The organism is Ideonella sp., from assembly GCF_041287625.1.
Lineage (GTDB): Bacteria > Pseudomonadota > Gammaproteobacteria > Burkholderiales > Burkholderiaceae_C > Ideonella.
Genome location: NZ_JBGGNH010000010.1, coordinates 57262 through 101421 on the forward strand (window position 1 = coordinate 57262; position 44160 = coordinate 101421).

A 44160-nucleotide genomic window follows, 5' to 3' on the forward strand; every position below is an offset into this window, starting at 1 on the left:
GGCTGGCAGCTACCGGCTGGGCATGCGGCTCCTGGAGCTGGGCAACCTGGTCAAGGCACGGCTGGACGTGCGCGACGCGGCACTCGGGCCCATGCGCGAGCTGCACAAGCTGACGCACCAGCCGGTCAACCTCTCGGTTCGCCAGGGAGACGAGATCGTCTACATCGAGCGCACCTACAGCGAACGCTCGGGCATGCAGGTCGTTCGCGCCGTGGGTGGCCGCGCGCCGCTGCACCTCACCTCTGTGGGCAAACTCTTCCTGGCCTACGACGACCCGCAACGCGTGCGCGCCTACGCGACGCGCACCGGCCTGGCCGGCCACACACGCAACAGCCTGACGGAGATCGGCGCGCTGGAGCGCGAACTGAACCTGGTACGCCGACACGCGCTGGCGCGCGACGACGAGGAGCTGGAACTGGGCGTGCGCTGCATGGCCGCCGGCATCTTCGACGACCAGGGCAAGCTGGTGGCAGGCCTGTCCATCTCGGCCCCGGCAGACCGGCTGGAAGAGTCCTGGCTGGAGCGGGTCAAGTCCACTGCCGCGACGATCTCCGGCGCGTTGGGCCACCGGGTGCCTTGACGTACCGCATGTCGCCTCGGATCACCCACAAAAAAGCAGCCCTGAGGCTGCTTTTTTGTTGGGCGCGCCAGGCTTCAGATCGCTGGCTTGGCTGCCTGCGTTTCGGTGCTCGGCGCCAGCAGGCTGGCGGCGCCGGGCAGCGCTGCTGCGGTGCCGCTGGCCCGGGTCAGGCCGGTCGCGAGGCTGGGCGTCGTCGCCGCAGTCAAGGGCGCCGGGTTGGCCATCACCCATTTGCGGATGCGCTCGGCGTCGCCAATGCGGGAGTACTTGCCGGCCGAATCCAGTAGCACCATGATCAGCTTGCGGCCGGCCATCTGCGCCTGCATCACCAAGCATTGGCCCGCCTCGTTGATGTAGCCCGTCTTCTGCACGCCGATGTCCCAATCCGGGTTGCGCACCAGGCGGTTGGTGGTGTGGAACTGCATTTGGCGGTTGCCAATGGCAACCTGATGCTCGGGCGAAGTCGACAGCTCGCGGATCAAGGGCACATGCGAAGCAGCACTGACCAGCGAGGCCAGGTCACGTGCGCTGGACTGGTTCTGGCTCGACAAGCCCGTGGGCTCGACGTAGCGGGTGTCCATCATGCCGAGCAGCTTGGCCTTGGCATTCATCGCGCCGACAAAGGCCGGCAGGCCGCCCGGATAGTGCCGGCCCAGCGAATTCGCAGCCCGGTTTTCCGACGACATCAGCGCCAGGTGAAGCATTTCGCCGCGCGGCAGCTGGGTGCCGACCTTCAGGCGCGAAGAGCTGCCTTTTTCGGTGTCGACGTCGTCCTGCGTGATGGTCAGCACTTCGTCCATCGGCAGCTTGGCCTCGGTCACCACCATCGCCGTCATCAGCTTGGTGATGGACGCGATCGGCAGCACGGCCTGGGAATTCTTGTTCAGCAGGACTTCGTTGGTGTCCTGGTCCATCACAAAGGCCACGCCTGACTTCAGCGCCAGCGGGTCTTCGGTTTCATGCAGGCCGGCGAGCTGGCCAAACGAGCGCACTGGCGATGCGACGCTGGCGATCGTCTTGCGCGTGGCGACCACGGCATGGGTGGGTCGCGCCGCGCGAGTCTTGCTCGCCACCGCCTTGCGGCTGCCGGCAGCACTGGCAGACGATTTGCTCGCCGCCTTGCTGGCAGCACTGGAGGAAGAGGCTTTCTTGGCCGCCGAAGCAGCCGTGGCCTGGGCGGGCACCGCGATGCTGACGGCGAGCGCCAAGCCAAAGCCCAGTGCTCGCACCACATTCAATCGAATCTTGTTCATCGGTGCAGCGTCCAACGCCCTAAAAAAGTGGCCCCCAGATTGCTTTTGGCAAGCGCGCCGGAGAGCGCCTTACAGATTTTGTCCCGAGTCTATGGGAAAGCAAAAAGACACGCAAGATCAAAAACTTGCATGCCATTTCTCAAGTGCCCATCGGACTCTGGATCAGCCCTGCGCAGCCACCCGATCACCACCGGTGTGCAGTTTGTTCAGGGCCGAGAGATACGCCTTGGCGGATGCCACGACGATGTCCGGATCGGCCCCGACACCATTCACCACCCGGCCGCCCAACTGCAGGCGCACCGTGACTTCGCCTTGCGATTCTGTGCTGCCGGAGGTGATGGCATTCACCGAATAAAGCAGCATTTCCGCGCCACTTTCGATCTGAGACTCGATCGCCTTCAGCGTCGCATCGACCGGGCCGTTGCCGTGGCTCTCGGCAACGACCTCTCGGTCGCCGATGGTGAACGCCACCCGCGCATGCGGCCGCTCGCCGGTTTCCGAGCGCTGGGACAGCGACAGGAAGCCGTGGTGCTCGTGGATGCTGGTGACGCTTTCGTCACCCAGCAGCGCGATGATGTCCTCGTCGAAGATTTCGCTCTTGCGGTCGGCCAGGTCCTTGAAGCGGGCGAACGCCGCATTGATTTCCGTCTCCGACTCCAGCGCCACGCCCAGTTCCTGCAGTCGCTGCTTGAAGGCATTGCGGCCGGACAGCTTGCCCAGCACGATCTTGTTGGCCGCCCAGCCCACATCCTCGGCACGCATGATCTCGTAGGTGTCACGCGCTTTCAGCACGCCATCCTGGTGGATGCCCGAGGCATGCGCAAAGGCGTTGGCGCCCACCACCGCCTTGTTCGGCTGCACGACAAAACCGGTGGTCTGGCTGACCATGCGCGAGGCCGGGACGATCTGCGTGGTGTCGATGTCCACGTCCAGGCCGAAATAGTCCCTGCGGGTGCGCACCGCCATCACCACTTCTTCCAGCGAACAGTTGCCGGCGCGCTCGCCCAGTCCGTTGATCGTGCATTCGACCTGGCGGGCCCCGCCAATCTTCACGCCGGCCAGCGAATTCGCCACCGCCATGCCCAGGTCGTTGTGGCAGTGCACCGACCAGATCGCCTTGTCCGCATTCGGAATGCGCTCGCGCAGCTGGCGGATGAAGTGGCCGTACAGCTCGGGAATCGCGTAGCCGACGGTGTCGGGCAGGTTGATCGTGGTCGCGCCCTCGGCGATCACCGCTTCGATCACGCGGCACAGGAAGTCCGGGTCGGAGCGGTAGCCATCTTCCGGCGAGAACTCGATGTCGCCGCACAGGTTGCGCGCGAAGCGCACGGCCTGCGTGGCCTGCTCCAGCACCTGCTCAGGCGTCATGCGCAGCTTCTTCTCCATGTGCAGCGCACTGGTGGCGATGAAGGTGTGGATGCGGCTGCGCGGCGCTGGCGCGACGGCCTCAGCCGCACGCGCGATGTCTCGGTCATTGGCGCGGGCCAGCCCGCAGATCACCGAGTCCTTGATGTGGCTGGCGATCGTGTGCACCGCCTCGAAGTCGCCAGGCGACGCCGCCGGGAAGCCGGCCTCGATCACGTCCACCTTCAGCCGCTCCAACTGGCGAGCGATGCGCAGCTTCTCGTCGCGCGTCATCGAAGCGCCGGGCGACTGTTCGCCGTCGCGCAGCGTGGTGTCGAAAATGATCAGTTTGTCAGTCATACAGAGATTTCCTCGACCTTCGCGGCCGTGTCACGCGACTCGCCCAGCGCGCGCTGCACGCCGCTGAGCACTGCCTTCATCGATGCGTTGACCAGGTTGGCGTCCATGCCCACGCCGAACAGCGTGCGCTCTCCCCCCACGCGCAGTTCCAGGTAGGCCACGGCGCGCGCCTCGGCACCGCCGCTCAACGCATGTTCATGGTAATCGAGCACCTCGACCGAGACGCCGGTCGCCGCCTGCACGCCGGCGACAAACGCCGCCAGCGGCCCGTTGCCGCGACCATGCACCTCGCGCGCCTGACCGCCCTGCTGCCACTGCGCGCGCACGCTGATGTCGGCGCCCTGCCCGCCCGCGCCCACTTCCTGCTCCTGGATCTCGACCCGCGCCAGCTGCGCCTGCTCGGGGCGGTATTCCTTGGCGAACAGTGCCCACAGGTCGTCGGAGCCGAGTTCCTTGCCATCGGTGTCCATCACCGCCTGCACCACCTGGCTGAACTCGATCTGCAGCCGGCGCGGCAACTCAAGCCCGTAGTCGGACTCCAGCAAATAGGCAATGCCGCCCTTGCCGGACTGGCTGTTGACGCGGATCACCGCTTCGTAGCTGCGGCCCAGGTCCTTCGGATCCACCGGCAGGTACGGCATGTCCCAGATCTCGCCCTCGCTGCGGGCGGCGAACGCCTTCTTGATCGCGTCCTGGTGCGAGCCGGAGAACGAGGTGTAGACCAGGTCGCCCACGTACGGATGGCGCGGATGCACCGGCAACTGGTTGCAATGCTCGACCGTCCGGCGGATCGCGTCGATGTCCGAGAAATCCAGCTCGGGCGACACCCCCTGGGTGTAGAGATTCAGCGCGACATTGACCAGGTCCAGGTTGCCGGTGCGCTCGCCGTTGCCGAATAAACAGCCTTCGAGACGGTCGGCACCGGCCATCAGCGCCAACTCGGCCGCTGCGGTGCCGGTGCCGCGGTCATTGTGCGGATGGACCGACAGCACGATCGCATCGCGCCGTTCGAGGTGGCGGTGCATCCACTCGATCATGTCGGCGAAGTGGTTCGGCGACGAGCATTCCACCGTGGACGGCAGGTTGACGATGCACTTGTGTGCCAGCGTCGGCGCCCAGGCGGCGGTCACGGCGTCGACGATGCGCTTGCTGAAATTGAGGTCGGTGTTCGAGAACATCTCCGGCGAATATTCGAAGGTCCATTCGGTGCCGGGTTGCTTCGCAGCCATGTCGCGGATCATCGCTGTGTGGGTGACGGCCAGGTCCACCACGCCATCGTCGTCCAGCCCCAGCACCACGCGGCGCATCACCGGTGCCACGGCGTTGTAGAGGTGCACCACGACCTTCTTCGCACCGACCAACGATTCGAAGGTGCGCGAGATCAGGTGATCGCGTGCCTGCGTCAGCACCTGGATCGTCACATCGTCCGGCACCAGGTTCTGCGTGATCAGCAGGCGCACAAAGTCGAAGTCCGCCTGCGAAGCCGAGGGAAAACCGACTTCGATCTGCTTGAAGCCGATCTGCACCAGGGTCTGGAACATGCGCAGCTTGCGCGCCGGGTCCATCGGCTCGATCAGCGCCTGGTTGCCGTCCCGCAGGTCCACGCTGCACCATTGGGGCGCCTGCGTCAGCCGGGCATCGGGCCAGCGGCGGTCAGGCAAGGCAATGGGGGTGAAAGCGCGGTACTTCTGCTGCGGGTGCTTGAGCATCATGGGGGCATCCAGGGAGGTGGGCGCAACCAGCAGCACAGAAAACAAGAACGGCCCGCTGCGGTTGCAATCGGGCCGTTGAGGTCAGGCGAAACGTGGACGTGACTGACTAGCGAACCCGGAATTCCTCTAGGGCTAGTAGCAGTTGGCAAACAGCCAGCTGGGCAGTGACGTACGCGAAACGCATGGGAACGGAATCTAACAGGTTTTGCTAATGGTGCAAACCGCGTTCATCGGGCTCGTCGGTGCTGGTGGAGATGACGCTCGCCGGCCGGCCCTTGGCCTTGCGCCACGCGTAGATCACATAGCCGGACAGTCCGTAGACGCAGAACACGCCGAAGAGCACACGCGCGGGATCGAGTGCCGCCACCCCGATCGCGAGCATGATCGCGACCAGCACGATGAAGGGTACCGATCGACGCCGGTCGAAAACCTTGAAGCTGTAAAAAGGCGCGTTGGTGACCATCGACAGCCCGGCAAACAGCGTGATGCCATAAGCCGCCCAAGCCACCCAGCTGCCGGCCGGGACGCGAGCGCTTTCTGCGCCGTCCACCACACTCCAGATGAGGCCGATCACCAGCGCCGCTGCAGCCGGACTGGGCAGCCCCTGGAAGAAGCGCTTGTCGACCACGCCGATGTTGACGTTGAAACGCGCCAGGCGCAGGGCAGCGCCAGCGATGTAGACAAAAGCCGGGATCCAGCCAGGCTTGCCCAGGTCCTTCAGGGCCCACATGTAGACGATCAGGGCCGGCGCGGCACCAAAAGCCACCATGTCAGACAGGCTGTCCATCTGCTCGCCAAAGGCAGACTGCGTATTCGTCATGCGCGCGACGCGGCCATCGAGGCTGTCGAGGATGGCGGCCGCGAAGATCGCGACGCAGGCGAGTTCGAAACGGCCGGCCATCGCCATGACGATGGCGTAGAAAGCAGAGAACAGCGCCCCGAGGGTGATGGCATTGGGCAGGGCATAAATGCCCTTGCGACGAGGGCGGACGTTCAAGCCGTGCTCGTCGTCCTCAAGAGTTTCTGGCGTCATGGGCGGCAGGATAGCGCAGGCAAAAAGAAAGGCCGCATCCGACGAGGATGCGGCCTTCAGCGGCAGGCTGTCTTGCAGAATCAGTTGCGCGACTTGTCGACCAGCTTGTTGGCCTTGATCCAGGGCATCATCGCGCGCAGCTTGTCGCCGACAACTTCGATCTGGTGCTCCTCGGTCAGGCGGCGGCGCGAGATCAGCGTCGGCGCGCCGGCCTTGTTTTCCAGGATGAAGCTCTTGGCATATTCGCCGGTCTGGATGTCCTTCAGGACCTGCTTCATGGCCTTCTTGGTGTCGTCGGTGACGATCTTCGGCCCGGTGACGTACTCGCCGTACTCGGCATTGTTCGAAATCGAGTAGTTCATGTTGGCGATCCCGCCTTCATAGATCAGGTCGACGATCAGCTTCAGCTCGTGCAGGCACTCGAAATAGGCCATTTCCGGCGCGTAGCCGGCTTCCGTCAGCGTTTCGAAACCCGCCTTGATCAGCTCGACAGCGCCGCCGCACAACACGGCTTGCTCGCCGAACAGGTCGGTCTCGGTTTCTTCGCGGAAGTTGGTCTCGATGATGCCGGCCTTGCCACCGCCGTTGGCCGCGGCATAGCTCAGCGCCAGATCACGCGCCTTGCCGGACTTGTCGGCGTAGATCGCGATCAGGTGCGGCACGCCGCCACCTTGCACATAGGTGCCGCGCACCGTGTGGCCCGGGGCCTTCGGGGCGACCATCCAGACGTCTAGGTCGGCGCGCGGCACGACCTGGCCGTAGTGCACGTTGAAGCCGTGCGCAAAGACCAGCGAAGCGCCTTCGCGGATGTTCGGCTCGACGTCCTTCTTGTAGACCTCGGCGATCTGCTCGTCCGGCAGCAGGATCATGACCACGTCGGCGCCCTTGACCGCGTCAGCGACCTCGGCGACCTTCAGGCCGGCCTTCTCGACCTTGGACCACGACGCGCCACCGCGGCGCAGGCCGACGGTGATCTTGCAGCCGCTGTCGTTCAGGTTCTGGGCGTGTGCATGGCCTTGCGAGCCGTAGCCGATGATCGCGACGTTCTTGCCCTTGATCAGCGAGATGTCGGCGTCCTTGTCGTAATAAACCTTCATGGTCTTCTCCAGAAAAATTCGGTTGTGATCGGGGGCTTTTCCAAGCGGCTGCCGCGGAACTGGCTTCGCCAGGCCGCCAGCAGCGCCCCCTTGAGGGGAGCGCCAAAGGCGCTCGGGGTGGGATTTCTAAACTCTGAGGATGCGCTCGCCGCGGCCAATGCCGCTGGAGCCGGTGCGCACGGTTTCGAGAATGGCGGTGCGGTCGAGGCCTTCGATGAAGGCGTCCAGCTTGCCGGCGTCGCCGGTCAGCTCGATGGTGTAGCTCTTCTCGGTCACGTCGATGATGCGGCCACGGAAAATGTCGGCCATGCGCTTCATCTCCTCGCGCTCCTTGCCGACGGCGCGCACCTTGATCAGCATCAGCTCGCGTTCTGTGTATTGGCCTTCGGTCAGGTCCACCACCTTGACCACGTCGACCAGCCGGTTCAGGTGCTTGGTGATCTGCTCGATCACCTCGTCCGAACCGGTCGTCACGATGGTCATGCGCGACAGCGATGCATCTTCCGTCGGTGCAACCGTGAGGCTTTCGATGTTGTAGCCACGGGCGGAAAACAAGGCCACCACGCGCGACAAGGCGCCGGGCTCGTTTTCGAGCAGCACGGCGATGATGTGCTTCATTGCGGATCTCCTGACGCGCTCTTCAGCCAGCCGGCGGTAACCGGAAGGCCTTGGCCACGTCTGTCGAATCGTTGAGAAAAGGGCCCGGCGAACCTGAAGGGAACGGCCGAACCGGAGGAACCGAGATCAGTTCCGAGGCGTCACCAGCAGTCCACGGGTCGCTGCGTGTGCTGCGGTAACAGCACCCGCCCGGCCCGCCTCGGGCAGGTCACAAGTCCTCGGAGCCCAGCAGCATCTCGGAAATGCCCTTGCCCGTCTGCACCATCGGCCAGACGTTTTCGGTCGGGTCGGTGCGCACGTCCAGGAACACGGTGCGGTCCTTCAGCCGGATCAGCTCCTTCAGCGCCGGCTCGATTTCGGAAGGCTTCTCGATCTTGATGCCGACGTGGCCATAGGCCTCGGCCAGCTTCACGAAATCGGGCAGCGCATCCATGTAGCTGTGCGAGTACCGGCCTTCGTAGTCCAGTTCCTGCCACTGCCGCACCATGCCCAGGTAGCGGTTGTTCAGCGAGATCACCTTGACCGCCGTCTTGTACTGCTGGCAGGTCGAGAGTTCCTGGATGTTCATCTGGATCGAGCCTTCGCCGGTGATGCAGAACACGTCCGCATTCGGCTTCGCGAGCTTGATGCCCATCGCATACGGCAGGCCCACGCCCATCGTGCCCAGGCCACCGGAATTGATCCAGCGGCGCGGTTCGTCGAAGCGGTAGTACTGCGCGGCCCACATCTGGTGCTGGCCGACGTCGGAGGTGACGTAGCAGTCGGTGCCGCGGGTCATTTCCCACAGCGCCTCGACGACCTGCTGCGGCTTGATCACGTCCGGGCTGCGGCGGTAGGCCAGGCACTCCTTGCGGCGCCATTCATTGATCTGGCTCCACCACTGGGAGATCACCGAGGTGTCAGGCTTCTGCTGTGCCTCGCGAATCTGGGCGATCAGTTCCTGCAGCACGTCCTTCACGTCGCCGACGATGGGGATGTCGACCTTGACACGCTTGGAGATGGACGAGGGATCGATGTCGATGTGGATGATCTTGCGCTCGACCGAGGCAAAGTGCTTCGGGTTGCCGATGACCCGGTCATCGAAACGCGCCCCCACCGCCAGCAGGACGTCGCAGTTCTGCATCGTCATGTTGGCTTCGTAGGTGCCGTGCATGCCCAGCATGCCGAGGAACTTCGGGTCAGACGCCGAGGTCGCGCCCAGGCCCATCAGCGTGTTGGTGACCGGGTAGCCCAGCAGGTCGCAGAGCTGGCGCAATTCGGCCGTCGCGTCACCGAGGATCACGCCGCCACCGGTGTAGATGTAGGGCCGGCGCGCCTGCAGCAGCAGTTGCACAGCCTTGCGGATCTGGCCGCCGTGGCCCTTCTTGACCGGGTTGTAGGACCGCATTTCCACCTGCTCTGGGTAGTGGAAAGGCGCGGTCTTCAGCGACACGTCCTTCGGGATGTCCACCACGACCGGGCCAGGGCGGCCGGTGCGTGCGATGTGGAAGGCTTTTTTGAGCGTCAGCGCCAGGTCGCGCACGTCCTTCACCAGGAAGTTGTGCTTCACGATCGGGCGGGTGATGCCGACGGTGTCGCACTCCTGGAAGGCATCCAGGCCGATCGCCGGCGTGGGCACCTGCCCGGTGATGATCACCATCGGGATCGAGTCCATGTAGGCGGTGGCGATGCCGGTCACGGCATTCGTCACACCCGGACCGGAGGTCACCAGCGCCACGCCGACGTCGCCGGTGGCGCGGGCATAACCGTCTGCTGCATGCACCGCCGCCTGTTCATGGCGGACCAGCACGTGCTGAATGGTGTCTTGCTGGTACAGCGCGTCGTAGATGTACAGGACAGACCCGCCTGGGTAGCCCCACATGTACTTGACGTTCTCGGCCTGCAGGCAGCGCACGAGGATCTGCGACCCATTCAGTTCCTTGCTGGGAGCAGCAGAGGAAGGGGCAGCAAAAGAGGAGGAGGGAGAGGAAGAATTCTGGGCGCGACCCTCAGCAGGGGCGCCACGCTTGACTTCCGCGGCAGACACGTTCATTTCGAACCTCTGTGAATTTCTCTGACGAAAAACCTTCGGTGCCCCTCCTCGCATCCTCGTGAGACGGATTTGGGACCTGCGCGATCAACAATTGCTGCACCCGCGGTCGGGGCAGCCTGAGACCAAGTCGCACCAAGTGCGAAGGCGCATTATTGCATTGTTAACGCGGTGCTGACCTGGCGCCCCCAGGGAAGACAAGGTGCAGTGACATAATCCCACGTCCTCAGACGGGTGCCTCAGCACGCCCTCCGCAGCCTTGGCCTCCGACAAAGAACTCTCAGATTTCCTCAAGAGCGTCGAAAAGCGCGCCTTCAAGCGCACGGTCTATACCGTGCGAGATGAAGACGCTGCGTTGGACATCGTGCAGGACGCCATGATCCGGTTGGCCGAGAAGTACGCCGACCGTCCTCCCGCCGAATTGCCGCTGGTGTTCCAGCGCATCCTGTCCAACGCCACGATGGACTGGTTCCGCCGCCGCAAGGTGCGCAGCGCGGTGATGACCAACCTGTCGGAGTTCGAAAGCCATGGCGAGGACGGCGATTTCGACCTGCTCGAAATGCTGGAAACCGTCGAGGGCAGCATGGGCTCGGAGAGCGCTGCTGACACCGTCGGCAGGGAACAGATCTTGCACCTGATCGAGCTGGAGGTGGCGCAGCTGCCCGGCCGTCAACGAGAGGCCTTCCTGTTGCGTTACTGGGAGGAAATGGACGTCGCGGAAACCGCGAGTGTGATGGGCTGCTCCGAAGGGAGCGTCAAGACCCACTGCTCGCGGGCCGTGCATTCACTGGCCAAATCTTTGAAAGCCAAGGGAATAACGCTGTGAAGACCCCTTCTTCCCGCCCCGCCGAACAGCTTCGCGACAGCGCTGGCATTGAAGCCCGCTTCGGGCTGCGTGTCACCGCGGCGCTCAGCGAGCGTGCGCAAAGTGCGCCGACACACGACATCGACACCCGCCTGCGTTTCGCCCGCGAGCAGGCGCTGGCGCGCGCCATGGCCGGCCGCAAGGCGCAGACGCAAGCCGCCAGCGCCACGGTGCTGGTTGGCAAATCTTCGCGTGGCGGCGCCGGGATGCTCGGCGGCCACTCGCCGTGGTTGTTCCGCTTCGCCTCCGCGCTGCCGCTGGTCTTGCTGCTGGCCGGCCTGGTCACGATCGACAGCCTGCATGACCGCGCCCAGGTTGTCGCCACGGCCGACCTGGACACCGCCTTGCTGACCGATGACCTGCCGCCCGATGCCTACAGCGATCCCGGCTTTGCCGAGTTCCTGAAGGCCAACCAGCACAACTAATCGCTGTGCGCCTGCCACCGCCTGTGCGGTGGACGCGGCCGGCCCAGCCTCGCTGCTTCCTTCCCACCACTTCCTGAACCCCGCTGAGCAGTTCAAGCCGAGATGCCCTTGACCCACCCCGCTTCCTCGACCCGGCCTTTGTGGCGCGCTGCGCTGCTGGCCGCCCTGCTGAGCCTGTCGCCATGGGTGGTGCAGGCACAGCCGGACGATGTCGGCAGCAGCGGCGGCCCGAGCTGGAACAGCTTGAGCAGCGCGCAGCGCGACGTCCTGGCGCCTTTGGGAAAGGACTGGAGCCGCATGCCGGCCGAAAACCGCGCCAAGTGGATGGAAGTGGCCTCGCGTTTTCCGAAGATGTCGCCCCAGCAGCAGGAGCGCATCCAGCAGCGCATGGGCGAGTGGTCCAGCATGAGCCCGCAGCAGCGCAGTGCGGCCCGGCAGAACTACCAGCAGTCCAAGCAGCTCTCGGCCACTGACAGGCGCGCCGACTGGGAAGCCTACCAGGCACTGCCGAGCGAAGAGCGGAAAGCGCTGGCTGCGCGTCGCGCAGCCGCCGGCAATCCGCCGCAGGCACCAACCGGCGCGCGCTCGCTGCGCATGGCCCCGATGGACGCGCAGGCGCCGAAGTCCAACATCGTCAACGCACGCCCCGACCGGCCGCTGCAACAGCCGGTCAGCCCGTCCACCGTGCAGGGCAGCGCCGGCGGCGCCACCACGTCCCTGGTCACGCGCAACCCGCCGCCGCCGGCGCACCAGCAGGTCGGCCAGCCCAAGATCAACACGCGGCCAGACCGGGTCGATCGCGCGACGCTGCTGCCCAAACGCGGGCCAGGCGGCGCCCAGCAGCGCGGCCGAAACGGCGGCAACGGCGACGGCCGCTAAACTGCGGCGACCCGCGGCCACTCCAGGCCGCCCGCCCAGCCTGCCGCCGTGACAACCGCCCAAGCCGCCTCCCCTCAGCCCGAATCCGCTCCAGCGCCTGCTGCAGCGCTGCAAACCCCTTCCGTCCTCCGCAGGCTCGCGGCGCTCACCTACGAAGGCGTGCTGCTGTTTGGCGTGGTGATGCTGGCCGGCTGGCTGTATTCGACGCTCACGCAGATGAGGGACGCGCGCATCGGGGTGACCGGGCTGCAACTGTTCCTGCTGGCCGTGCTGGCCATCTATTTCACCTGGTTCTGGTCCCATGGTGGCCAGACCGTGGCCATGCGCGCCTGGCATGTGCGGCTGGTCGACACGGCCGGCCGGCCCGTCAGCCAACTTCGCGCGCTGGCCCGCTTTGCGCTGGCCTGGCTGTGGTTCGCACCCGCACTGGCCGCGGCGCACTTTGGCGGACTGCATGGCCCGGCCATCTTCGGCGTGCTGCTGGCGGGCGTTGCCGGCTACGCCGCGCTGGCACGGCTGCACCCGCAGCGCCAGTTCTGGCACGACGCGGTCTGCAGCACACGGCTCATCACCTGGCGGCCCAAGCCGACGGGCGCCAAGGTCAAGCCAGCCCCCTCGCCCGCCGCCTGAGCCGCAGCACAGCTGCGGTACGCTTCGTCCCATGACGACCGCCATTCGCCCATTTTCCGTTTGCGTCTACTGCGGCTCGCGCCACGGCGATGACCCGGCCTTCACCGAGGCCTCTCGCACCTTGGGCCGATCGATCGCCGAGCGCGGTTGGCGGCTGGTGTATGGCGGCGGCCGGGTGGGCCTGATGGGCGAAGTGGCGGACGCCGCATTGGCGGCCGGCGGCTCGGTGCTGGGTGTCATCCCGCAGCGGCTGGAGGCGCGCGAGGTGGGCCACACGGGGCTGACCGAGCTGGTCGTCGTGCCGACCATGCATGCCCGCAAGCAGGCAATGGCGGAAGCGGCCGATGCTTTCATCGCGCTGCCCGGCGGCCTGGGTACTCTGGAAGAGTTGTTCGAGGTCTGGACCTGGCGCCACCTGGGCTACCACGACCAACCGATCGGCCTGCTGAACGTGAGCGGTTTCTACGACCTGCTGCTGGGGTTCCTGCAACAGACCGAGGCCAGCGGTTTTGTAGACGCCGGCCAGCAGGCACTGCTGCAGGTGCAGGCCGACCCGCAAGCGCTTTTGAACCGGATCGCGGCGGCCAGTGTCAACAGCACGCGGCGCGAAGACTTCAGCCGCATCTGAAAACCGCGCCGGCTGCGCGCGGCAGGTGTGGTGTCAGACCGCAGATTCGTCGGTCTCGCCGGTGCGAATGCGCACGACCTGCTCGATCGCCGTGACGAAGATCTTGCCGTCACCGATCTTGCCGGTCTTGGCCGCCTTCACGATGGCTTCAATGCTGCGATCGACATCCACATCCTTGACCACCACCTCGACCTTCACCTTCGGCAGGAAGTCGACCACGTACTCGGCACCCCGGTACAGCTCGGTGTGGCCCTTCTGGCGGCCAAAACCCTTGACTTCGGTGACGGTCAGCCCTGACACCCCCACCTCGGCCAAGGCTTCCCGAACCTCTTCGAGCTTGAACGGTTTGATGATGGCGGTGATCTGCTTCATGACCTTCTCCATGGTGCCAACGCCGAATGGCGAATGCTGGGCTTGATTTAAGCATGGAACCCCGCACGTAAGCCCGGCAGGTGACCCGCAGGGAATAGGACTTACGCCTAAGATCGCGCGCAGATGTTCCTGCTCCTCCAGCCCCAAGCCACCACGCAGCGGCGCCCGCCCGAATGAGCTCCCGGATGAATGACTACACGCTGGCGATCCACACCGATCCAGCCGAGTTTGACGCCGCCAACTGGGACGCCCTGCTCGCCCGCCAGGCCCAGCCCACACCCTTCATGCGCCATGCTTATTTGGCCGCGCTGCAGCAGTCCGGCAGCGCCACCGAGGCCAGCGGCTGGGCACCGCTGTGGCTGGGCTTGAAGCGTGGCGAGCAACTGGTTGCGGCCACCATCGCCTTCCTCAAAGGCCACTCGTATGGGGAGTACGTGTTCGACTGGGCCTGGGCCGACGCCTACCAGCGCCACGGGCTGGACTATTACCCCAAACTGCTGACCGCGGTGCCGTTCACGCCAGTGCCTGGCAGCCGCCTGCTGGCAGTGGATGCGCCGGCCCGCTCGGCGCTGCTGGCCGCGCTGCGCCAGCTCGCCCAAGCGCAGCAGCTGTCCTCCGCCCACTTGCTGTTCCTGGACGCAGACGAACAGGCCGCCGCCCGCGCCGCCGGCTGGATGCTGCGCAGCGGCGTGCAGTTCCACTGGGAAAACCGCAGCGGGCCGGATGGGCTGTTCGAAGACTTCGCCGACTTCCTCGCCAGCCTGCAGCGCGAGAAGCGCAAGAAGATCCAGCAGGAGCGCCGCCGCGTGGCCGAAGCCGGCATCTCGTTCCGCACGCTGGAAGGCGGGCAGATCACCGAAGCCGACTGGGACTTCTTCTACCGCTGTTACCAGCAGACCTATGCCGAGCACCGCTCCACGCCTTACCTGACACGCGACTTCTTCCACCGCATGGCTTCCACCATGCCAACCCACTGGCTGCTGTTCATCGCCGAGCGCGAAGGCCAGCCCATCGCCGCTTCACTGCTGGCCATCGACCGTGCCAGCCGCAGCGCCTGGGGCCGCTACTGGGGCGCCGTGGCGCATGTCCCGCAGCTGCATTTCGAGGCCTGCTACTACCAGCCGCTGCAGTGGTGCATTGCCCAGGGCTTTGCGCGCTTCGAAGGCGGCGCGCAGGGCGAACACAAGATGGCGCGCGGCCTGCTCCCGGTGGCCACGGCGTCCGCGCACTGGCTGGCGCACCCTCAATTCTCGGCGGCGGTGGAGGACTTCCTGGCGCGTGAGACCGAAGGCATGGGCGCCTACATGGACGAGCTGCGCGAGCGCGACCCGTTCAAGGCTCCTCGTCCAGCTGTTCCTGAATGATCTCGGCGCTGTCCTTGCCGGCTTGCACGCCGCGGCGCGCCTTCTGCGCCAGCAGGATGTAGGTCTCGCGCAGCCGGTCCAGCTCGGCCTCGTCCAGCTGCTCCAGGTCGATCATCGCGTTGTTGGCCTCCTTGACCGCACGGATCAGCTCGTCGAGCTTGATCTGCATCGCCTCGCCGTCGCGGTTCTGCGTGTTCTGGATCAGGAACACCATCAGGAAGGTGACGATGGTGGTGCTGGTGTTGATGATCAGCTGCCAGGTGTCGCTGTAGCCGAACATCGGCCCGCACATCGCCCACAGGACGATCACGCTGACGGCGCCGACAAAAGTCATCGGCTGGCCAGCGGCCCGCGAAGTCTTGTTGGCGAAGTGCTGGAAGACGGTCGAAAGGCTCATGGCAATGCATGCGCTGCAGGCAGCGCCCAGGTGAACGACAGGAAAGGGCCGGTTCAGCCCGCAAGTTCTGCTTGCGGCTGCGCACCGATTGTCGCGGCCGGCTCGGCCTCCGGCGGCGCGGGGGGCGGCTCGCTGCCTTGCACCACCAGGTGGATGAATTGCAGCTTGGCCACGGCCACGTGCGGCAGCACGAAGGGATAGAAGTCGTGCTGGCCCATGCTGCGCGACATCTCGTTGACCACCGCCGTCAACTCCACCCACGCATTCAGGAAGCCGAGGAAGGCCGCGGCGCCAGGATGCTCGGGCTGCCACAGCGATTCCCGGGTCCAGGGGTCGGCTTCCAGTTCGACCTCGTCGGCGTCGATGCCGAAGCTCAACGCGGTGTCTACCGTGTCTACCATGTGCAGGTAGTGGGCCCAGGTCTCGGCCCAGTCTTCCCACGGATGGGTGCTGGCATAGGCGCTGACAAAGCGCTGCGGCCAGTCCGGCGGCGGGCCTTGTTCGTAGTTGGCCTTCAGCGCAGCGGCGTAGTCCAGCCGCTCATCGCCGAACAGCGCGCGGAAGTGCGGCAGCCAGCCGGTGCCGTCCACCAGCAGGTCCCAGTAGTAGTGGCCGATCTCATGGCGGAAATGGCCCAGCAGCGTGCGGTAAGGCTCGCGCATCTCGGCGCGCACCTGCTCGCGCCGCACGTCGTCGGCCTCTTCGATGTTCAAGGTGATCACGCCGTGGTCGTGTCCTGTCATCACCGGCGGGCCGTCGGGCGCACGACCGAGGAAATCGAAGGCAATGCCGCGTTCAGGATCTTCGGTCTTGGGCACCACCCGAAGGCCCAGTGCAATCAGCTGTGACACCAGGCGCCGCTTGGCCAGTTCCACCTGCGCCCAGCGGTGCTGGTTTTCGGGCTGAGAGAGGTCGGGAATCGTGCGGTTCAGCCGGCATGCGGCACACATCATCGGCGGCGGAACCTGGGGTTCGACGTCGGCAGATTCGGCTTCAGGATGCGCGACGACGGGTAACTCGGGCGCAAGTTCCTGCGCGGCACCTGGCGACGATTCGGCGGCAGGCGAAGGCTGCATCGGCAGCAACCAGTTGCAGCCTGCCGCCGAGCGGAAGTTGGCGCAGCGCCGGTACAGCGTGGCGTGCTCGTCACCGCCAAAGCGGCGCCAGGCAATGCCGTCTTCGGTCAGCGCCAGCGGCAGCACCTGCGCACACGCCGGGTCGTAGCCCAGTGGCGTGTGGCAGTGCAGGCACTCGCTGTTGCGAAAGAAGATGGGGCGACCGCACTGGCAGCGGTAGGCACGCCGGGTGGTCGGCCGCTTGAACGGCTTCCAGGCGCTTTTCAGCCTGTCGGTCATGCTGTCGAAATGCGTGGCCATGGTGTTGCTCCTCATCAGCGGGATGCTGCCCGCTGAAGGCCACGCGGCTTGTCAGCCGCCGCCGCTTTTTGGCGGCGGCGGGCAGCGCACCGTCACTGGCCCTTGAAGTCCCCGGCCACGCCCAGCAGCAGGCGTTCGGCCTGAACATGGCGGCGCCAGGCCTCGCTGACCTGCGCAGCCGTGACGCCAGCGATCGCCTTGTCCAACGCTTCGGACTGGGCCTGGGTGCGGCCCAGGTACAGGTTGCTGGCAAGGCCGGCCGCCAGCGCGCCATCCTGGGCACGCGCCAGCCGGCGTGCGTTCAGCAAGCCTTGCTGGGCCTGGGTCACCTCGGCGGCGCTGAAGCCTTCGGCCAGTGCCCGGTCGAACTCTTCCTTGAACGCTGCCTCCACCTTGGCCCGGTTCTGCGGCGCGAAGATCGCGAAGCCATAGAAGGTCGAATTGGCGTTCAGCGGGTCCAGCGCCAAACCGCTGCCCACGCTGTAGCTCAGCCCCTGTGACTCGCGGATGTGTTTCCACAGCCGCGAATTGCCGCCCTGGCCGAAGATGAAATTGGCCACGCGCAGCGCCGCTTCATCGGCATCGCCGTCCTTGACCGGCAGCGACAGCACGGCATAGAGCGAGGCGTTCTGCTTGTCCGGCGTCTCGAAGACCAGGCGCTCGCCCTTGCGCGGCACCAGCGGGTCCGGCACGCGCTGGAAGGCCTGCTGCGCCTGCCAGCCGCCCAGCGCCTTCTCCAGCGCGGCCTTCACCGCAGCCTCGTCCATCGCACCGACCGCGGCGAACTCCGCCTTGCCCGCGCCAACGAAGCGCTGGTGGAAGGCCTTGACCTGTTCCAGCGTCAGCGCGCGCAGGTCTTCGGCCTGCTCGTCGAAGTTCTCGCTGTAGCGCACGTCGCCGCGCGGATAGGGGTTGCCGCGGCGCGCCAGCTCGGTGCTGAGGATGGCCTGCGGCTCTTTGCGCTGGGACTCCAGGCTGGCCAGGCTTTCCTGGCGCAGCTCTTCCAGCGCCGCGGCCGGGAAGGCCGGGTGGCGCAGCAGCTCACCCATCAGCGCGATCACCGCCGGCAGGTTGTCCTTGGGCGAGACGATGCGTGCCTGCAGTCGGGTTGGCCCGCCGCTGAAGACCAGCTCGGCCTTCAGCGCGGTCAGGCGGTCCTGGATCTGCTGGCGGCTCATCGTCGCGCTGCCCTTGTCCAGCAGCGCGGCCATCATCTCGGCCGCGTCGGATTGGCCCTTCAACGAGGCCTCGTCGCCCAGGTGCAGCGCCAACGTCGCATTGACCAGGTCGCCGCGCGTGCCCTTGGGCAGCAGCGCCAGCTTCAGGCCGGGGGCGATCTGGCTGTAGTGGGTGCGGGCCTCGATGTTGGCCGGCGTGGCGTCGAAAGCCTCGGCCTGCGCGACCTCGGCCACCGGGTGGTAGTCCTTGAACTGATCGGCCACCGAGACCGCTTGCGGCGCCGGTGGGCGCTGCGGATGCTCTTCGGGCAGGTAGATGCCCAGTGTGCGGTTGTCGCGCAGCAGGCGCTGGGCGCCCACGCGGTTGATGTCCGCCAGCGTCACCGCCTTGATGCGGTCGCGCTGCAGGAAGAACATGCGCCAGTCGCCCAGTGCCACGCTTTCCGACAGGGCCACGCCCACGCTCTCCGGGTTCGCGAAGCGCAGCTCCCAGCCCTTCAGCCAGCGGCCACGGGCACGCTCCAGTTCTTCGGCAGTGACAGGCTCGGCCGCGACCGACTCCAGCGTCGCCAGCAGCTTGTCGCGTGTCGGCTCCCAGGCCTGGCCCGGCGAGAGCTTGGCCTGGAACTCGATGAAGCCCGGATCGAACAGCTGGGCCATGTCGAATTCCACCGCGGCCGCCAGGCCGGTCGTCACCAGGCGCTGGTGCAGCCGGCCGCCAGGCACGTCACCCATCACCGAGCCGAGCAGCGTCATTGCGGCGCTGTCCGGGTGCGCGCCGGGCATCACCGGGTAGGCCGCATTCAGCAGCGGCGTGCCGCCCTGGCGGCGCAGCACCACGCTGCGCTCGCCTTCCTGCACCGGGTCCAAGGTGTAGAGCTTGGGCAGCACCCGCGTCGGCTTGGGCGTCTTGGCAAACGCCTGCTGCACCCAGGCCAGCGTGGCCTTGGCGTCGAACTTGCCGGCGATGATCAGCGTCGCGTTGTCCGGCTGGTAGTACTGGTGATAGAAGGCCTGCAGCCGCGGAATGTCGACGTTTTCCACGTCGGCCCTGGCGCCAATGGTGCTCTTGCCGTAGTTGTGCCACTCGTACATGGCCGACACCACCTTCTGCTCCAGGATGCTGGACGGATCGTTCTCGCTGCGCTCCATCTCGTTGCGCACCACCGTCATCTCGGTGTCCAGGTCCTTGCGGGCGATGAAGCTGTTGACCATCGCATCGGCCTGCCAGTCCAGGAACCAGCGCAGCGTGTCGTCATTGGCGGTGAAGCTGGCGAAGTAGTTGGTGCGGTCCAGCCAGGTGCTGCCATTGGCCCGCAGCCCGCGCTTGCTGAACTCGGCCCACACGGCGGGGTGCGTGGGCGTGCCCTTGAACATCAGGTGTTCCAGCAAATGCGCCATGCCGGTCTCGCCGTAATTCTCCTGGCGCGAGCCAACGTGGTAGGTCAGGTTCACCGTGGTCGTCGGCTTGGCGTCGTCGGGTGCCAGCAGCACCTGCAAGCCGTTGGGCAGGCGGAATTCGGTGATGCCTTCGACCTTGGTCACAGGGACCAGCGGCCCCGCGACCGCGGCCTTGGGGGCCGGTGCAGGCGCCGCCGCCTGCGCGCCAGCCGCAGCCAGCAAGGTGACACAGGCCCAGGCCAGGGCCGAAGGCGTGAAGGAACGCAGTGAACGCAAGGAAAGGCGACGCGACATCAACAGGGATCTCCAGATGCAGGCAGGGCGGCGCGCCGCAGGCACAAAAAAGCCGCCTCGGGGGCGGCTCTCTCTGCTGTGCCCACGCCTGCCTGCCGCGGGTGGCGGCCGGCGGGCATGCGCGCCCGAAGCGGGCAACGTTACCTCAGCCCGGTAAAGGCTTCGGCTATCAGGCCTTCTGCGCTTCGACCCATTGCTTCTGGCCGTGCACGATCTCGGCCTTGGCGGCCTCCGGGCCTTCCCAGCCCTGGATCTTGACCCACTTGTTGGGTTCCAGGTCCTTGTAGTGCTCGAAGAAATGCTGGATGGCCTTCAGGCGCATCTGGTTGATGTCCTCGGGCTTTTGCCAGTGGGTGTAGATGGGCAGCACCTTGTCGATCGGCACGGCCAGCAGCTTGGCGTCGCCGCCAGCTTCGTCTTCCATCTTCAGCACGCCGATGGGCCGGCAGGTGACGACCACGCCAGGCGTCAGCGGGTAAGGCGTGATGACCAGCACGTCCACCGGGTCGCCGTCGTCCGACAGCGTCTGCGGCACGTAGCCGTAGTTGCACGGGTAGTGCATCGCGGTGGTCATGAAGCGGTCGACGAAGATCGCGCCGGTTTCCTTGTCCACTTCGTACTTGATCGGGTCGGCATTCATCGGGATCTCGATGATCACGTTGAACTGGTCGGGCGCCTTGGCACCAGCGGTCACTTTCTGCAGGCTCATGATTTGTCTCGAAGAGTGGGGAAATTCGGGCGGTTGAAGCTGGCCCACCGCTCGGCGGGATAACCCGTATTCTAAGGAGCCGCTCTTGCCAGGCTCTGACAGCCAGGCGACAGCCGCCGCTGGGTACCACCGCAGGTAAACACCATGCCGGCCCGCCGCCCTTGCCCTTAGCATCGCCCGGCGACCCGGGAAGTGCCCCGACGCGGGCCCTGGAACCCGGGCGCAGGTCCTCAATGTTGGTGTGTGCCCCCAGGGCCGGGCTGCGCCCAGCCCGCCCCCCGCGGGGGGTCAGAAAACTTGGGGCGGCCCGGCGTTTTCTTGGTCTGTGAGCGGAAGGAGACTTGGATGTCCAACACCGTGGCGCTTCACATGGCGCTGGCCTGTGGCCTGCTGGCCGTGATTTACGGGTTTGTCCAGCGAGGCTGGATTCTCAGACAGGACGCCGGCAACCCGCGCATGCAGGAGATCGCCGCCGCGGTGCAGCAAGGTGCTGCCGCCTACCTGGCCCGGCAGTACAAGACGATTGCCGTGGTCGGCCTGGTGCTGGCGATCCTGATCGCCGTCTTCCTCGGGCCGCTGACAGCGGGCGGTTTCGTGGTCGGCGCGGTGCTCTCGGGCGCCTGCGGCTTCATCGGCATGAACATCTCGGTGCGGGCCAACGTGCGCACCGCGCAAGCCGCCACGCTGGGCATCGGCCCGGCGCTGAAGGTTGCCTTCCGCGGCGGCGCCATCACCGGCATGCTGGTGGTCGGCCTGGGCCTGCTGGGCGTGGGCATCTTCCTGATGTTCATCACCGGCAACCTGACGACCTCGCCGGAGCTGCTCAGCGCCACGCTGAAGCCGCTGCTGGGCCTGGCCTTCGGCTCCTCGCTGATCTCGATCTTCGCGCGGCTGGGCGGCGGCATCTTCACCAAGGGGGCGGACGTCGGCGCCGATCTGGTGGGCAAGGTCGAGGCCGGCATTCCGGAGGACGACCCGCGCAACCCGGCGGTGATCGCCGACAACGTGGGCGACAACGTCGGCGACTGCGCCGGCATGGCGGCCGACCTGTTCGAGACCTACGCGGTGACGCTGATCGCCACCATGTCGCTGGGCGCGCTGGTGGTGGCCGCGGCGCCGATGGCCGCGGTGGTCTACCCGCTGCTGCTGGGTGGCGTGTCCATCATCGCCTCCATCATCGGCTGCAGCGTGGTCAAGGCCTCGCCGGGCATGAAAAACGTGATGCCTGCGCTCTACCGCGGGCTGGCGGTGGCCGGCGTGCTGTCGCTGGTGGCGTTCTACTTTGTCACGACGATGTTCATGCCGGCCGATGCGCTGGGCGCCAACACCCACATGCGCCTGTTCGGCGCCTGCGCGGTGGGGCTGGTGCTCACGGCCGCGCTGGTCTGGATCACCGAGTTCTACACCGGCACGCAGTACAAGCCGGTGCAGCACATCGCCCAGGCCTCCACCACCGGCCACGGCACCAACATCATCGCCGGCCTGGGCGTGTCCATGCGCTCCACCGCCTGGCCGGTGTTTTTCGTCTGCCTGGCCATCCTCTTCGCGTACCAGCTGGCGGGGCTGTACGGCATCGCGACGGCGGCGACATCGATGCTGAGCATGGCCGGCATCGTCGTCGCGCTGGACGCCTACGGCCCGATCACCGACAACGCAGGCGGCATTGCCGAGATGGCCGACATGCCCGAAAGCGTGCGTGCCGTGACCGATCCGCTGGACGCCGTTGGCAACACCACCAAGGCCGTGACCAAGGGCTACGCCATCGGCTCTGCCGGCTTGGCCGCGTTGGTGCTGTTCGCCGACTACACCCACTCGCTGGAAGGCCGCGGGCTGCATGTGAGCTTCGACCTGAGCGACCCGCGGGTCATCGTCGGCCTGTTCATCGGCGGGCTGATCCCCTACCTGTTCGGCGCGATGGCGATGGAAGCCGTGGGCCGCGCGGCTGGCGCGGTGGTGGTCGAGGTGCGGCGCCAGTTCAAGGAGATCAAGGGCATCATGGAAGGCACGGCCAAGCCCGAGTACGGTCGCGCGGTGGACATGCTGACGACCGCGGCGATCAAGGAAATGATCGTGCCTTCGCTGCTGCCGGTGGTCGTGCCGGTCGTCGTCGGCATGGCGCTCGGTCCGGCCGCGCTGGGCGGGCTGCTGATGGGCACCATCGTCACCGGCCTGTTCGTCGCCATTTCGATGTGCACCGGCGGCGGCGCCTGGGACAACGCCAAGAAGTACATCGAAGACGGCCACCACGGCGGCAAGGGCAGCGAGGCCCACAAGGCCGCGGTCACCGGCGACACCGTCGGCGACCCGTACAAGGACACTGCCGGCCCGGCCGTCAACCCGCTGATCAAGATCATCAACATCGTCGCCTTGTTGATCGTGCCGCTCCTCTGATCTGCTGATCTGCCGCTCAGATGAGTGCCTGAGATCACGCCCGGCCCCGCGCCGGGCGCCACGACAGCCCCGGTCGGCGCTATCCTGGGCGCTGATGCAGATCACCTGGCTGACCGACGACATGCCGTTTCCCTCCACCGCGCGAGCGCTGGGGGAAGACAGCGACGCCCCTGGCCTCTTGGCCGCAGGCGGCGGGCTGTCGCCAGAGCGCCTGTGCGAGGCCTACCGCCACGGCATCTTCCCCTGGTATGCGCCAGGCCAGCCGGTGCTGTGGTGGAGCACCAGCCCACGCATGGTGCTGCCGGCGGCGGAGTTCAAGCTCTCGCGCTCGCTGCGCAAGACGCTGCAGCGTTTTGCCGCGTCGCCGGGCTGCGAAATCCGTTTCGACCACGACTTTCGCGCCGTGATCCAGGCCTGCGCATCCACCCCGCGCGACGGCCAGCCCGGCACCTGGATCGTGCCCGAGATGATCGACGCCTACGTCCGCCTGCACCGGCTGGGCGTGGCGCACAGCGTCGAGACCTGGATCGACGGCCATCTTGCCGGCGGGCTTTACTGCCTGAATCTGGGCCGCATGGTGTTCGGCGAATCCATGTTCGCCCACCGCACCGACGCTTCCAAGATCGCGCTGGCCGCGCTGGTCGCCTTCTGCCGGGCCGAACAGGTCCGCCTGATCGACTGCCAGCAGGACACCAGCCACCTGGCCAGCCTGGGCGCACGGCCGGTGCCGCGGGCCGAGTTCGAAGCCCATCTCGCCGCCACCGTGGCGGCACCCGAGCCGCCGCGCTGGGCCTATGATCCGCAGCATTGGCGCCTGCTGGGACTGGCCGAACCGTCGGCCAGCGAGCCGTCGCTCACCACCGGCCTCGCCGCGCCTGCCTCTCCCGCACCGTGACGCATCCGAAAGAGCTTCCGTTCACGTCGCTGCAGTTCTATGCAACGGCGCCCTACGACTGCAGCTACCTGCCTGAGCGGCAGGCCCGCTCGCAGGTGGCCACCCCCGGCCACCTGATCCACGCCGAGACCTACTCCGCGCTGGTCGCCAACGGCTTTCGGCGCAGCGGCCTGTTCACCTACCGGCCCTACTGCGACAGCTGCCGGGCCTGCCAGCCGATGCGCGTGCCGGTGGCCAGCTTCGTGCCCACGCGCAGCCAGCGCCGCGCCTGGGCACGCCACGGCCACCTGCAAAGCCGGGTGCTGCGGCTGGGCTTCGTGGCCGAGCACTACGAGCTGTACCTGCGCTACCAGGCCGGCCGGCACGCCGGCGGCGGCATGGACCAGGACAGCGTGGACCAGTACACCCAGTTCCTGCTGCAGAGCCGGGTCAACTCGCGCATGATCGAATTCCGCGAGCCCAACCTCGACGGCAAAGGCCCCGGCCTGCTGCGCATGGTCTCCATCGTCGACATCCTGTCCGATGGCCTGTCGGCCGTCTACACCTTCTACGACCCGGACGAGAAAGCCAGCTACGGCACCTACGGCGTGATGTGGCAGATCGAGCAGACCCGGCAGCTCAAGCTGCGCCACGTCTACCTCGGCTACTGGATCGCCGAGAGCCCGAAGATGGCCTACAAGGTGCAGTTCAAGCCCTACCAGCTGCTGCTGGACGGCGTCTGGCAGGACGCGGACTGACCGGCACAGGCTCGGGGTGGTGCGCCGATGCCGGGCCGCCGTGCAGTTCGTCGGCGCCATGCCACGCTTCGTCCCGGGCAGCGGCCGCCTGTCGCAAGCCGGTCTGGCACTCGCCAGCGTCACCTAGCATGCCGGGCATCGCAGCGGCACGGCATGTGCCGCTGCGCACCATCCACGTCTTGATGAAGGAGCCCACCCCATGACCTCCCGCCGCTTCCTGCTGTCGCTTTCCGCGATGGCTGCCGCCGCCCTGCCGCTGTCGCTGCTGGCACCCGCCACCGCGCATGCCATCGACATCAGCTTTGGCAACAGCACCAAGGTCCAGGGCTCGGGCAAGATGGTCGATGAAGTGCGCAGCGTCGGCGGCTTCACCCGGCTGCGGCTGGAAGGCAGCATGAACGTGGTCGCCAAGCCGGGTGCGAGCCAGAAGGTCACCGTGCATGCGGACGACAACATCCTGTCGCTGATCGTCACCTCGGTGGAAGGCGACACGCTGGTCCTGACCTACAAGCCGCACACCAGCATCAGCACCAACGGCGTGACCCGCATCACCGTCGAGTTCACCCAACTCACTGCTGTGGACTCGCGCGGCAGTGGCGACCTCAGCATCGAAGCCGTCAAGGGCGACAAGTTCCAGCTGAACCTGGCCGGTTCCGGCGACGTGAAGCTGCGCAATGCCGAGCTCGGCAAGCTGAGCACCAACCTGGCGGGCTCGGGCGACGTTTCAGTGCAAGGCCGCGCCGCGGACTTCGACGTCAACATCGCCGGCTCCGGCGACGTCAACGCACTCGACCTGCAAGCCCGCAACGTCAAGGCCAACATCGCCGGCAGCGGCGACGCCCGCGTCAACGCCAGCGACACGCTGAACGGCCAGATCGTCGGCTCCGGCGACATCAGCTACACCGGCAACCCCAAGGTCAGCCGCAGCGTGGTGGGCTCGGGCGACGTGCGCCCGGCAAAATAGGCCGCGCCCCTGAGACAGGCACGGGCGCAGCGCTGGGGCAAGCAGCAGCAGGCGCAGTCGCTTCGGCTATCGTTCACGGTGCGTCTTCACTGTGCTCACCTCATGCCGAAACCTTCTGTGCCTCTTTCGTGGCTGCTCGCAACAGCGCTTTCCGCCTTTGCCGCAGCACCTGTCCAGGCGACACCCGCCGGCACATTGCCTGCGGCCTCGCTTGCCAGCACCGCCACGCCGCGCATCGGCAAGATCCAGATCCCCGGCGACCCGCGCTTTGTTGCCATCGCCCGCGACGTGTTGCTGGTGCAGGCCGCCTACACGCCGGATTTCGCCTCCCAGTCCGGCCTGGTCGACGACGCCCTGCGCTTGCCCTCCTTCGCGCCGCAACACGTCGCGGCCCTGACCAAGCGCCTGCGCGCCGACATGGCCCAGTTGCGCGCCCTGCCCTGGCGCCATTGGCCGGTGGACCAGCAGATCGACCTGCGCTGGGTGTATGCCAATGCCGAGCGCATGGACCGCGAGCTCAACGTCGAGCGCCTGTACCTGCACCGCCCTGGCGCGTGGCTGGAAACCACGGCCAACAGCTACCTGGCCATCCTCACCTACGCGCCCGACCGCAGCGACGCGCTCGGCATCATCGCTGGCCAGATCCCGGACCTGGTCCGCGAAATGAGCGCGCTGTGCCAGCCCACGCAGGTGGACGCGGAAGTTGCCCAAGGCCTGCTGGAGGGCATGATCGCGATGCTCAAGGCCAGGCCCGTGCCGCAGGGCGATGCGGCCATCGCCGCGCTGGCCGCCTACCGGCATCAACTGGCGAACGGCAAGTTCGCGCAGTCGTATGCCGTCGTCGGCGCCGAGAACTACGCCTGGCGCCTGCAACACGCCAGCCTGCTGCCTTGGGACCCGGCCGCGCTGCTGGCACTGGCCGAGCAGAAGCTGGCCACGGCCGACGCGGAGATGGCCAGGCTCAAGCCGCAGTTGCCGCCGCCCGGACCGCTCTCGCCCGAGCTGAAGCAGCAGGCCGCCGCGCTGGACCAGGCCGCGGTGCTGGCGCTGCACGACCAGATCCAGGTGCAGAACCTGGCCGCGATCCAGTCCGCCGGCTTTGTCACCGTGCCGCCGGGGGTCGGCCCGGTCCGCGCCCGCGTCACGCCCGACGCAATGGTGCCGCTCACCGGCGACGGCGGCAGCATGAATCCGCCGCCGCCCTTCATCGACGACAAGGTCGGCTGGTGGAACATCGGCCACTTCAACCCTGCCATGCCGCAGGAAGAGCGCGAGCGCAATGTGCGCGGCCTCGCACTGTTCCGGGAGACCGGCATGGGGCCGTATGCGGTGCACGAAGGCGTGCCCGGCCACCACCTGCAGCTCAGCATTGCCCGCCTGAACCCCAACCCGCTGCGCAACCTGTTCCAGGATGCCGTGCAGAACGAAGGCTGGGCCTTGTATGCCGAGCAGGAGATGTGGGAGCAAGGCGGCCTCGGCAACTCGCTGGCCGCGCAATACAACGTGCTGCGCAGCGACCGCTTCCGCATCCGCCGCGTGGTCTACGACGTGAACGTCGAAACCGGCAAGTGGACGCTGCAGCAAGGGGCCGACTGGAAGGACGAAGCCCAACCCGGCAAGGGCGAGCTGGACCCGGAGATCAAGCGCAGCGTCAACTGGCCGGCCCAGCTGATCTGCTACTTCGCCGGCAAGCAGCAAATCCTGGCGCTGAAGGCCGAATACAAGAAGAAGATGGGCGCGCAGTACTCCGAGCGCCGCTTCAACGACGAACTGCTGGCCATGGGCTCCATTCCCTACGTGTTCGCCCGCGCCAAGATGCTGGGCGAGCCGGTGCCAGGGTTTTGACCGGGAAGCAAAACGGGCCGGGGGCAGTTCAACTGCCACCCGGCCCGCTGAGCGCCATGCAACACGCGCTCGGTAGAAACAAGCCGCTCAGCGCAGCTTGAACTGAGCAACCACGCCGGCCAGGCTGCCGGCCTGCTCGCGCAGGCTCTCGGCGGCCGCGGCGGACTGCTCCACCAACGCGGCGTTCTGCTGCGTCATCTGGTCCAGCTGGGTCACCGAGGTGTTGACCTGGCCAATGCCCTCGCTCTGCTCGCGCGCGGCGGCGGTGATCTCGCCGATGATGTCGGTCACGCGCTTCACGCTGGCGACGATGTCGTTCATCGTGCTGCCCGCGTCCTGCACCAGGCGCGAGCCGGCTTCCACCCGGTCCACGCTGCTGCCGATCAAGGCCTTGATCTCGCGCGCGGCCTCGGCCGAACGCTGGGCCAGCGAACGCACTTCGCTCGCCACCACCGCAAAACCACGGCCCTGCTCACCCGCGCGCGCCGCTTCCACCGCGGCATTCAGCGCCAGGATGTTGGTCTGGAAGGCAATGCCATCGATGGTGCCGATGATGTCGGCAATCTTGCGCGAGCTGTGCTGGATCTCGTCCATCGTGGACACCACCTGCGCCACCACCGCGCCACCGCGCTGCGCCACTTCCGCGGCGGACGAGGCCAGCTGGTTGGCCGTGTGGGCCGATTCGGCGCTCTGCTTCACCGTGCCGGTCAGCTGCTCCATCGAGCTCGCCGTCTGCTGCAGGTTGGAAGCCGTCTGCTCGGTGCGCATGCTCAGGTCGGCATTGCCGGTGGCGATCTCGGTCGACGCGGTACCGATGCTGTCGGTCGACGCCCGCACATTGCCCACCACCCGCGCCAGCTCGCCGTTCATGTGCTTCAGCGCGCGCATCAGCTCGCCGAATTCATCGCCGCGGCGGTCGTCGATCTGCTGCGTCAGGTCGCCCGCGGCAATTGCCTTGGACACCTCAATGGCACGCCGCAGCGGCAGCCGGATCGAACCCACCAGCCGATGGATCGCAAACAGCGACAGCAGGCCAACGATGATCGCGCCAATGCTGCCCTGCAAAACGATGCGCTGCTGCGCCGCGTCCGCATCGGCCAGCGCCTGCTCGCCCTTCTTGCGCTGCAGGTCCACGAACTGCTCGATGCTGGCCAGGTAGGTCAGCGTGGCCGGTGCGTACTCGGCCTTCAGCATCGCGGCGGCGCCTTCCTTGTCGCCCGCCGCGCCCAGGTCACCCGTCTTCTTGCTCGCTGCCACGAGCGCCTTGCCGTTGGCGCCCACCGTCTTCAGCAAAGCCTGGTCTTCCGGCGTCTGCGCCTGCTTGGCCAGGCCCTCGCGCAGCTTGGCGATGCGCGGCGCGTCATTCGCCAGGTTGTCCTTGAACAGCTCACGCAAGGCCGGGTCGCCGCTCACCGACACCGCCATGCCCCGCGCCACCGCCGCCTCGGTCAAGCCCTTCCACAACACCGACTTGGCGATCATGTCGTGCGTGTCGGCCAGCGCCGCCACCGACTCGCGCCGCACCAGCTCGGCCCGCCAAAGCGTCAGCCCCGCGATCGACAGCACGGCCACCAGCAGCAGCAGAATCGTCGCCCACAACTTGCGCGACACGGAGACATTGTTCAAGTTCATCGTCTACATCCTTGTTCGGTCCCGCACGGCACACAGCCGTCGGTATGCCGGGTATCGACATTGCACCGTGCCGCTGCATGGGGCCAAACCCCGACAAGCGAGGCCAAATCCACGCATCTGCGAAGCCTGGCATGTCGAGCGGTGACCGAGACGGAAGACTCGTCAACAGGGGGACTGAAACGGCGGCCGCATCACCTTGACGTGACGCGTGCATTTTCCCGGCGGATTCAGAGACTGAACCGGCTCACCCAGCGCAGGCCGGGCACGTCGGCGAAGTCCTTGGCATTGCGGTGACCCGCGTGCAGCCCGGCGCAATGGCCACGGATGCGATCTGCGCGTCCGCAAACGACAGCACCCTGCCCGGGCCGCACCTTCAGCTCGCAGCTGTGCGTGAAAACAGTCGCTCGATGCACCGACGCCAGATGTTCCCCTCTGTGTCCTCGCGGGACGGGCCTCCTGGCCCTTGTCCCTCAGAAGGAGGATTGCCCGCGTGCGACCGGCGGACCACCATCGCCCCGCTGCGCGGCCGTCCCGCGCCGGGAGAACCGCCCCATGTCCACACCCTTGACCCACGGCCAGCGCATTGGCCTGGCCAGCCTGCTCTATGCCGTGCTGGTGGCCTGCCTGATGGCGGTGGCCTGGAAGAGCGGGCAGCAACCCGGCCACGCGAAGCCGCGGGTGAACGAAATGCTGTCGTTCGAGCGGCTGGCATCGCCGTCATGCGACGAAATCGAGACCGGCAAGCTGGTGCTGAAGGTCGAAGGCATGGACACCGGGCTGCGCGCAGTCGGCTGCCAGGACGGGCCCAAGCCGGTCGCCACCTTCTGGTTCCACCATGGCGACACCAAGCTGCCCGCTGACGCCGACCAAGCGGTGTGGACCGTGATCCTCGGCCAGCCGTTGAGCTCGGTGAAAGACGGCCGCACGCTGGGCTACGAGCTGGTGCAGACCAACGAAGACGGCAAGACCGCCCACCTCTCCCCCCGCGGCCAGCAATTCAGCTTCGCCATCTTCGCCTGGTGGTCGCCCGTGGCCTTCGCCATCGTGGGCTACGTCTGGGCGCTGCTGATCTACCTCGCCCGCTTTTCCGCCCTGCTGCGCGACGGCGCGGTGCCCGGCACGCCGCTGGCCCACCGCACCTTCAGCCTGGCCAAGACACAGATGGCCTGGTGGTTCGCCATCGTCTTCGCGTCGTTTGTGTTCCTCTGGCTGGTGACCGGCGAGATGCCGGTGATCAGCGGCCAGGCGCTGGCGCTGATGGGCATCTCCAGCGCCACCACGCTGGCCTCGGTCGGCGTCGCGTCCGACCGCAAGGCCGACGCCGGCAACTCCGGCGTGTTCTTCCACGACTTGCTGAGCGACGCCAACGGCCTGACCATCCACCGGCTGCAGATGCTGGTGATGACGGTGGCGCTGGGCCTGATGTTCCTGGTCCACGTTGGCACCCGGCTGACCATGCCGGAGCTGGACCCGTCCATCCTCACGCTGATGGGCCTGAGCGCCGGTACCTACGTGGGCCTGAAACTGCCCGAAGCCCAGGCGCCGAACACGCCGCCGCCCAGCCCGCCCCCGCCGCCCGCAGTGGACGGCCAGCGGGGCTGAGAGGCTGAGCGGCCGCTCAGCCTTCTGTCACGGCTCGCAGCAGCAAACCGTCTCCGTCCACCGCCACGCTGAGCTGCGTGTAGCCGCCCACCACCGGGTGCGGCGTCTGCATTGGCGTGGCATGCGTGGTGCCAATCACCATCACCGAAGCGCCCGCCGCCTCGGCCGCGGCAATGCCGGCCGGGGCATCCTCCCAGACCAGGCAGTCATGCGCCGCCACACCCAGCAGCTTTGCCGCCAGCAGGAAACAGTCCGGTGCCGGCTTGCCATGGGCCACGTCGTCGCCGGTGACGACCACCGCCGGCAGCGGCAGCCCCGCGGCGTGCACCCGGCGCAGCGCCAGCGCCCGCGGCGCCGAGGTCACCAGCGCCCAGCGCGCTGGCGGCAGCGCGGCCAGGAAGGCCTGGGCGCCCGGAATCTCCACCAAGCCGACCACGTCGTCCAGTTCCGCCTGCAGGATGGCCTCGGCTTCGAGGTCCACGTCCATGCCCGGCGTCTGCCAGTCCCGCACCGTGTCGATGGCCCGGCGGCCGTGCAGCGTGTGGCCCACCGCCACCGGGTCCAGCCCGTGCTTGACGGCCCACTGGCCCCACACGCGGTTCACCACCGCAATGCTGTTGAGCAAGGTGCCGTCCATGTCGAACAGGAAGGCGGCGAACTTCTTTTGCGTCAGCGTCAATGTCACGCGGGGCGTCCGGTGGGTGGAAACCCCGAGATCTTAGAGGCTGGCGGTGACGGCCTGGTGCTACCCCAGCCACTCCCTCGCCTTGCCCAGCCCGAACTTCCAAACCTTGCTGAGCTCCACGTGCGGCATCGACGGGATCTCGCCTGGGTCCACCGCCACGTCCACCACCACCGGCCCCGGCGTGGCCAGCGCGCGGGCCACCGTCTCGCCCAGCTGCCCGGGTTGGGTGATGCGGAAACCGGTGCCACCGCAGGCCTGGGCGAACATCGCGAAGTCCGGGTTGCGCATGCCCACGCCCTTCTTGAACGCCGGCAGCCCGGCGTCTTCCATTTCCAGGTGCACCAGCCCCCAGCCAGCGTTGTTGAAGACGAACACCTTCAGCGGCAAGCCATGCTGCACCGAGGTGGCGAACTCCTGCATCAGCATGCCGAAGCCGCCGTCGCCGCACATCACGATGACCTGGCGCTGCGGATCCAGTGCCTGCACGCCATTGGCAATGCCCAGCGCCGTGCCAACGGCCGCGTTGTTGAACGAGCCGGTGATGGCCTGCCGGCCGCGTGGCCGCAGCCAGTTCGCGGTCCACAGCGTGACCTCGCCGGTGTCCACGCAGAACACCGCATCGTCCGCTGCCAGGTCGCTCACGCTGCGCGCCAGGGCCTGCGGATGGATGCGGTCCTTGCTGCGCGCGGGGTCGGCTTTTTCGGCCAGCATCTGCTGCCACGAGGCCCAGCTCTTCTGCAGGCCGTGCAGGAAAGAAGCATCCGTGCGCGACTGCACCCGCTCGCGCAGCGCCGCCACGGCCGGCCGGCACGAACCGACGACGGCCTGCGTCACCGGCAGGCGCCGGCCGATGGCAAAGGCCCGCTCGTCGACCTGGATCACGGTGGCCTTCTGCGGCAGGAACTCGCTGTACGGATAGTCGCTTCCGATCATCAGCAGCAGGTCGCAGCCGTGCACCGCGTCGTAGCCGGCCTTGGAGCCGATCAGCCCCAGCCCGCCGACCACGCGCGGGTCATCGAAGGCGAACTGGTCCAGCGCGCGGTAGGTGTGCACGATGGGCGCCTGCAACCTGTCCGCCAACGCCAGCACCTCGGCATTGGCCTCGGCCCCGCCGTGGCCGACGAACAGCGTGATGGTCCTGGCCGCGTCGATCAGGCGCACTGCGGCCTCGATGTCGGCTTGCGACGGCAGCGTTTCCGGCCGCGGGCGCAGCGTGCCCGGGCTGCGCGCCGGCCTGGACGTCTTGGCGGCGAACACGTCCTGCGGAACGTTCAGCAGCGCCACGCCGCGGCGCCCGTAGGCAGTCGCAATCGCCTCGTGGATCTGCGCCGGGGCGGCGTCCGCGGAAGCGATCGTCGCGGCGTACAGGCATGCGTCCCGAAACGCCTGCACATGGTCGGCCGCCTGCAGGTGGTCGATGCCGCCAAGCGAGGTCGGCACGTCGCCGGCAATCGCCAGCACCGGCGCGTGATCATGCCGCGCCTCGTACAGCCCGGCCAGCAGGTGGTTGCCGCCCGGCCCGGTCGTGCCGGCGCACACACCCAACCGCCCGGTCAGCTTCGCCTGGCCAGCCGCCGCCAGCGCCGCGCCTTCCTCATGCCGCACGCCCAGCCAGCGCATGCGCTCGTCGCGCCGGATCGCATCGGTGAAGGGATTCAGCGCATCGCCCACCACGCCGAACACCTGCGTCGCGCCAATGTCGCCCAAGGTCGCGGTGAGCAATTCCCCAACAGTCTTGGCCATGTGTGGTCTCCATTCCGGTGAACGGTCGATGCTGCCCCGCCGAACCCGTGCCAGACGCCTCGCGCAGTCCGATTCGGCTGTCGGATCAGTCCTGCGCCGGACCACAATGCAGGCCATGAAACTCGCAGTGGATGTTCACCTTGATGGCACCGGCGGCCAGGCCGCAGCCGTGGCGTTCGACGAATGGGGCGCGGCCGAAGCCGAGCGCACCTTCGTGACCCGCGTGGCAGCGCTGGACAAGCCGGCGCGCGGCGAGCCGGACTTGCGCGAACTGCATTGCATCCTGGAACTGCTGCGCCAGCACGCGCTGCAGCCCGAGGTGATCCTGATCGATGGCTTCGTGTTCCTGGACGCGCAGGACACGCCAGGCCTGGGCCAGCGGCTTTACCAGGCACTGGGCGGGCGGGCGGCGGTGGTCGGGCTGTCGAAGACGGCCATGGCCGAGACACCGGCGCAGTTCGAGCTGTACCGCGAGGAAGAGGCCAGGCCGCTGGTCATCACCAGTGTGGGGCTGGACCTCGGTTCGGCCAAGGCCCGGGTGCGGGCCATGCACGGCAGGCGCCGAGTGCCCACGCTGATGAAGCTGGCGGCCAGGCTGGCCAAGGGCAGCGTGGAAACTTGAAGCTGCGCGCCCTCGGTGGGGACTCAGCGCGCAGTGGGTGCGCCGTTGCCCATCTTCCAGTCATTGCACTGGAAGTACCCCTTTTCGGTGAAGAAGTCGGCCAGGCTGCCGTCGCCGTGCACCATGGTGCCGCTGGTGCAGACCAGCACCGCCGACGAATTGGACTCCTCCTTCAGCCGGTTGCCCGCGTTCATGGAGTCCGCGGTGAACCGGCTCAGCGGGAACAGCAGCGAAAGCACCCCCGCCGCTACCGCGAGGATGACGATGGCCCGGCGAAGCTCGCTGCGGGATTCATTGCCGGCAGTGGGGTGCCGGCGGTCGTAGGTGCGGGTAGAAGATGGCATGGCGTCTGGCAGCGTCTGTTGAAGGGCTGTGAGGCGGCGAAGGACCGATCAAAACTGCAAACCGGCAAGCTGCATCGGATCAGTCCCGCTCATCGGCACAAGGGCGACCGACTGAAGTCCTTTCTGAAGCCCCTCAAATGTAAAAAAATGACCTTTCGGCGCCGGCCCGCCGCTTGCCTTGATTTCGCAACCCTGGCCCCGACGTGGCAAGCTTGGCCCCCACCTTGCTCACCGGTGCTGTGACCACACGCCACGACTTCCACCCCGCCGTCCAGGCCTGGTTCGACCAGACCTTCCCTGCGCCCACCCCCGCGCAGGCCGCCGCGTGGCCGGCCATCCAGCGTGGGCAGCACACGCTGGTGGCCGCGCCTACCGGCTCCGGCAAGACGCTCACCGCCTTCCTCGCCGCGCTGGACGCGCTGGTGCGCCGGGGCCTTGCCCACAACGGCCTGCCCGACGAATGCGCCGTCGTCTATGTTTCGCCATTGAAGGCGCTGTCGAACGACATCCGGTTGAACCTGGAAGCGCCGCTGGCCGGCATCCGCCAGCAACTGGCAAAGCTCGGCCTGCCGGACGTGAACATCCGCACCGCCGTGCGCACTGGCGACACCCCTGCGGCCGAGCGCCAGCAGGCGCTGCGCCGGCCGCCGCATGTGTTCGTCACCACGCCGGAATCGCTTTACGTGCTGATGGGTTCGGCCTCGGGCCGCAAGCTGCTGGCCACGGTGCGCACCGTGATCGTCGACGAAATCCACGCGCTGGCCGCCAGCAAACGCGGCAGCCACCTCGCGCTGACGCTGGAGCGGCTGCAGGCGCTGTGCAATGCGCCGCTGGTTCGGGTCGGCCTGTCCGCCACGCAAAAGCCGATTGACGAGGTCGCGCGATTCCTCACCGGCGGCAAGCCCTGCGAAGTCGTCGACATCGGCTACACCCGCCAGCGTGACCTGGCGCTGGAGCTGCCGCCCACGCCGCTCAGCGTGGTCATGTCCACCGACCAGTGGGACCAGGTCTACGACCGCATCCAGCAACTCGTCGCCACGCACCGCACGACCCTTGTTTTTGTCAACACCCGGCGCATGGCGGAGCGCGCCGCGCGCCACCTGGGCGAGCGCCTGGGCCGCGAGGCGGTGGCCGCGCACCACGGCAGCCTGTCGAAAGAAGCGCGGCTGCTGGCCGAGCAGCGCCTGAAGGCCGGCGAGCTGCAGGTGCTGGTGGCCACCGCCTCGCTGGAGCTGGGGCTGGACATTGGCGACGTGGACCTGGTCTGCCAGCTTGGCTCGCCGCGCGCCATCGCCACCTTCCTGCAACGCGCCGGCCGTTCAGGCCACCACGTGGGCGGCGTGCCCAAGGCGCGGCTGTTCCCGCAGTCGCGGGACGAACTGGTCGAATGCGCCGCGCTGCTGGATGCCGTGAACCGCGGCGAGCTGGACGCGCTGCATGTGCTGCCCGCGCCGCTGGACGTGCTGGCCCAGCAAATCATTGCCGAGGTGGCCTGCCAGGAATGGCATGAAGACGCGCTGTTCGACCTGGTGCGCCGCGCCTGGCCCTACCGCGAACTGACGCGCGAGCGCTTCAACGAAGTCGTGCGCATGGTCTCCGAAGGCTTCAGCACCCGCCAGGGCCCGCGCGCCGGCTACGTGCACCGCGACGCCGTGCACCACCAGCTGCGCGAGCGCAAGGGTGCGCGCATGACCGCCCTCACCTCCGGCGGCACCATCCCCGAGTCCGGCGACTACACCGTGGTGCTGGAACCGCAGGCCGACAAGATCGGCAGCGTCAACGAAGACTTCGCGGTCGAGAGCATTGCCGGCGACGTGTTCCAGCTCGGCAACACCAGCTACCGCATCCTGCGTGTGCAGCCCGGCGTGGTGCGGGTGGAAGACGCGCAGGGCGCCGCGCCCAACATCCCGTTCTGGCTCGGCGAAGCGCCCGGCCGCACGGCCGAACTCTCGTTTGCCGTCTCCCGCCTGCGGGCGGACTTCGAGCGCCAATGGCTGGCTGGCACGCCGGAAGAAGCGGTTGCCTGGGCGCGCGACACGCTGGCGCTGGACGATGCCGCCGCGCGCCAGCTGGTGGACTACCTGGGCCGCAGCCTGGCCGCGCTCGGCGTGCTGCCCACGCAGCAGCGCGTGGTGCTGGAGCGCTTCTTCGACGAGAGCGGCGGCATGCAGCTGCTGATCCATTCGCCGCGCGGCAGCCGGCTCAACCGCGCCTGGGGCCTGGCGCTGCGCAAGCGCTTTTGCCGCCAGTTCAACTTCGAGCTGCAGGCCGCGGCGACGGAAGACGCCATTGTGCTGTCGCTGTCCACCAGCCACAGCTTCCCGCTCGAAGAAGTCGCCCGCTACCTGAACAGCAAGACCGCCCTGCATGTGCTCACGCAGGCGCTGCTGGACGCGCCGCTGTTCGGCGTGCGCTGGCGCTGGAACGCCACCACCGCGTTGGCCCTGCCGCGCATGCAGGGGGGCCGCAAGGTGGCGCCGCAACTGCAGCGCATGAAGTCCGAAGACCTGCTGGCTGCCGTGTTCCCGGACCAGGTCGCCTGCCTGGAAAACATCGTCGGCGAACGCGAGATCCCGGACCATCCCCTCGTCGCCCAGACGCTGGATGACTGCCTGCACGAAGCGATGGATGCCGAAGGCTGGCTGGCCGTGCTGCGCCAACTCGAAGCCGGCGAGCTGGAAGTCATTGCCCGCGACCTGACCGGCCCTTCGCCGCTGGCCGCCGAAGCGCTGAACGCCAAGCCCTACGCCTTCCTGGACGACGCGCCGCTGGAAGAGCGCCGCACGCAAGCCGTGCAGAACCGTCGCTACACCGACCCCGAAAGCGCCGACGACCTGGGCCGCCTGTCCCCCGAAGCGATAGAAGCCGTGCGCGACGAAGCCTGGCCCCGCGCCCGCGACGCCGACGAAATGCACGAGGCCCTCAGCGCGCTCGGCCTGCTGACCGACGCCGAGGCCGCAACCAACCTCGGCTGGAGCGGCTGGCTCGCCGCGCTGGCCCGCGCCAGCCGCGCCACTCGCCTGTCCAATGGTTCGTGGACAGCCGCCGAACGGCTGGCCGAGGCGCAGGCGCTGTACCCCGAAGCCGCGCTGCATCCACCGCTGAAAGCGCTACCTGAATACGCCAACACCGGCCCGCGGGAAGACGTTCTGCGCGAACTGCTGCGCGCCCGCTTGGGCGGCCTGGGCCCGGTCACGCAAGCCACCTTGGCAGCCAGCCTGCAACTGCCGCCCGGCGAGGTCGAAGCTGCACTGCTGCGGCTGCAGAGCGAAGGCTCGGTGATGCAGGGCCGCTTCACGCCCGGCGCCACCGAAATGGAATGGTGCGAGCGCCACTTGCTGGCCCGCATCCACCGCTACACCTTGAAGCGCCTGCGCCAGGAGATCGAACCGGTCGAGCCGCGGGACTTCGTGCGTTTCCTGTTCGACTGGCAGCAGGTCGGCTCCGGCCACCAGGTCGAAGGTGCCGAGGCGCTGCCGGCCATGCTGGCCCAGCTCGAAGGCTACGAAGCGCCGGCCGGCCAATGGGAAGCCGAGATCCTGCCGGCCCGCGTGCGGGACTACAGCAGCTCCTGGCTGGACGAGCTTTGCACGGCCGGCCGCACCACCTGGACCCGCCTGCGCCCCACGGCCACGAACGGCGGCAAAGGCGGCAGCGTCAGCGGCTCGCTGCGCAGCACGCCCATCCTGCTGCTGCCGCGACGCAGCGCCGCGCAGTGGGCGCGCATCGCCCCAGCACCGACCGAAGACGCCGCGCTCGGTTCCCGCGCCCAGCGCCTGGCGGACCACCTCGCCACGCACGGCGCCTCGTTCTTCGACGAAATGCAGCAAGGCACCCGCCTGCTGCAGAGCGAGCTGGAAGACGCGCTGGCCGAACTCGTGGTGCGTGGCCGCGCCAGCTGCGACAGCTTCGCCGGCCTGCGCGCGCTGATGGTGCCGGCGTCCAAGCGCCCGTCCGCCCACGCCAGCAGCCGCTCGCGCCATCACGCCCCGCGCCGCCCGCTGTTCGGCATTGAAGACGCCGGCCGCTGGTCGCTGGTCCGCGCGCAGGCCGCTTCAGACAGGCCCGTCGCCGAAGACCTCGAACACGTCGTCAAGACGCTGCTGCGCCGCTACGGCGTCATCGCCTGGCGCCTGCTGGAGCGCGAACCCGCATGGCTGCCGCCGTGGCGCGACCTGGTGCGGGTCTGCCGCCGGCTGGAAGCGCGCGGCGAGCTGCGCGGCGGCCGTTTCATCGCCGGCGTCTCGGGCGAACAGTTCGCACTGCCCGAGGCCGTGGCCCGCATGCGCGAAGTGCGTCGCCAGCCCCCCGGCAACACGCTCGTCTGCCTCGCCGCAACGGACCCCGCCAACCTGCTCGGCACCGTGCTGCCCGGCCCCAAGCTGCCGCGCACCGCCGGCAACCGTGTGCTCTACCGCAACGGCCTGCCGGTCGCCACGCTGGTCGCCGGCGAAGTGGCGCTGCTGGTGGACATGCCAGCCGAGGAAAAGCAGCTCGCCACGCGCACCTTGTTGACGGAGCCGGGCGCACGCAGCTGGCTCGGCGCCTCGCCTGCCGCGCTGCCGGGCTGAGCCCACCCGCCGCCTTGCGTTGCATCCAGCAACGACTGGTACGCTGGTGTCGAATGGGCGCTCGCCGCGCCCTGGCAAGATCCCCGCCCACACGCCGGCCATGCGCTGAAATGAACTTCAAACAAGACTTCGCCGACGATCCCGAAGACCAGCAGCACACGCCTGCTGAACGCGCTGCCGCAGGCGCCCGCAGCACCTGGGTCAGCGTGGGGGTCAACCTGGTGCTCACCAGCATGCAGGTGACCGTCGGCATCCTGGCCAAGTCCCAGGGCCTGGTGGCAGACGGCATCCATTCGCTGTCAGACCTGGTGGCCGACTTCGTGGTGCTGCTGGCCGGCCACCATGCCCAGAAGGACGCCGACGAAGACCACCCGTATGGCCACCAGCGCTTCGAGACCGCGGCCTCGCTGGTGCTGGGTGCGCTGCTGCTGGGCGTCGGTGTTGGCATGCTGTGGTCAGCCTTCCGCAAGCTTGAGCAGCCTGAACTGGTGCAGCAGGTCCATGTGGTCGCGCTGTGGGTGGCAGGCGGCGCGCTGGTGGCGAAGGAGCTGCTGTTCCGCTACATGCTCTCGGTCGCCAAGCGGGTCAAATCCAGCATGCTGGTGGCCAACGCCTGGCATGCCCGCTCAGACGCGGCGTCCTCGCTGGTGGTTGGCATCGGCATTGCCGGCAACCTGGCCGGCTACCCGATCCTGGACCCCATCGCCGCGCTCATCGTCGGCTTCATGGTCGCCAAGATGGGCTGGAGCTTCGCCTGGGACGCGCTGCACGACCTGACAGACCGCGCAGTGGACGAGCAGGAAGTCAGCGCGATCCGGCAGACGCTGGCCGACACGCCCGGCGTGAAAAACGTGCACGACATCCGCACCCGCAAGATGGGCGACATGATCGTGGTCGACGCACACCTTGAGGTGGACGCGACCCTCAGCGTCGAAGCCGGCCACGACATCGCAGTCGTTGCCCGGCAGCGCGTGCTGCAACGCCACCGCGTGCTGAACCTGATGACCCACGTGGACCCCTGGCGCCGCCCGGACCTGGACCACGCCGCGACAGCGCCCTCGCCTGCACGCTGAACGGCGCTGGCGCGCATCAGCCGCGCCGGGCCTTCTCGATCGCCGCGATGTCGATCTTGCCCATGGTCATCATCGCGTCGAAGGCTCGTTTGGCCGCTGCCGGATCCGGGCCGGTGATCGCGTCCATCAGCACGCGCGGCGTGATCTGCCACGACAGGCCCCACTTGTCCTTGCACCAGCCGCAGGCGCTTTCTTGGCCGCCATTGGAAACGATGGCGTTCCAGAGGCGGTCCGTCTCCGCCTGGTCATCGGTCGCGATCTGGAACGAAAACGCCTCGGTCTGCTTGAACGCCGGCCCGCCGTTCAGGCCCAGGCAGGGAATGCCCGCCACGGTGAATTCGACCGTGAGCACATTGCCCTGCTTGCCGGCGGGATAGTCACCCGGCGCGTGGTGCACCGCAGTGACTTTGCTGTCGGGAAAGGTTTCGGCGTAGAAGGTCGCTGCATCAAGGGCCGTGCCGTCGTACCAGAGGCAGATGGTGTTCTTGCTGACCATGTCGGGTGTCTCCTGCAGGGTTGAGGCGAACAGTATGTCGCTGGCTGCGGGCCGCCAAGGCCATCGCCCCGGATGCGCTCATGGTCCTTGTTGGCGGGAACGGATGGCTGACCTCAAGTTTGAGGATGCCCGATGGCATCGGTCGGCGCGTGGCCATCGCACGAGCAACAGCGCGTCCGTTGCAGGGCGATACTGTCGACGACTGCCGCCGTGAGCCTGCGGCACACCAGAAGAAATTTGGGGAGCGTCTGAGTTGAGCAGCGGCAACTTTGACTTTCTGGCCAACTGGTCCACGCGGTGGATGAACGCCGAGTTCGTCAATCGCGCCTTCGCTCAGGACGGCGGTGCGAAGCAACTCGACCAGCTGCTTGGCGGGAAGCTCGAAGAAGTGATCGCAAAGCTGACCGAATCCTTGTGGGCCCAGGTGGCTTGAACGCCACTTCGCAAGCCCTCTTCATCACAGACGCAATAGACAAGATCCCTCATGGAAGTCAAAGCACAGGTTCACAACATCTCCAAGCTCAAGGACTACTACTTCCTCGTTCCTGACTATCAGCGTGAATACGTCTGGAAAGTGGACGACCAAGTGGAGCAGTTCCTCGGTGACATTGCCAACGAGTTCGAGCCAGGCGCCAAAAGTCAAAGCAGCTACTTCCTGGGTTCCATCATCATCGTCAGGAACGACGATGGGAAATACGACGTCATCGATGGCCAGCAGCGCCTCACCACCACAGTGCTGACGGTGTGTGCGTTTCGCGATCTGCTGAAGGGGCAGGCGAAGGGGCAGGCGCTCGATGCCATGCAGACCCACTACTTCCAGACCATTGAGAGCTGGCTGTCCGGCTTTGACATGGAAACCAATGAGGTTCAGGTTCGGCTCGAACTGCAGTACGAAGAAAGCCGTGATTTCCTGTCGAAACTCATCCAGGGCCAACTGGACACTACCGACGAGACCGCTTCTATCCAGAAGATGCGACAGGCGTATGAGCGCATACGAAGTCACCTGGAGCAATACCTTGCCACCGGCCTTCAGGCGCTGACGGAGTACGCACAATACTTCCTCACTAAGATCGACTTGGTGATCATCGAATCCGAAAACCTCAGCAGCGCGCTCAAGATATTTGAAACCATCAACCAGCGCGGCGCTGGGCTCAACGCGATGGACTTGGTGAAGAACCTGCTGTTTCGAGAGGCCAAGGAATCCGAATTCGCGCAGATCAAGCAGCGCTGGCAGGAGATCACTGCACACCTGAAACTCGCGGGTGAGGGCGATAGCCCACTGCGGTTCTTGCGCTACTTCCTCATGGCGCGCTACCACCAGGGCATCCTCCGTGAAGATGATATCTACAAGTGGATCATCTCCGCGGAAGGCAAGCGGGCGTTGGGATATGAACTGCAGCCCTTGAAGTTCGCCGCAGAGTTGGAGCGCGGATGCCGCCGATACGCCGCGCTGGTCCAGGCCACCGAGTTGCTCAATGATGGTGGCGAGTACCCGGCCGTCACACGCATCGGCTTCATCAACAAGGTCAAGTCTCGCCAGCACCTCATCCTGTTGCTGGCGCTAGATCATGCCTGTCCGGCCAGCACCATTAACTACCTGGCCGCGCAGATCGAAAGCGTGTTCTTCTACAGCATCACCCTTGGCATTCAGGCCAAAAACAACGAACGGCTCTTCTCCCAATGGGCCGCCAACCTTCGTGGACTCAAAGACGAAGCCGCCATTGCGACAGTAGTGGATGCCACGCTGCGCCCCTACCTTCAGGGCAAGCTGGAAGAGTTCCGTCAGCGCTTCCTGGCATTGCGAGATTCCGACTACGACCCGTTGTACCGCTTGCGCTACGTGCTAGGCCGCATGGAAAACACCTTGCTTGCCCAATGCAACACCCCGCAGAAGGGACTGCGGTTCATCGATGGGTTGCAAATCGAGCACATCCTGCCCCAGACCCCTCGAAATGGGTTGATCCCGCTCCACTGGGGTCTGGCGCGAGGCGAATACGACAACCATGTCTACCGTCTGGGGAATGTCACCCTGCTTGAGAGCACGATCAATCAAGCTGTGGCAAAACACAATGACCTGAACGGCCCCTGGTTCGCCGAGAAGCAGAAGGAATACGTCAAGTCCGGCTTGCTGAGCACCCAACTGCTGGATCACAACTTTTCGATTGGTGTGCGCACAGCGGTGAACCGCCTCAAGCCCAGCTACGGCTTCAACTTTGTAACCTGGGATGCGCAAGCGATCCAACAACGCCAGGGGCTTCTATTGGAATTGGCGATGGACACATGGACCCTGGGTGGTCGCCGCCTCGACGCATAGAAGCACATCAACGCCAGCCTGACTGGATTTTCTGCTATCGCCCCGGCGGCACCGAGGGCTCGTGATGCGCCGATTCGCTAATCGGCTGGAAGCCAGGTTGAAGGCTGCGGAAACTGCGGCGGGGCGGCTCACGCCGGCTTTGTTGGCCAAGGCGTTTCGGGAGGAATTGGTGCCGCAGGATCCGGATGACGAGCCGGCGAGTGAGTTGCTGCGGCGGCTGGCGGAAAGCCGGGCGCAAGGTGCCGGTGCGCGGGCGGGGCAAGCGGGCTGCGGCGAGCCAGGGTGCCTCAGCAGGCGCGTCCTCGTACCGTGCACTACCCGGCAGAGCCGCCGCGACGCCAATTGACCACGGTCAGCCCCGCCACGCGCGCAAAGTGCCGCTCGTTGTCGCTGACCAGCATTGCGCCCATCGCCAGGGCGTGCGCTGCGATCATTTCGTCGAAGTCGCCAATGGGCGTGCCGGCCAGGCGCAGTTGCGCGCGCAGGCGGCCATGGGCCTCGGCGGCAACTTGGTCCCAGGGGGCCGTGGTCGTCGCCGCAAAGAAGAGTTGCGCCGCACGCGCCAGCTTGGCGGCCTCCGGCCGCAAGGCCAGGCCGAAGCAGATTTCGGCGTGTGTGATGGCCGAGATGCACCAGGCAGAGCGGTCCAGGTCCTGCAGCTTCGCGTCCATCGCGGCAGAACCGCGCATGACGGCGCTCACCGCATTGGTGTCGAGCATGTACAGCGTCATGCGCCCTCACCGGCCGGCTCGTCGTCCATGCCGGCGAATGGATCGCGAGCCGCCCTTCCCTGTGCCCGCTCCGCCTGCGACAGGAAGCCCTCGGGCACCGCGCCAAGCTCCGCCCGCGCCGCCATGAACGCCGCGTAGGGCTCGCGTGGCTGATCGGAGAGCACCACATCACCATCGGCATTGCGGCGCACGTAGACCACATCCCCGGCAAACCGGAACTCGGCCGGTAGGCGGATGGCCTGGCTCCCGCCCGTCATGAACACGCGCGCCTGCTTGGCCATGGTCTGCTCCTCATGAGTCGATGTATGTACATGATATACATACACCCCATCGCCAACAACCCTGCCGCGCGCAGGATGTTGGCTTGTCGAAGAGAGCTGGCGCGTACCTCGATGAAAGCATTCGACAGGCTTGTCCCGTTCAACAAGCCAGGGCGAACGGCGGCCTGCAGCTCAGTGTGCCGGCGCGGCGCCGGCCGCAATCGTTTCCAGCCGCGCCACCGCCTCGGCCGGCAGCTGCAGCTCAGCCGCCGCCAGGTTCTCGCGCAAGTGCGTGACGGACGAGGTGCCGGGGATGAGCAAGATGTTGGGCGCGCGCCGAAGCAGCCAAGCGAGCGCGACCTGCATTGGCGTGGCGCCAAGGCGCTCTGCCACATCCGATAGCGTCGAAGACTGAAGCGGCGTGAAGCCGCCGAGCGGGAAGAACGGCACATAGGCGATGCCGTCGCGGGCAAGGTCGTCGATCAGGTCGTCGTCGTCGCGATGCGCCACATTGTAATAGTTCTGCACGCAGACGATTTCGCAAATTCGGCGAGCTTCCGCGATCTGCGCCGCGTTGACGTTGCTCAGCCCGATGTGGCGCACCAGGCCCTGCCGCTGGAGATCGGCCAGGACAGTGACTGGCGCTTCGAGCGATCCCTCGGCCGGGCGAAGCGCGTCGAACATACTGCGGAGATTGACCACGTCGAGCAC

General features: G+C 67.0%; 38 protein-coding genes (1 of these 38 only partly in view). 18 read left to right on the plus strand and 20 right to left on the minus strand.

Annotated elements, in window-relative coordinates:
* Positions 1–580: the 3' portion of an IclR family transcriptional regulator gene (locus tag ACAH41_RS02395; RefSeq protein ID WP_325648817.1), read on the plus strand. It extends 191 nt beyond the left edge of the window; the window shows 580 of its 771 coding nt (coding positions 192–771); its start codon lies off the left edge, out of view; the stop codon is at positions 578–580.
* Between the two features lie 74 nt (positions 581–654).
* Here the strand turns inward: ACAH41_RS02395 and pbpG are convergent, their stop codons facing one another.
* From pbpG to ACAH41_RS02430, 7 genes are all read right to left on the minus strand, one after another.
* Positions 655–1833 carry a D-alanyl-D-alanine endopeptidase gene (pbpG, locus tag ACAH41_RS02400; protein ID WP_325648818.1) on the minus strand — a complete coding sequence of 393 codons (1179 nt, stop codon included), beginning with the start codon at positions 1831–1833 and terminating at the stop codon, positions 655–657.
* Positions 1834–1995: 162 nt separating this feature from the next.
* Entirely contained in the window at positions 1996–3537 is a 1542-nt protein-coding gene (locus ACAH41_RS02405; protein ID WP_370538149.1) for a 2-isopropylmalate synthase, read from the minus strand.
* Positions 3534–5246: a 2-isopropylmalate synthase gene (leuA, locus tag ACAH41_RS02410; RefSeq protein WP_325648824.1), complete on the minus strand. Its 1713-nt coding sequence runs from the start codon at positions 5244–5246 to the stop codon at positions 3534–3536. Before leuA ends, ACAH41_RS02405 begins: the two co-directional genes overlap by 4 nt.
* A 211-nt stretch (positions 5247–5457) precedes the next feature.
* Positions 5458–6282: a CDP-diacylglycerol--serine O-phosphatidyltransferase gene (gene pssA, locus ACAH41_RS02415; RefSeq protein ID WP_325648821.1), complete on the minus strand. Its 825-nt coding sequence runs from the start codon at positions 6280–6282 to the stop codon at positions 5458–5460.
* A gap of 80 nt (positions 6283–6362) precedes the next feature.
* Positions 6363–7379, minus strand: a complete 1017-nt coding sequence (gene ilvC / locus ACAH41_RS02420; RefSeq protein WP_370538150.1) for a ketol-acid reductoisomerase — start codon at positions 7377–7379, stop codon at positions 6363–6365.
* Positions 7380–7505: 126 nt separating this feature from the next.
* Positions 7506–7997: an acetolactate synthase small subunit gene (gene ilvN / locus ACAH41_RS02425; protein WP_325649159.1), complete on the minus strand. Its 492-nt coding sequence runs from the start codon at positions 7995–7997 to the stop codon at positions 7506–7508.
* A gap of 208 nt (positions 7998–8205) precedes the next feature.
* Complete coding sequence (locus ACAH41_RS02430) at positions 8206–10029, minus strand: acetolactate synthase 3 catalytic subunit (protein ID WP_325649157.1); 1824 nt, start codon at positions 10027–10029, stop codon at positions 8206–8208.
* Positions 10030–10285: 256 nt separating this feature from the next.
* On the opposite strand from ACAH41_RS02430, the gene ACAH41_RS02435 reads away from it, so the two are divergent.
* The 5 genes from ACAH41_RS02435 (at position 10286) to ACAH41_RS02455 (ending at position 13453) form a co-directional block, all read left to right on the plus strand.
* Positions 10286–10852 carry an RNA polymerase sigma factor gene (locus tag ACAH41_RS02435; RefSeq protein ID WP_325649155.1) on the plus strand — a complete coding sequence of 189 codons (567 nt, stop codon included), beginning with the start codon at positions 10286–10288 and terminating at the stop codon, positions 10850–10852.
* Positions 10849–11316 carry a DUF3619 family protein gene (locus ACAH41_RS02440; RefSeq protein ID WP_325649154.1) on the plus strand — a complete coding sequence of 156 codons (468 nt, stop codon included), beginning with the start codon at positions 10849–10851 and terminating at the stop codon, positions 11314–11316. The genes ACAH41_RS02435 and ACAH41_RS02440 overlap by 4 nt, the downstream gene beginning before the upstream one ends.
* Before the next feature lie 108 nt (positions 11317–11424).
* Complete coding sequence (locus ACAH41_RS02445) at positions 11425–12195, plus strand: DUF3106 domain-containing protein (RefSeq protein ID WP_370538151.1); 771 nt, start codon at positions 11425–11427, stop codon at positions 12193–12195.
* A gap of 48 nt (positions 12196–12243) precedes the next feature.
* Positions 12244–12825, plus strand: coding sequence for an RDD family protein (locus ACAH41_RS02450; RefSeq protein ID WP_325649151.1), 582 nt, complete (start codon positions 12244–12246; stop codon positions 12823–12825).
* A 31-nt stretch (positions 12826–12856) separates the two neighbouring features.
* Positions 12857–13453: a TIGR00730 family Rossman fold protein gene (locus tag ACAH41_RS02455; RefSeq protein WP_325649149.1), complete on the plus strand. Its 597-nt coding sequence runs from the start codon at positions 12857–12859 to the stop codon at positions 13451–13453.
* Between the two features lie 33 nt (positions 13454–13486).
* Here the strand turns inward: ACAH41_RS02455 and ACAH41_RS02460 are convergent, their stop codons facing one another.
* Positions 13487–13825, minus strand: coding sequence for a P-II family nitrogen regulator (locus ACAH41_RS02460; RefSeq protein ID WP_141285632.1), 339 nt, complete (start codon positions 13823–13825; stop codon positions 13487–13489).
* Between the two features lie 185 nt (positions 13826–14010).
* Between ACAH41_RS02460 and ACAH41_RS02465 the strand changes: the two genes are divergently transcribed.
* Positions 14011–15189 carry a GNAT family N-acetyltransferase gene (locus tag ACAH41_RS02465; protein WP_325649147.1) on the plus strand — a complete coding sequence of 393 codons (1179 nt, stop codon included), beginning with the start codon at positions 14011–14013 and terminating at the stop codon, positions 15187–15189.
* Here the strand turns inward: ACAH41_RS02465 and ACAH41_RS02470 are convergent.
* The 4 genes from ACAH41_RS02470 to ppa all read right to left on the minus strand — a co-directional run bounded on the left by ACAH41_RS02470 (position 15158) and on the right by ppa (position 20544).
* Positions 15158–15586 (minus strand): low affinity iron permease family protein, encoded by a 429-nt coding sequence (locus tag ACAH41_RS02470; protein WP_325649145.1) that lies wholly within the window; start codon positions 15584–15586, stop codon positions 15158–15160. The genes ACAH41_RS02465 and ACAH41_RS02470 overlap by 32 nt on opposite strands.
* 53 nt (positions 15587–15639) lie before the next feature.
* Positions 15640–16941, minus strand: a complete 1302-nt coding sequence (locus tag ACAH41_RS02475) for a putative zinc-binding metallopeptidase (RefSeq protein ID WP_325649164.1) — start codon at positions 16939–16941, stop codon at positions 15640–15642.
* Between the two features lie 113 nt (positions 16942–17054).
* On the minus strand, positions 17055–19835 hold the full coding sequence (locus tag ACAH41_RS02480; RefSeq protein ID WP_325649143.1) for a pitrilysin family protein: 2781 nt from the start codon (positions 19833–19835) through the stop codon (positions 17055–17057).
* A gap of 169 nt (positions 19836–20004) precedes the next feature.
* Positions 20005–20544 (minus strand): inorganic diphosphatase, encoded by a 540-nt coding sequence (gene ppa, locus ACAH41_RS02485; RefSeq protein ID WP_325649141.1) that lies wholly within the window; start codon positions 20542–20544, stop codon positions 20005–20007.
* A gap of 345 nt (positions 20545–20889) precedes the next feature.
* On the opposite strand from ppa, the gene ACAH41_RS02490 reads away from it, so the two are divergent.
* The 5 genes from ACAH41_RS02490 (at position 20890) to ACAH41_RS02510 (ending at position 27376) form a co-directional block, all read left to right on the plus strand.
* A complete protein-coding gene (locus ACAH41_RS02490) occupies positions 20890–22935 on the plus strand; it encodes a sodium-translocating pyrophosphatase (protein ID WP_325649140.1) in 2046 nt (681 codons plus the stop codon).
* A gap of 94 nt (positions 22936–23029) precedes the next feature.
* The gene (gene aat / locus ACAH41_RS02495; protein WP_325649139.1) at positions 23030–23830 is read left to right on the plus strand and encodes a leucyl/phenylalanyl-tRNA--protein transferase; all 801 of its coding nucleotides are present in this window, start codon (positions 23030–23032) and stop codon (positions 23828–23830) included.
* On the plus strand, positions 23827–24567 hold the full coding sequence (locus tag ACAH41_RS02500) for an arginyltransferase (RefSeq protein ID WP_325649137.1): 741 nt from the start codon (positions 23827–23829) through the stop codon (positions 24565–24567). Before aat ends, ACAH41_RS02500 begins: the two co-directional genes overlap by 4 nt.
* Positions 24568–24766: 199 nt before the next feature.
* On the plus strand, positions 24767–25531 hold the full coding sequence (locus ACAH41_RS02505; RefSeq protein WP_325649136.1) for a head GIN domain-containing protein: 765 nt from the start codon (positions 24767–24769) through the stop codon (positions 25529–25531).
* 102 nt (positions 25532–25633) lie between these two features.
* Positions 25634–27376 carry a DUF885 family protein gene (locus ACAH41_RS02510; RefSeq protein WP_325649134.1) on the plus strand — a complete coding sequence of 581 codons (1743 nt, stop codon included), beginning with the start codon at positions 25634–25636 and terminating at the stop codon, positions 27374–27376.
* An 87-nt stretch (positions 27377–27463) separates the two neighbouring features.
* Here the strand turns inward: ACAH41_RS02510 and ACAH41_RS02515 are convergent, their stop codons facing one another.
* Positions 27464–29008, minus strand: coding sequence for a methyl-accepting chemotaxis protein (locus ACAH41_RS02515; RefSeq protein WP_325649133.1), 1545 nt, complete (start codon positions 29006–29008; stop codon positions 27464–27466).
* A gap of 552 nt (positions 29009–29560) precedes the next feature.
* Between ACAH41_RS02515 and ACAH41_RS02520 the strand changes: the two genes are divergently transcribed.
* Positions 29561–30610: a hypothetical protein gene (locus ACAH41_RS02520; RefSeq protein WP_325649131.1), complete on the plus strand. Its 1050-nt coding sequence runs from the start codon at positions 29561–29563 to the stop codon at positions 30608–30610.
* A 16-nt stretch (positions 30611–30626) separates the two neighbouring features.
* On the opposite strand, the gene ACAH41_RS02525 is transcribed toward ACAH41_RS02520, so the two are convergent.
* On the minus strand, positions 30627–31295 hold the full coding sequence (locus ACAH41_RS02525) for an HAD-IA family hydrolase (RefSeq protein WP_325649130.1): 669 nt from the start codon (positions 31293–31295) through the stop codon (positions 30627–30629).
* 60 nt (positions 31296–31355) lie between these two features.
* Positions 31356–33038, minus strand: coding sequence for a thiamine pyrophosphate-dependent enzyme (locus ACAH41_RS02530; RefSeq protein WP_325649129.1), 1683 nt, complete (start codon positions 33036–33038; stop codon positions 31356–31358).
* A gap of 115 nt (positions 33039–33153) precedes the next feature.
* Between ACAH41_RS02530 and ACAH41_RS02535 the strand changes: the two genes are divergently transcribed.
* On the plus strand, positions 33154–33660 hold the full coding sequence (locus ACAH41_RS02535; protein ID WP_325649128.1) for an endonuclease V: 507 nt from the start codon (positions 33154–33156) through the stop codon (positions 33658–33660).
* Between the two features lie 23 nt (positions 33661–33683).
* Here ACAH41_RS02535 and ACAH41_RS02540 read toward each other — a convergent pair whose 3' ends face one another.
* Positions 33684–34004 carry a hypothetical protein gene (locus ACAH41_RS02540; protein ID WP_325649126.1) on the minus strand — a complete coding sequence of 107 codons (321 nt, stop codon included), beginning with the start codon at positions 34002–34004 and terminating at the stop codon, positions 33684–33686.
* A 203-nt stretch (positions 34005–34207) separates the two neighbouring features.
* On the opposite strand from ACAH41_RS02540, the gene ACAH41_RS02545 reads away from it, so the two are divergent.
* Both ACAH41_RS02545 and ACAH41_RS02550 read left to right on the plus strand, forming a co-directional pair.
* Positions 34208–38575 carry a DEAD/DEAH box helicase gene (locus ACAH41_RS02545; protein ID WP_325649124.1) on the plus strand — a complete coding sequence of 1456 codons (4368 nt, stop codon included), beginning with the start codon at positions 34208–34210 and terminating at the stop codon, positions 38573–38575.
* A gap of 110 nt (positions 38576–38685) precedes the next feature.
* Positions 38686–39648, plus strand: coding sequence for a cation diffusion facilitator family transporter (locus ACAH41_RS02550; RefSeq protein WP_325649122.1), 963 nt, complete (start codon positions 38686–38688; stop codon positions 39646–39648).
* A 16-nt stretch (positions 39649–39664) separates the two neighbouring features.
* Here ACAH41_RS02550 and ACAH41_RS02555 read toward each other — a convergent pair whose 3' ends face one another.
* A complete protein-coding gene (locus ACAH41_RS02555) occupies positions 39665–40144 on the minus strand; it encodes a VOC family protein (RefSeq protein ID WP_325649120.1) in 480 nt (159 codons plus the stop codon).
* A 253-nt stretch (positions 40145–40397) separates the two neighbouring features.
* Here ACAH41_RS02555 and ACAH41_RS02560 point away from each other — a divergent pair, with 253 nt between their 5' ends.
* Together ACAH41_RS02560 and ACAH41_RS02565 are read left to right on the plus strand one after the other, a co-directional pair.
* The gene (locus tag ACAH41_RS02560) at positions 40398–40577 is read left to right on the plus strand and encodes a hypothetical protein (protein WP_325649118.1); all 180 of its coding nucleotides are present in this window, start codon (positions 40398–40400) and stop codon (positions 40575–40577) included.
* 51 nt (positions 40578–40628) lie between these two features.
* The gene (locus ACAH41_RS02565; protein WP_325649116.1) at positions 40629–42458 is read left to right on the plus strand and encodes a DUF262 domain-containing HNH endonuclease family protein; all 1830 of its coding nucleotides are present in this window, start codon (positions 40629–40631) and stop codon (positions 42456–42458) included.
* Positions 42459–42772: 314 nt separating this feature from the next.
* Here ACAH41_RS02565 and ACAH41_RS02570 read toward each other — a convergent pair whose 3' ends face one another.
* The 3 genes from ACAH41_RS02570 to ACAH41_RS02580 all read right to left on the minus strand — a co-directional run.
* Positions 42773–43189 (minus strand): PIN domain-containing protein, encoded by a 417-nt coding sequence (locus ACAH41_RS02570; RefSeq protein WP_325649114.1) that lies wholly within the window; start codon positions 43187–43189, stop codon positions 42773–42775.
* Entirely contained in the window at positions 43186–43470 is a 285-nt protein-coding gene (locus tag ACAH41_RS02575) for an AbrB/MazE/SpoVT family DNA-binding domain-containing protein (RefSeq protein ID WP_325649113.1), read from the minus strand. The genes ACAH41_RS02570 and ACAH41_RS02575 overlap by 4 nt, the downstream gene beginning before the upstream one ends.
* A gap of 171 nt (positions 43471–43641) precedes the next feature.
* A partial coding sequence (locus ACAH41_RS02580; RefSeq protein WP_370538152.1) for an oxidoreductase occupies positions 43642–44160 on the minus strand: 519 nt, incomplete at its 5' end.

Coding starts and splice junctions, on each gene's coding strand:
- pbpG (WP_325648818.1), bottom strand. CDS start 1,833: ATGAACAAGATTCGATTGAATGTGGTGCGAGCACTGGGCTTTGGCTTG.
- ACAH41_RS02405 (WP_370538149.1), bottom strand. CDS start 3,537: ATGACTGACAAACTGATCATTTTCGACACCACGCTGCGCGACGGCGAA.
- leuA (WP_325648824.1), bottom strand. CDS start 5,246: ATGCTCAAGCACCCGCAGCAGAAGTACCGCGCTTTCACCCCCATTGCC.
- pssA (WP_325648821.1), bottom strand. CDS start 6,282: ATGACGCCAGAAACTCTTGAGGACGACGAGCACGGCTTGAACGTCCGC.
- ilvC (WP_370538150.1), bottom strand. CDS start 7,379: ATGAAGGTTTATTACGACAAGGACGCCGACATCTCGCTGATCAAGGGC.
- ilvN (WP_325649159.1), bottom strand. CDS start 7,997: ATGAAGCACATCATCGCCGTGCTGCTCGAAAACGAGCCCGGCGCCTTG.
- ACAH41_RS02430 (WP_325649157.1), bottom strand. CDS start 10,029: ATGAACGTGTCTGCCGCGGAAGTCAAGCGTGGCGCCCCTGCTGAGGGT.
- ACAH41_RS02455 (WP_325649149.1), top strand. CDS start 12,857: ATGACGACCGCCATTCGCCCATTTTCCGTTTGCGTCTACTGCGGCTCG.
- ACAH41_RS02460 (WP_141285632.1), bottom strand. CDS start 13,825: ATGAAGCAGATCACCGCCATCATCAAACCGTTCAAGCTCGAAGAGGTT.
- ACAH41_RS02465 (WP_325649147.1), top strand. CDS start 14,011: ATGAATGACTACACGCTGGCGATCCACACCGATCCAGCCGAGTTTGAC.
- ACAH41_RS02470 (WP_325649145.1), bottom strand. CDS start 15,586: ATGAGCCTTTCGACCGTCTTCCAGCACTTCGCCAACAAGACTTCGCGG.
- ACAH41_RS02475 (WP_325649164.1), bottom strand. CDS start 16,941: ATGACCGACAGGCTGAAAAGCGCCTGGAAGCCGTTCAAGCGGCCGACC.
- ACAH41_RS02480 (WP_325649143.1), bottom strand. CDS start 19,835: ATGTCGCGTCGCCTTTCCTTGCGTTCACTGCGTTCCTTCACGCCTTCG.
- ppa (WP_325649141.1), bottom strand. CDS start 20,544: ATGAGCCTGCAGAAAGTGACCGCTGGTGCCAAGGCGCCCGACCAGTTC.
- ACAH41_RS02490 (WP_325649140.1), top strand. CDS start 20,890: ATGTCCAACACCGTGGCGCTTCACATGGCGCTGGCCTGTGGCCTGCTG.
- aat (WP_325649139.1), top strand. CDS start 23,030: ATGCAGATCACCTGGCTGACCGACGACATGCCGTTTCCCTCCACCGCG.
- ACAH41_RS02505 (WP_325649136.1), top strand. CDS start 24,767: ATGACCTCCCGCCGCTTCCTGCTGTCGCTTTCCGCGATGGCTGCCGCC.
- ACAH41_RS02510 (WP_325649134.1), top strand. CDS start 25,634: ATGCCGAAACCTTCTGTGCCTCTTTCGTGGCTGCTCGCAACAGCGCTT.
- ACAH41_RS02515 (WP_325649133.1), bottom strand. CDS start 29,008: ATGAACTTGAACAATGTCTCCGTGTCGCGCAAGTTGTGGGCGACGATT.
- ACAH41_RS02520 (WP_325649131.1), top strand. CDS start 29,561: ATGTCCACACCCTTGACCCACGGCCAGCGCATTGGCCTGGCCAGCCTG.
- ACAH41_RS02530 (WP_325649129.1), bottom strand. CDS start 33,038: ATGGCCAAGACTGTTGGGGAATTGCTCACCGCGACCTTGGGCGACATT.
- ACAH41_RS02535 (WP_325649128.1), top strand. CDS start 33,154: ATGAAACTCGCAGTGGATGTTCACCTTGATGGCACCGGCGGCCAGGCC.
- ACAH41_RS02540 (WP_325649126.1), bottom strand. CDS start 34,004: ATGCCATCTTCTACCCGCACCTACGACCGCCGGCACCCCACTGCCGGC.
- ACAH41_RS02550 (WP_325649122.1), top strand. CDS start 38,686: ATGAACTTCAAACAAGACTTCGCCGACGATCCCGAAGACCAGCAGCAC.
- ACAH41_RS02555 (WP_325649120.1), bottom strand. CDS start 40,144: ATGGTCAGCAAGAACACCATCTGCCTCTGGTACGACGGCACGGCCCTT.
- ACAH41_RS02565 (WP_325649116.1), top strand. CDS start 40,629: ATGGAAGTCAAAGCACAGGTTCACAACATCTCCAAGCTCAAGGACTAC.
- ACAH41_RS02570 (WP_325649114.1), bottom strand. CDS start 43,189: ATGACGCTGTACATGCTCGACACCAATGCGGTGAGCGCCGTCATGCGC.
- ACAH41_RS02575 (WP_325649113.1), bottom strand. CDS start 43,470: ATGGCCAAGCAGGCGCGCGTGTTCATGACGGGCGGGAGCCAGGCCATC.